This window comes from Streptomyces sp. NBC_01261, from assembly GCF_036226385.1.
Classification (GTDB): Bacteria; Actinomycetota; Actinomycetes; order Streptomycetales; family Streptomycetaceae; genus Streptomyces.
Map to the genome: position 1 here is coordinate 859854 of NZ_CP108463.1, position 57501 is coordinate 917354.

Genomic DNA, 57501 nt, shown 5'->3' on the forward strand with positions numbered 1-57501 from the left:
GCCGCCTCGTCCAGGGCCGTGGCCGCCGCACGACGTACGGCGTGCGCGTCCGCGTCGCAGGCACCTCGGTTCTCCAGTGGCGGGCCGCTGTCCGCGACGATGGCGCTCAGCCAGGTCAGCTCGTCGACCAGCCGGACCAGAGCGCGGGAACCGGCCGACAGACCTGTGGGCCGGTAGAGCGTGGCGTCGAAGGCGGTACGCAGGTCCGCCGCCGCGGCGGCGGCCCGACCGGCGGTCACCTCGCACTGCCGGTCGGTGGCCGCGTCCGGCCCGCCGTCCAGCCACGACGCGTCGGTCCGCAGTTGCTGCGCCGCCGCGCGGCAGACCCGGGCGGCGGGTGCGCTGAGCGGGTCCGCGGCGGGCCGGGGCCACAGCAGCGAGATCGCGAGCATGGCGGCAGCCGCGGCGAGGCCCGCTCCGGCGAGCCGTTCGGGCAACTGGGACAGCGGGGCGGGCGAGGTCACCGGGAGGATGAAGGCCAGCAGCAGCGCGGTCGTCGCGCCCGCGAGAACGGAGCTGACCACACCCGAGAAGAGCACCAGGAAGCCGACCACGACCATGACGGTGACCGCGAGCCAGGTCGTCGGCGCCACCAGCGAGCCGAGACAGATGAGGACCACCCAGGCCACGGCCAGACCCACGTGCGCCCGCAGCCGCTGCACCATGGGTCCGGTGAACTCCACCAGCAGGAGCATCGAGAACGACCCGAACGCCGCGTAGGTCGCCATCGTCGGGGAATGCAGTACCTGGCCGCACAGGGCGAACAGCGCGGGCATCACCAGCGCGGTGCGCGCGGCCCGGCGGGTCGCCACCAGCCCGGCATCATGGTCGCGCAACCAGGCGGGGATCCGCCCGGGCAGCTCACGCCAACGTACGTCCATACGCTCGCGCACCTCCTGTCGGCACAGCACCCACATGCCCCGCCGTTCACGAGTATCCGGCATACACGGTCCGCCGTGCCGCGCCGGGTGCGCGTCGACCAACACCCGGCGCAACCGGTGGGCACCATGCGTGGCCGGTTTAGCCCGGGCCCGCGCGAGCCTGGCCCGCCCACCGGATCCTTCGAGGCCACGGTCACGATCCCGACCGGCAACTCACCCAGTACGTTGCGACCGCCGTCCGCAGTCCGCACCGGCGCCCGCGGCCGTGAGGAGGGCGGCTGTCTCGGGATGGGGACCGTTGCTCGCCCAGTCCAAGGGCGACCAGCCTTCGCCGTGGTCTTCCCGTACGTTCGGATCGGCGCCGTGTGCCAGCAGTTCGCGCACCGTGTCGACGTGCCCCCAACACGCGGCCGCGCACAACGGCGTGCCCTCCGCGCCGATTCCGCTGCTCTCGGTGTCGGGGGAGGCACCGGCCGCCAGGAGCAGCCCCGCGATCACGGCCTCTCCGTTCACCGCGGCGGCGTAGAGAGGTGTGGTGCCCTCGCTGTCGGCTCGCTCCGGGTCGATTCCGGCGCGCAGTACCGCAGTCACAACGGCGGTGTCACCTCCCTGTATTGCTCCGAAAAGACGTCTGGAGAGCTTCTTCCGCTGCCGCTGGTTCACGGGCCGAGACTAGGGTGAGCTGCGAGGCAGAGCCACTCATGTCCGCCGCACTTCCACCTCATGTGCCGGCAAGGGGATGATGACGGCCATGGCCCTGTCGACGGCGTTCACGAAGCTGTTCGGTGTGCGACACCCCATCGCGCTGGCCCCGATGGGCGGGTCGGCAGGCGGTGCGCTGACCGCGGCCGTCTCCCGGGGTGGTGGGCTGGGGCTGCTGGGCAGCGGGAACGGTGAACGTGACTGGCTGGCCCGCGAGTTGGCCATCGTCGCCGAACAGACCACGGCGCCCTGGGGAATCGGCTTCCTCACCTGGCAGATCGATATCGACGCGGTCGAACACGCCCTGTGGCACAACCCCGTTGCCGTGATGCTGTCCTTCGGCGATCCGAGCCCGTTCGCCGAACGAATTCGCCGGGCAGGTGCGGCGCTGATCATTCAGGTGACCGATCTGGAGGAGGCCAGGCGCGCGGTGGACCTGGGCGCCGACGTCGTCGTGGCGCAGGGATCCGAGAGCGGCGGGCACGGTGCCCGGCACGGTCGTTCCACCCTGCCGTTCGTGCCGGTCGTCGTGGATCTGGCGGCTCCCGTACCCGTACTGGCCGCGGGCGGCATCGCCGACGGCCGCGGCCTGGCCGCCGCGCTCGCCCTGGGAGCCGCCGGAGCACTCATCGGCACCCGCTTCCAAGCCACCACCGAAGCCCTGGTCAGCCCGTCGGTCAGCACCGCCATCATCCAAGCGCGCGGCGAAGACACCGAGCGCAACAGCATCCTCGACATCGCCCGAAACTCCCCCTGGCCGAGGAAATACACCGCCCGCACCCTCGGCCACCCCTTCCTCGACGAATGGCGCGGCCGGGAGACCGAACTCACCACCGACCCCCACGCCCAGCACGCCTACCAAGTCGCCCTGTCCCAGGGCGACATACCCTCACTCCCCGTATGGGCCGGCGAAGCCGTAGACCTCATCAACGACCTGCCGTCCGCAACCGACCTCGTCAACTCCCTTGCCACACAGGCGGAGGACGCACTCGCCCGCGCCGGGAAGGGGTGAGCGGACCACACCGGATCAGATCGGACCGGGAGTCGCCTCCGCCGGATCAGCCCTGAGGAGCCTCAAGGAGGAATTGGATCCCCAACGACTCGTGGCCGTTCATCGTGGACACGGTGATGGTTCGGGTGCCGATGGTTTCGAAGTCGGCGAGCAGTGTGGTGAGCCATTGCCGGGAGTGGTGGCGGCAGACCGCGCCGTCGTCGGTCTCGAAGACGCCGTAACTGCCGTAGAAGGTGGCGTAGTTGTTGTAGCGGCTACGGTTGCGTTCGTCGTCCTGCAGGAGGAAGTCGCTGATGTAGAGGAATCCGCCGGGCTTGAGGATGCGGTGCAGTTCGGCGATCAGGCGGCGTTGGGACTCGTCGCCGGGGATGCAGGTCAGCACGGCGAAGAGGAGTATCGCGTCGAATTCGGCGTGCGGGGTGGGCCAGGTCGGCGGTGTGTCGAGAGTGGTGAAGTGCTTTGTGGGGTGCAGGTGTTGGGCCCGTTTGATCATTTCCGGTGAGGTGTCGGCGCCCGCCAGGTTGGTGAAGCCGTGCCGTTCGAGTTCCGCCATGGTGCGCCCGTAGCCGCATCCGTAGTCGAGAATCGCGGCGTGCCTGCTGATCCCGTGCAGCCAGGGCAGGTGGAGTGGGTGGGTGAACGTCTTCGTCGCCGCGGCGGCGTTCCAGTAGGGGATCTGGCTGTTCGGGTCGGGCGGATACCCATGTGACCGTGGCCGCACGACCGCTCCCTTCAATCGCCCTGAGGATCGCACTGGTTGGGAATGTTCCCCGTGGCCGTCGTGTCGTATCCCCGACACGTCACACATCGCCCTCGCTCAGAATTCCGTACATCCGCGTGCGCCGCAGTACGGGGTTCGCGGCGGCGGCGTCGGCGACGTCAGGGGTCGGGTCCGAGAGGAGTTGGTGCAGCAGGGCGTCGGTCGCCTGGGGGTGGCGGGCGACCCCGCGGCGGAGGAACGGCTCGGGTATGGCGGCGAGTTGGTGGAGCACGGTCACGGGCAGTTCGGTGTCCCGCAGGGCGACGTAGCGGACGCGTGGGTCCGGTTCGGCGGCGAAGGTGCGGAGCGTGTCGCGTGGGAAGTCGGGGTGTTCGACGAGCGGTGGCCGGATGTGGCATTCGTCGCCGTGGGCACGGACGAGACGTTCCAGGACTTCCGGTGGTGTGTCCGGGCGGCGTGCCGCGGTGCGGCGGACTTCGATGTCCGGGTCGCTGTCCAGCCGGCGCCACGCCTCCTCCGGCAGGTCCCGGCAGGTCGCCAGTACGCGTCGGAACACCGGCTGGCGGCAGTTCAGGTAGCTCAGCCGCTCGTCGAGGGGCTCTTCGCGCAGCCAACTCGGTTCGGTGAAGCTCCAGTTGAGGGCTATGCAGGCTTTCGTACTTCCAGCCTCGCGCTCAGCTTCCACGAGCGCGTACAGCCGGTTCCGGGTGTCGGCGTCCACGTGCCGGCTCTGCGCGATCGCCACGCGCACGTTCGGGTCGTCGACGTCCAGGAGACGGGCGACCATGTCTGCGGACAAGTGCGGGTTTCCGGATACGAGCTCCCGGATCTCCTCGTCCTCGGTTCGCATCAGCTCGGTGAACCGGTCCGGCGTCAGCGGAACGCAGTGCGCCACGTTGGCCCGCACGGCCGGGTCGGCGATACATCGCTCCGTCCATTCCGGTGGGACGCCCGGTTGTGGCCGCACGCTGGCGGCTGCTCGGACCTGCGGATCCGGATCGGCGAGCAGTGCGGCCTGGACCGCCGTCGGGCGGTCGTGCCAGGCTCGTGCGACCGCGGCACGGAGCCTAGGATCCCGTGCGCCGGCAAGCGCCGTTCGGGGTTGGCCGTAGGCCTCCTCCAGGTCGGCGATGCCGATCCCACCTCGCGGTCCACCATGTGCCGAACGAAGTCCGAGTGCGCGTCACGGATCGCCGGATCCGGATGCTCGGCGATCCTGCGGCGCATCTCGGGAGAGATCCGGTCTCGTCGAAGCACCGCCGCGGTTCCGCTGCCGTCGTGTGTCAACAGGGCCTCGGCCACGGCATCCGCCAACTGCCCGTCGCGCAGCGCCAGTCCGTGCCGACCGGCCGGGTGCGCGGCCAGGCGGACCAGAACGTCCTGGGGAGCTGCCGGGTCGCGCGCCGGCCCGGAGAGTCGCGGATGGCCGAGGGATGTCATGCGGTCAACCCAGTTGGCCCCCAGTCAGCCCCTCGTCAGCCTTGTGCGCGGGCCTTCCCCGCTGGCAGGAGTAGCCAATTGACCACGTTCAGAGGCGAGTTGGCAGGCCCCTCGACCTCAACTCCACGCCACCGCCGCCCCCTCAGGCATCCCCCGCGCCCAGCACATACAGCCCCGGAAGGTTCACCACGATCGCCTCCTGCGTGCTCCGCGCGATCACCACCACCGCCTCTTCCGCCGGGTCCGGGTTCTCCTCGCGGTGCGGTACGAACGGCGGGACGAAGATGTAGTCGCCCGGGGACGTGCGCAGGCGGATCTCCTCCGGCTGGGGGCCCGTGTCGTCGAGGAAGACGAACTCGGGGTGGCCGCTCACCACGTAGATGGCGGTCTCGGATTCGCCGTGGTGGTGGTCGGAGGACGAGGTCGAGGGGGCCACGTGGGTCTGGCCCATCCACAGTTTTTCGGAGCCGACCGTCTTCCCGCTCACCGCGGCGAACCTGCGCATGCCGCCGCTCTGTGCGGTGTCGCCGTCGAGGGCGTCGGCCCGGACGTGGTGCAGGCGGGTGCGCAGGGGGGCTGTCGACTGCCCTGCGGCGTCGTGGAGATGGGGGTGGAAACCTTCGCCGGGGGTTGTCAACGGCTCGCTCATGGTTGGCGACGCTAGAACCGCCCCGGAAAGGATGTCAAGAGGTGTCCATTGTCCTTCACCTGCGGCAATGTTCCCGCAATGTACGAGGGGACGGATGCGTGGAACGCGTGAGGGGAACCCGTGGAAGCCCTCGTCACCCGGCCCGTGTCGGGCATCATGTGCGCATGCATATTTCCGCGAAGGCGGACTACGCCACGCGGGCCCTGTTGGAGCTCGCCTGCGAACCTGCCCGTCCGCTCACGTGCGAGGCGATCGCCTCCTCGCAGCAGATCCCGTTCCGGTTCCTGAAGTCCGTCGTGGGCGAGTTGCGCAGAGCCGGTCTGGTGCGCAGCCAGCGCGGCTGCGAAGGCGGGTACTGGCTCGGCCGGCCCGCCGACGAGATCACGCTCCTGGACGTAGCCCGCGCGGTGGACGGTGAGTTGATCACCCTCCGCAGCGAACCCCTGGCCGCACTCGACTACCCCGGCCCCGCCTCCGGCCTGCCCGGGGTGTGGCGCCGGATCGAGGCCGAGGCCGCCGCCGTCCTGGGTGGCACGACCCTGGCCACCCTGCTGCCCGCCACGACGGACGGACCCGCGCCCCCCAAGCACGCCCCGGGCGAGCACCTCACCCGCCAGGGAGCCGCATGACCACCGACACCGACACGAACGCCGACGCCGTAACAGATCAACCGCCCCTGGAAATAATCGAGTTCACCGACCCCCTGTGTCCCTGGGCCTGGGGATCCGAGCCCGTGTTCCGCCGCCTCCGCGCCGCCCTGGCCGGCCACAGCCACGTCCGCTGGCGCCGCGCCTACTGCATCCTCTTCGACCACGACGACGACCCCGCACCCGACCCCGCCGCGGAAACCGCCTGGTACTCCCGCTACGTCGAGGACATCAGCGCCCACACCCACGCACCCCGAGCGCTACGGCTGCGCCGCGTCGCCGCGAGTTCCTGGCCGGCCTCGCTGCTCGCCAAGGCCGCCGAAGCGCAGGGTGCGCAGGTCGCCGATCGGGTGCTACGGCGGCTGCGGGAGAGCGTGTTCGTGCTCGGGGAACCCGCGGACACCCCCGAGTCGGCGCTGGCCGCGGTGTCGGGCGTACCCGGTCTCGATGCCGCCCGGCTCGCGGCCGACGCGGCGTCGCCGGAAGTGCTGGCGAAGGTACGCGCCGACCGTGCCGAGGCGCGCCGCCCCGTCGACGAGGTGCTGTCGGTGCGGGGTCGCGACTCGCCGCATCCCGGCACCGCCAAGGAGACCCCCGACGGCCAACACCGTTACGCCCTGCCGACGTTGCTCGTACGCACCGCCGGCGGAGACCACTGCGCCGTGCCCGGCTGGCGACCGTACGAGGAGTACGTCTCGGCCATCAACGAGCTGAGCCCCGGGCTGCTGTCCATGCCTACGACGCCGAACTCCGGGCTGCGCCCCATGCCCACGACGCCCAACTCCGGACTGCCGCCTACGCCCACAACGGTGAACCCCGGGCAACCGCCCGCGTCCCCGCCGCCGCACCCGACAAAGGCCCCCGCGCCCACAACTCCGGCCCCGGGACCGCCACTCCGGCCCACGCCACCGGCCCCGCAACCGCTGCCCGGACCGGCCCCTCTGGACACCACGGCAGCCCTCGCCCACTACCGCACCCTCACGGACCCGGAGCGCACCCTGCTGACCACCGGCGGCCCCTGGCCCCCACCCGCCGCCGTGCGCATCGACACCGCCAACGGCCCCCTCTGGCTGCACCCGGACGAAGCCGCGGTACACCCCGCCACCACTCACTCCCCTCCCTGCCCCGCTCCCTCCACCACACCCCCCGTCCCCCGCTAGCCCTCTGATCTGCACTCAGCGATCGTCCCGCCGAATGAGACACCAATTGGTGTCCATTGACAGCCGCCGACAGCTGCCCCCAGGATGTGCAGCATGCTCACGACGCACCCCGGTGTGGTGTGCCGCTACGTGGACCTGCGGCGCACCTGCAGCGCTCTCTGTCGCTGACCCGCCGACTCCGGCCCACAGGCGCCTGACCCCGCTCCCGTAGGCACCGGCACTCCGCCGGTTCGCCGCCCAGCGCCGTCTCCTCGCGCGCCCCTCGCGTTTCGTCGCCTCCTCTGCCTCCCTCCGTGTCCCGGGCCCTCCCCCGCGATCCGCCGACGCCTCCTGCCCTGGGCGCGGCATGCCCCCGTGCGTATCGAAGCCGCACCGGCATGTCCGCCGTCCCGGTCTCCATGGTGTCCGGACCCCGGGTGTGCCGCCCTCGCCTCCTTTCCGCTGCCCCGGCGCGGCCGGGAGCCCTCGAAGAAAGAAACGAAGATGTCCGGACGACTCACGCCCCGCACCGGCCGGGCGGCCTTCCGCCCCGGCAAGCTGCGCGCCGCCGCCCTGGGTACCGCCCTCGCCACCGTGCTCGTCCCCGCCCTCAGCGCCTGCGGCGGCGACGCCTCGACGGCCAGCGGCGGCGCCACGCTGAAGTGGGCCTCCTCCTACTTCCCCGCCCACTGGGACCCGGTCGTCAGCGGCAGCGGCGCCCAGTTCCGTGAACTCGCCCTGGTCTACGCCTCGTTGACCCGTACGGACGCGACCGGCAAGGCCGTGCCCGACCTGGCCAAGAGCTGGGAGTACAACGCCAAGGGCGATCAGATCACCTTCCATCTGCGCCCGGGCCTCAAGTTCAGCGACGGTACGCCGGTCGACGCGTCCGCCGTGAAGGCCGCCATCGTGCGCGCCCAGAAGCAGAAGAACTCGGCGCTCTTCGGCGACCTCACCTCCATCAAGTCGGTGGACGCCAACGGGCTGGACGCGGTGCTCCACCTCAGCCAGGTCGACTACCAGATCCCCCAGCTCCTCGGCGAGCGCGTGCTCCAGATCGCCAGCCCGAAGGCAGCCGCGTCGCCCACCAAGCTGGACCAGAACCCGGTCGGCGCGGGGCCGTTCACCGTCACCCAGCTCGTCCCGGGCACCAAGGTGCTGCTGAAGAAGAACCCCGACTACTGGGACGCCAAGGACATCCACATCGACAACGTCGAACTGACCTCGGCCCCCGACGCGGCGACGGTCGTCTCCGGACTCCAGACCGGCGTCTACAACTTCGCCGACATCGCGCCCAGCCAGGCCGAGGCCGCCAAGAAGGCCGGACTCGACGTCTTCGTACAGCCCGGCTTCAACGCCTCCAACATCAGCCTCAACGTCAACAAGGCGCCGTTCAACAACGCCAAGGTCGTCGACGCGGTCCGCTACGCGATCAACCGCCAGGAGTTCGTGGACAAGCTGACCTTCGGCTACGGCTCGGTCACCAACCAGCCGTTCCCCAAGGGCTATGTGGCCTACGACCCGCAGTCCGCGAACGACTACGCCTACGACCCGGCCAAGTCGAAGCAGCTGCTGTCCGAGGCCGGTTACAAGGCGGGCCAGATCAAGCTCAGCCTGGTCATCCCGGCGGAAGACCCCTCGGCGGAGATCGTCCAGGCACAGTTGGCGAAGGTCGGCATCACCGTCGACATCAAGGTGGACAAGAACTGGGCCACCCCGTTCTTCGCGAAGAACCTGACGCTCTCCATCTACGGGACGACGGGGCGTGACTCCGCCGCACAGACCCTCACCGCGCACTTCGGTCCGAACGGCCCGCTCAACCTCAGTACGCCGTACGAGCCTTCGGGCTTCGAGGCGGCCATCGCCAAGGTACGCCAGACCCCGCTCGACTCACCCGACTACGCGAGCGTCCTCCAGGCGGCGACCCGGGCCGGTCTGCGGAGCAAGGCACTGGTCTTCACCTACTCCTCGCCCAACCTCATCGCGAAGAGCAAGTCCATCTCCGCCCTGCCCAAGAACCCGGCCCACATCGATTGGACCGGCGTGACCATCGGCTCCAATTGACGCTCCGTCACATCCCTTGCAGGCACCACCCGTACAGCCACTACAGAGAGGGGGCAAGCCATGACGACGACGGAGGCACCGGCCACACCACCCGACGTCCGTCACCGGATCGCCACGACCGGGACGCGGCATACCGTGGGCCGCGTCCTGGTCACCCTCGCCCGGTCGATCGCGATCTTCGTGCCCGTGTTCCTGGTCGCGACGTTCGTGACGTTCGCGCTGCGGTCACTGAGCGGGCTCAGCCCGGCGCGGATCCAGCTGGGCGAGGAAGCAACTCCCGAGGCGGTAGCCAGAGTTGAGGCGCACTGGGGCCTCAACCGGCCCTTCCTGGTCCAGTACGTGGACTGGCTGGGCGGGGTCCTGCACGGGCAGCTCGGCACCAGCTGGACCAACGGCGCCGACATCTCCACCCTCATCGGCCTCGGCCTGGGTGTGAGTCTGTCGGTGGCGATCTTCGCGCTGATCATCGGCGTGGTCGCGGGCTTCGCCCTCGGCACGGTCGCCGCACTGCGCCGTACGACCTGGATCGACCGCGCGATCACGGGCTTCGTCACGGTCATCTCGGTGATGCCGGCCTTCGTCGTCGGCATCGTGCTGGTCGCGGTGTTCGCCGTCGGACTGCATGTGTTCCCGTCCGCCGGATACGTCCCGGCCGCACAGGGGGTCGGGCCCTGGCTCGCACATATCACCCTGCCCGCCGTCGCGTTGAGCTTCGACGTCATCGCCGACGTCGCCCGCCAACTGCGGACGAGTCTCATCGCGGCCTACCGCGAGAACTACGTGACGGGCGCGGTCGTACGAGGACTCAGTCCACGGCGGATCTTCTTCGGGCACGTGCTGCGCAACGGCCTCGGCCCGGCGCTCGCCACCCTCGGTCTGAAGTTCCCCACCCTCGTCGGCGCCTCCGTCGTCACCGAGTGGATCTTCGGGCTCCAGGGCTTCGGCCGGTTCGCCAACGACTCCGCCCAGGCCGGTGACGTACCGGCCGTCCAGGGGGTCCTCGTGGTGTCGATCGTCCTGGTCGTCGTCTTCAACCTGATCGTCAACCTGGTGCTGGCACGTGTGACGCCGGCGTCCCAGCGGGGGGTGTGACCATGGTGCGCCGCGTGCTCTCCCTGACGTCCGGCCGGATCGCCCTGGTGATCCTGACCCTGATCGCCCTGCTCGCCGTCCTCGGGCCGTTCATCGCGCCCCACGACCCGCTGGCCACCAGCTCCGACACCCTCGCCGAAGCGTCGGGCGCGCACTGGCTCGGCACCGACTACCTCGGCCGCGACGTGCTGAGCCGGTTGCTCGACGGCTCCCGGGTCAGCGTCCTCGGCTCGCTCGAAGTCGCCCTCACGGCACTGGGCGTCGGGGCCGTCCCCGGCATCCTGTCGGTCTACTTCGGCCGGGTCTTCGAGTGGGTCACCCTCCGGCTGACCGACACCCTGGTCGCCCTGCCCTTCCTGCTGTTCGCCGTCGCCGTCGTCGCACTGCTCGGCAACGGCATCACCCAGGCGATGCTGGTCACGGGGGTGCTGGTCTCCCCGCTGTTCTACCGGGTGGCCCGCGCCGCCACGCTGGCGGTGGCCCGATCGCCGTACGTGGAGGCCGCGTTGATCTCCGGGGCGTCGATCGGGTGGATCGTCCGCAGGCACGTGTGGGTCAAGGTGCTGCCGCCGATCGCGGTCGCGCTCGCCCAGACCATCGGCGTCGGTTTCGTCATCGTCTCGACGCTGACCTTCCTGGGCATCGGCGTCCAGCCGCCCGCGCCCACCTGGGGCGGCCTGCTCGCCTCGGACCTCGGCTATCTCACCCAGAAGCCCTGGGCGCCACTGGTCCCGGCTCTCCTGATCATGGTCACCGTCTGGGCCTGCAACCTGCTCGCCGACGCGATCCGCGACGTCTCCGGGGAGGCGGGCCGCGCCCTGGTCAACAACCGCAAGGCGCGCGCCAATCGACTCGCCGCGACCGACCCCGACCTCGCTCACGTCCACGCCGGAGGTGCGTGATGGCAACTCTCTCCGAGAAGGTCCTCACCCAGGCCGAGCAGAACCGTAGTTCTGTAGTCGAGAAGCCCGACACCAAGACTGCCACTGCCACTGCCACTGCCACTGCCACTGCCACTGCCACTGGTCCGACCGAGCCCGTCCGCGAGGCCTCCCCGTCGACGCCCGTCCTGTCCGTGCGCGACGTCCGCATCAGCGACCGGGCCGCCGGCCAGGAGATCGTCCACGGCGTCACCTTCACGCTCACCCCCGGCAAGGCCGTCGGCATCGTCGGCGAGTCCGGCAGCGGCAAGACCCTCACCTGCCGGGCCACCCTGGGTATCCTGCCCGCCCACTTCGAGGTCACCGACGGCTCGATCGAGATCGACGGCCAGAACATCTCCGGGCTCTCGTCGGCCCAGTGGACGGCCCTGCGCGGCGCCACCATCAGCGCCGTCTTCCAGGACCCGGCCTCGTATCTCAACCCCTCGATCCGCGTGGGCGCCCAGATCGCCGAGGTCCTCAAGGTCAAGAAGGGACTCAAGCGACGCGAGGCCCGTCGGCAGGCGATCGACCTGCTCCACGCGGTACATCTGCGCGACCCGGAACTGGTCTACAGCCAGTACACCTACGAACTCTCCGGCGGCATGCTCCAACGCGTCCTCATCGCCGCCGCGATCGCCGCCGACCCACGCATCCTCATCGCCGACGAGGCCACGACCGCGCTCGACGTCACCGTCCAGGCAGAGATCCTCGACCTGCTGGCCGACCTGCGCGAGCGCAGAGGCCTGGCACTCGTCCTGGTCTCCCACGACCTGGCCGTCGTCGCCCAGCTCTGCGACGAGGTCCTCGTCATGCGGCAGGGCGAAGTGGTCGAACAGGGCCCGACGCACGAGGTGTTGCACCACCCGCGGCACGAGTACACCCGGCTGCTGATCGCCGAGCACGAGCAGTACGGCCTGGACAAGTTCCTCGGCACGGACGCCGTGGAGCCCGAGCGGACCGACGCCCTGGATGCCGTAGACGCCGTAGAGGAGGACGCGTGAGCACCGACCGCCCGGCGTCGCAGCCCGCCGAACCCACCCGACCCGTTCTGGACGTCAGCGACTTGGAGGTGCACTACGGCCTCCGCCGGCGCCGCCGCCAGGCCCTGAACCGGGTCTCCCTGAGCATCGCCCAGGGCGAGACCGTCGGCATCATCGGCGAGACCGGCTCCGGCAAGTCGACGCTCGCGCGGGCCGTGCTCGGCCTGGTCCGTGCCTCGGCCGGCTCGATCGTGATCGACGGGGAGGAGGTGAGCGCGTACGGCCATCGCCAGTGGCGCGCGTTGCGCCGACGCGGTGTCATCCAGTACGTCTTCCAGGACCCGCTGCGCAGTCTCGACCCGGACGTGACGGTCGAGGCGTCGCTGGCCGAACCCCTGCTCATCCAGGGCGTGTCCCGGCAGGAGGCGGCGACCCGGGTGCGCGCGTTCCTCGACCGGGTACGGCTCTCCCCCGAGCTGCTCGACCGGCTGCCCGGCGAGTTGTCCGGCGGTCAGCGTCAACGGGTCGCGGTGGCGCGGGCGTTGGTGACCGAACCACGTCTCGTGATCCTCGACGAGCCGGTCAGCGCGCTCGACTCCGCCAACCGCGTCCAGATCCTGCAGATCCTCAAGGAACTCCGCGCCGACGGAGTCGCCCTCGTCTTCATCTCCCACGACCTCGGGTCCGTCGCCGGGGTCGCCGACCGCATCGCCGTGCTGTACCAGGGCGAGTTGGTCGAGGTCGGCGCCACCGCCGACGTCATCAACCAGCCCCAGCACCCCTACACGCGCCTGCTCGTCCGCTCCGCGCCCACCCTGCACAACGCGGCGGCGGACCGGGCCGAACGCGACGCCCTGCGCGCCCTTCTCCACGCCTGACACACCCTCAACTCGCCCTGGCAGAAACACCCCTGACAGAAAAGGAACAGCCATGTCCCGCACGCTCCACCTCGCCCTGCACCCCTACGGCGTGGGCGGTCCCGGCCAGCACGGACTGTGGAAGGACCCGCGCGTCGCGAAGAACGCCAGCATCGACATCAACTACTACATCCGGCTGGCGCAGGCGGCCGAACACGCCCTGTTCGACGCTCTGTTCATCGTCGACAGCCAGTTCATCAACTCCACCTACCCGGCGCACTACCTCAACCGCCTCGAACCGCTGACCCTGTTGTCGGCCGTCGCCACCCACACCAAGCACCTCGGCCTGGTGGGGACGGCGAGTTCGACGTACAACTCGCCCTTCAACCTCGCCCGCCGCTTCGCCTCGCTGGACCACATCAGCGGCGGGCGGGCCGGCTGGAACGTCGTGACCAGCTTCGACACCGGTACCGCGCGGAACTTCGGGCTCGACGAGCACCTCGACTACGCCACCCGCTACGGCCGCGCCCTGGAGTTCGTGCGGGTCGCCCGGGGGCTGTGGGACTCCTACGAGGACGACGCGTTCCCGGCCGACGTCGAGCGGGGCGTCTTCCTCGACCCGGCCAAGCTGCACGAACTCGACCACGCGGGCGAGCACTTCAAGATCGCGGGCCCGCTGAACCTCTCCCGCTCCCCGCAGGGCCAGCCGGTGATCTTCCAGGCCGGCGTGTCCGAGGAGGGCCGTGATCTCGCCGCGCAGGTCGCCGAGGGCATCTTCGCGCCCGGGGGCACCCTGGAGTCGGCGCGGGACTACTACGCCGACGTCAAGAAGCGCGCGGCCTCCTACGGCCGTGACCCCGACCACGTCAAGATCCTCATCCACGGCGGCCCGGTCGTCGCCGCCACCGACGAGGCGGCCCGCCGTCGCGAGCGGGAGATCTTCGAGGAGGACGACGACTTCACCCGCAACCTGGCGCTGCTCGGCCGTTCCTTCGGGGCGTACGACTTCAGCGTGCACGACCTCGACGCACCCTTCCCGGATGTCGCCCACCTCGCCGAGAAGGGCGGGCGCACTGGTGCCACGCAGCTCATCGAGCGGGCAAAGAACGAAGGCCTGACGCTGCGTCAAGTAGCGGAATCCATCAACCAGTTCCGTCAGTCGCCGTTCGTCGGGGACCCGACGACCGTGGCCGACACCATCCAGCAGTGGTTCGACGCCCGCGCCTTCGACGGCATCAACCTCGCCTTCCGCACCGAGGAGGAGCTGAACTACTTCGTCGACGGCGTCGTCCCGATCCTCCAGAAGCGCGGCCTGTTCCGCACCGAGTACACGTCCGACACCCTGCGCGGCAACCTCGGCCTGCCGATCCCCGCCAACCGCCACTCCCGCGAGCGCCAGCTCGTGAACGACTGAGGGCCGCGCGATGACCGAACTGTCGGCGACCGGGGGACGTGATGTCCACACCGTCCGCTTCCCCACCGCCGCACCCCCGGCGACCGTCGACGTCCTCGTCGTCGGCGCCGGCCCGGTCGGCCTGGCGGCGGCCGTCGAACTGACCTCGCGGGGTGTCAGGGCCGCCGTAGTGGACCGCGCCCCCGCCGCGACGCTGGTACGGGCCGGGGCCATGGGGCACACCCCGCGGGTCGTGGAACATCTGCGGCGCTGGGGACTGCTCCAGCGCGTCCGGGACGCGTGGACGTACCCGCCGGAATGGCACCGGGGCACCCGGCTGGTCACCTCCCTCGCCGGGCACGAGCTGGTGCCCGTGCCCGCCCCGTCGTTCACCGACAGGGCAGGCGGCGCCGGGTACTCCGCCGACGAGGCGCTGCGTCGCCCGCAGACCGTGTTCCAGCGGGTGTTCCTCGACCACCTGACGGAACAGGGCGTCAGCGTGTCCGGCGGCTGGGAGCTGACCGGCCTGCGCGAGGACGCGAACGGCGTCGACGCGGAGGTCGTGGCCGTCGACTCCGGCCGCTCACGGATCATTCGGGCCGCCTATGTCCTGGGCACCGACGGAGGCGGCAGCACCACCCGCCGCCTGGCCGGCATCGACCGTACGGGCGAGCACGCCACCGAGAAGCGGTTGCGGCTCATCGTCCGCACCGGCGACATCGCGGACCGGGTCGGACCCGCCCCGAGCGCGACGAACATCGTCGTCAACGCCCGCGCCTCCGGCTTCCTGGCCGCCGTGAGCGCACGGGAGTGGCGGGTGTACGCCGGCCCGTACCCGCTCGAACACGAGCCCAGCGAGGGCGAGTTGCTGGACGTCGGGCGGGCCGCGTTCGGCCTGGACATCGACCTTGAGCTGGTGTCCGCGACGACCTTCTACCACGCCACCCGAATCGCGGAGACGTTCCGTCGCGGCCGGGTCCTGCTCGCCGGTGACGCCGCCCATGTCCGCACGCCCGGCGGCAACCTGGGCGAGGGCATCGGCGATGTCGTCAACCTGGGCTGGAAGCTCGCGGCGGTGCTCGACGGACAGGCCCCGCCGAGCCTGCTCGACTCCTACGACCAGGAGCGCCGCCCCCACAACCGGCGAGTCGCCGAGCACGCGTTGGAGCGTGCGCGGCGCACCCAGGCCGCCCTCGCCGAGATCCGGGCCGAGGGCATCCCCGACGACGCGGACCTCGGCGAGAACGCGGTACGACGGCGGGCCGAGATCGGCGCACGGCTGCGCCGGGACCGATTCGGCAGCGACGGGGTGGCCTTCGACGAACGGTACGACGCCTCGACGGTCGTCCGGTACGAACCCGGCCAGCTGGACGCCGAACAGCCCTGGCGCGCCGACGTCTACGAGGACGACCCACGCCCGGGCCACCGTGCGCCCGACGGTCCCGTCGACCCGAGCGGTGGCACGCTCTACGACCGCCTCGGCACCTCCTTCGGCCTGCTCGTCCTCACCGACGACCGGACCGTGGAGAAGGCCTTCGCCGCCGAAGCCGCCACCCGTTCCCTGCCGTTCACGGTCGTCCACCTCACCGACCCGGCGGCACGGGCCGTCTACGGCACGGCCAACGTCCTGATCCGCCCCGACCAGCACGTCGTCTGGCGCGGTACCCGGCTGCCCGACGCGGGCGCCGCCGCCGTACTCGACCAGGTGCTGGGGCATGCCGAGGCGGCGGCCGAACCCGCCCCGGTTCCCGTCACCACCGCAGCCTGACTCCGAAAGGCCATCACCCCATGACCACCGAGAGACCACGCTTCCGGCTCGGTTTCCTCACCCATGTCCAGGGCCGCGACGACGACATCGCCCGCACCTACCGCAACGCCCAGGAACTCTTCGTCGTGGCCGACGAGTTGGGCTTCGACGTCGGCTGGGTCGCCCAGCACCACGTCCCCCTCGGAGGCGGCGGACTGTCCTCCCCGTGGACCTTCCTGGCCCACGCGGCGGCGCGCACGACCCGCATCCGGCTCGGCACCGCCATCACCATCCTCCCCCTGGAGGACCCGGTACGGCTCGCCGAGGACATCGCCACCGTCGACACCCTCAGCGGGGGCCGCGTGGAGCTCGGCGTGGGCAGTGGATCGAGCGAGGTGGAGTACGCGGCGTTCGGCAAGGACGTGGCCCGCAAGCGCCAACTCACCAGCGACAACCTCGACATCGTGCGCCAGGCCCTCGACCGCCGCGAGGTGGGCACACCCGGCTTCCGCATCCAGCCCCGACCCGGCGACTTCAACGACCGTGTCTGGCAAGGGGTGTTCAGCGAACAAGGGGCCGAGTACGCCGCACAGGGCGGTGCGAATCTACTGCTCAACCGGGCGGCCTACGGCTTCGACGCCCCCACCGACGAGGTCCAACGCCCTTGGGCCGAAGCCTACTTGGCCGCCTGGAACCAGCCGCGACGCCCGCGCATCGGCCTCTCCCGGTTCGTCTTCCCCGCCAAGGACCGCCGCACGGCACTCGCGGCCATCGGCGACGACGTCCACCGGGCGGCGCTGCGCATGGCGGAGCACGGCGCGTTCCCCAAGGGCCTCGACCAGGACGAGGCGTTGCGCCGCTTCCACTCCTTCTACGGCCATCCCGACGAGATCGTCGCCGCGCTCCAGCAGGAGCAGGTGCTGCCTGTCGCGACAGACCTGATCACCCAGTTCAACCCGGCCATCCCCGACCACGACGCCGCCGTCCGCGCCCTCGAACTCATCGCGACCGAGGTGGCACCCGCACTGGGCTGGAAGCCCGCGCCGACGGCCGCGCCCGTATCCGCAGGAGTGTGAAATGACCCAGTACAGCGACTACTTCGGCCCCGAGGGCCTGCGCGTCCGGGGCACGGTCCTCGTCGTCCCCGGCCGCGGCGAGACCCGGGCGACCTACGCCCGCTTCGGCAAACGGCTCGCCGCCGACGCCTACCGGGTCCGCGTGATCGATGCCCCCGACCTCGACGCCGGCGATCTGGACGGTCTCGCCGCTCGACTGGCCGAGGCCGCCGAGGACACGGCCGTGGACGACGGTGTCGTACGGCCACTCGTCCTCGTCGGCGCCGACTCGGGCGCCGCCGCGATCGCCGCGCTGCTCGGGCGGGCGGCCGGCGGTGAGCCCGACGCCGTAGTCCTGGCGGGCCTGCCCGGCCTGGCCCCCGGTACCACTCCGACCGCCGCCAGCTGGGACGAGGAACTCGACGTCCGCACCTCCTGCCCCGCCCACCGGGGTGCCCTCACCCAGGACCCGGAGGTGCGACGCGGTTCGCTCGACGACGCGGTGCCGGAGGCGGTGCTCACCGCCGCCTACGACAGCGAGACCGCCGTACCGACCCTGCTTCTCGTCGGTGACGCCGATCCCCTCGCCGATCACGACGCACTCGCACGCACCGCCAAGTCCCTTGCCAGGGCACGGCTTTCGGTGGTGCACGGCGCTCACCACGACGTCCTCAACGACCTCCAGCACCGTTCGGTGGCCGCCGAGGTCGTCACCTTCCTGGAAAACCTGCGCAACGAGCTGCGGCCGCTGATCACGGTGCGGTCGAGCGCCTGGTGAGCGTCCGCCCGCCCGCTCGGTACGTCGTCTGAACCCCGATCCCGGAAGGTCCGTCATGGCCTCGATCCTGTCCGTCTCCGGCAGTCCCTCCCCCACCTCCCGCACCACCCGACTCCTGCGTCACCTGGACGACCGGCTCCGCCTCCAGGGCCATGACGTGACCCCGCTGGAGGTGCGCACCCTGCCCGCGCAGGCGTTGCTGGGCGCCGACTTCGGGCATCCGGCGATCGTGGCCGCCACGGCGCTGTTCGAGCAGGCGGACGGGGTGGTGATCGGTACGCCGGTCTACAAGGCCGCGTACTCGGGCCTGTTGAAGTCGCTGCTCGATCTGCTCCCGCAGTACGCGCTGACCGGCAAGACGGTGCTGCCGCTGGCCACGGGCGGCAGTACGGCCCATGTCCTGGCGATCGACTACGCGTTGCGGCCGGTGCTGAGTTCCATGGGGCCCTCGCACATCGTGCCGGGCTGGTTCACGCTCGACAAGGACATCACGGTCGGCGAGGACGGCACGCTGACCGTCGCAGCCGCCGCGGCCACGGCGCTGGAGCAGGTCACGGATCACTTCTCCAGCGCGTTGGGCGGTCGTACGGCGCTGCTGGCGTCCGCGGGGTGAACGGCGCCGGGGGCCGGCGTGGTTGTGGCAGTCGTGTTGCAACTCCCCACGTCACGCTGGTTCTCCGGCACCGGCTGTGGTTCTCTCGGTGCATGACCGTGCTCGTGACCCGCCGCCACGTCGACTACGTGCGTGTCACCAGCACGGGGTGTCCCGCCGAGAGCTGACGCTCCGCTCCGGCATCCGGTCCCCCGCTTCACCAGCGCGCCGCGCCGTCCTCCGTCCTGCCCGCTTCCGGTCCGGACGGCGGCCCCGCGGTCTCCTCACGCACGCCCGCACCCCGCACGCTCCGCACAAGGGAGAACCATGAGCCAGCCCATCGACTCCGTCGCCGCGGGTCACACCCCCGAGGACGAGCCCGCAGGTCCCGACACCTCGGCCTGGTCGTTCGAGACCAAGCAGATCCACGCCGGTGCCGTACCGGACCCGACGACCGGGGCGCGGGCGACGCCGATCTACCAGACCAGTTCGTTCGTGTTCCGCGACACCCAGCACGCCGCCGACCTGTTCGCGCTCGCCGAGCCCGGCAACATCTACACCCGGATCCACAACCCCACCCAGGACGTCTTCGAGCAGCGTGTCGCCGCCCTCGAAGGCGGAGCCGCCGCGGTGGCTGTCGCCTCCGGGCAGGCCGCAGAGACCCTGGCCATCCTGACGCTGGCGTCGGCGGGCGACCATCTCGTCTCCAGTACGTCCCTGTACGGCGGGACGTACAACCTCTTCCGACACACGCTGCCGAAGTTCGGCATCGAGGTGTCGTTCGTCGACGACCCAGACGACCTGGAGGCGTGGCGGGCGGCGGTCCGCCCGAACACGAAGGCCCTGTTCGCCGAGACGCTCGGGAACCCACGCGGCAACGTCCTCGACGTGCGAGGGGTCGCGGATGTCGCGCACGCGGCGGGGGTGCCGCTGATCGTGGACAACACCGTGCCGACGCCGTACCTCCTGCGCCCGATCGAGCACGGCGCGGACATCGTCGTCCACTCGGCGACGAAGTTCCTCGGCGGGCACGGCACCACGATCGGCGGTGTCGTGGTCGACGGCGGCACCTTCGACTTCGGCGCGCACGCCGACCGCTTCCCCGACTTCAGCGAGCCGGACCCCAGTTACCACGGCCTGCGCTACTGGCCGGCGCTCGGTCCGGGTGCCTTCGCCATCAAGCTGCGCGTGCAGTTGCTGCGTGACCTGGGCCCGGCGATCTCGCCGCACTCGGCGTTCCTGCTCCTCCAGGGCGTGGAGACACTGAGCCTGCGTATCGAGCGGCACTCGTCCAACGCGCAGGCGCTGGCCGAGTGGCTGGAGCAGCGGGACGAGGTGGCAGCCGTCCACTACCCGGGACTTGAGTCCAACCGGTGGTACGAGGCGGGCCAGCGCTATCTTCCGCGCGGTGCCGGTGCGGTGCTGGCCTTCGAGCTGCGGGACGGGGTCGAGGCAGGGAAGCGGTTCGTGGACGCCGTCGAACTCTTCAGTCATCTCGCCAACATCGGGGACGTACGCAGTCTCATCATCCATCCCGCCTCTACGACCCACAGTCAGCTGGACGAGGCGCAGTTGACGGCGACCGGCACCTCGCCGGGGCTGGTGCGGCTGTCGGTCGGCATCGAGAACCTCGCCGATCTGAAGGCCGATCTGGAGGCCGGGTTCCGCGCGGCCAAGGGCGCGTCCTGAGCACCGTACCGACACCGTCAGCGGTCCCCCTTCCGCCGGCCTCCGGGGCCTGGCGGAAGGGGGACCCGCCCGGACGCCGTCAGTGGCACACCCGGGAGAAGCCCCTCGCGCTGGAGGCGGGCGGTGAACTGCCCGGGGTGCGGCTGGCGTTCGAGACCTGGGGGCGGCTGGCGCCGGATCGCTCGAACGCCGTGCTGGTGCTGCACGCGCTCACCGGCGACAGCCATGTCGCCGGACCGGCCGGGCCTGGTCACCCCACGGCCGGCTGGTGGGACGCGCTCGTCGGACCCGGTCAAGTCCTGGACACGGAGCGGTGGTTCGTCGTCGCGCCGAACGTGCTCGGCGGCTGTCAGGGCAGCACCGGGCCGTCCTCGCTCCGGCCCGACGGGCGGGCGTGGGGCGGAGCCTTCCCCTTCGTCACCCAGCGTGACCAGGTCGCCGTAGAGGCAGGTCTGGCGGATGAACTGGGTATCGAGCGCTGGGCGTTGGTGGTCGGCGGTTCCATGGGTGGGATGCGGGCGCTGGAGTGGGCCGTGTCGTATCCGGAGCGGGCGGACGCGCTTCTGCTGCTCGCCACCACTGCCGCGGCGAGCGCCGAGCAGATCAGTTGGGCCGACATCCAGTTGCACGCGATCCGTTCGGACCCGTACTGGCACGGCGGTGACTACCACGACGCCGGCCGGGGTCCACACGCGGGACTCGGCCTGGCCCGCCGTCTCGCCCACGTCACCTACCGCAGTGAACCGGAGTTGGCGGTGCGCTTCGGGCGTACGGCACAGGGTGCGGAGGACCCGTGGAACGGTGGCCGGTACCAGGTCGAGTCGTATCTCGACCATCACGCCGCCAAGTTGGTACGCCGTTTCGACGCGGGCAGCTATGTCACCCTCTCCGAGGCCATGAACAGCCACGACATCGGCCGCGACCGGGGTGACGCGCGGGCCGCGCTGCGCCGGGTGACGGCGAGGACCCTGGTCGCCGGGGTCGATTCCGACCGGCTCTATCCGCCGTACCAGCAGGCCGAGTTGGCGGCCGGAATCCCGTCCGCGGACCGTCTCCGGCTGATCGCGTCGCCGTACGGCCACGACGGGTTCCTGATCGAGACGGAGCAGGTGGCCGCGCTCGTACGCGAACTCCTCGGTTAGCAGGCCGAGTTCACGGCTGACCGCCCGTCCCTACCTCCGACGCCAGGGCAGCGCCTCCTGGTCGTCCCCGGCGTCCTCCTCGCGATGGAGTGCGGCGTTGATGGCCTCGCCGATCTCCGCGAACTGGCGTACCTGCTCGGGTGTGAGCGCGTCGAAGACCGCGCGGCGGACGGCCTCGACGTGGCCGGGGGCCGCGCGTTCCAGGAACTCGCGGCCCTGCGCGGTGAGCATGGCGAGTTGGCTGCGGCGGTTCTCGGGGTCCTCGTAGCGGTCGAGGTATCCGGCTTCCTGGAGGCGGGTCGCGGCGTGGGTCAGCCGGCTGCGGGTGATCTTGAGGCGCTCGGCCAGTTCCGACATGGTCAGGGTGGCCTGCGGAACCGAGGAGAGGTGGGCGAGCAGGATGTAGTCGGAGTGCGTCATTCCGGCGTCGCGCCGCAGCTGGCGGTTGAGGTGGTCGGAGAGGAGGGTCGAGAACTCGACGTAGGCGAGCCAGGCTCGCCGCTCCTCGGCATCCAGCCAGCGTGGCGTCGTCGTCATGGTCGCACTGTAGCCGCCGCCGTTTGAACCTTCACACCACCCGGTCCGGCGCGCTCACGGTGATCCAGTCGGTGACCTGCCGCACGTACTCCCGGTAGCCGGACAGCGCGGCGGACACGACCGCGGCGACGTCCTCGGGTGCAGCGTCCAGACACAGCTGCACCAGGACGTGGTGCGGTCCGTCCGCCGGCGCGAGAGCCGCCGCCAGTTCGGCGCCGATCAGCCCGGCCCGCTCGGCCGCGCCGAACGAGGCGGTGGGTGTCTGCGGTGGTCGTTCGTCCAACTCCCTTGCGCAGACTTGTCGGTTGATGGCGAAGGCCAGGTCGTTCAGCAGCGCCAGGACGCGTTCGAGGGCCAGTCCGGTGCCCGGGTCGTTCTCCAGGCGCGCGCTGTCCAGCCGTCCGAGCGAGTCGAGTTGTACGACCGATTTGCGCATGGTGATGAGCCGGTGCTCGATCGCCGTCCGGTCCACGGTCACCGGCGCCGCCCCTGCCCTCGATGTGGTCATCGCCGCAGCGTGCCACGGCCGGACCGCACGGCCACCGCCCGATTCCGTCTGGTGGGACAACCGATGGACGACCGGTGCCGTCGGGGGGACAGTCGTTCTCCGTGGTCAACCGGGGCCACCAGGGCAAGGCGGGTACGGGATGCGGCAGTTGAGTGACCTCTTCCGTAATTTCATGCAGCTTGGATACGTGACGGACGACATCGACGCCGCTACGACGTTCCTGGAGTCGAGGCTGGGAACGGTCCAGTGCGTCAAGCACTTCAAGTCGTCGCTGGGCGGCGGTCTGCGGCCCGCCGGTGCCGACGACCCGCGCGGACCCTTCGTCGTGGTGGACGGTGTGCCCGCCGACGAGTGGGTCATCGATGTCGCCCTGGTCAACGCCGGTCCGACCAACCTGGAGATCATCCGCCCGGTCGGCGGCAAGGTCGACCTCTACCGCGGCGCCGTCAGGCCCGGGGAACCGGCGACGCTGCATCATCTGGGCTTCCGCGTCGACGACTTCGACGAGGCGTCCGCGATCGTCACCGCGAGCGGCAGGTCGTGGAAACAGTACGGGGACAGCGGCGCCATCCGGTTCGGGTATCTCGACATGACGGCCGAGCTGGGGCACTTCGTCGAGGTCATGGAGCTCGACGAGGAGGCCGCCCGGGGGTTCGCGCACCTTGAGGCGGCGTCGAACACGGGCAGCAACTAAGTGCACTGACTCATTCGGCACGGCCCGCTTTCGCATGAGCCGGCCCGTGTCCATCCCATGCTCGACACTTGGTGAGAGGAACCGTCATGAGCGGCGCAGGCACAGCTGATTCCTACGATGTCATCGTCGTCGGCTCGGGCGCGGGGCTGGTCGGCGCTTACGCCGCGGCCTCCCGCGGGCTGCGCACGCTGGTCATCGAGAAGACGGAGTACGTCGGCGGGACCACGGCCTATTCGGGCGCCGGGATCTGGCTGCCCGGCAACGCGGCCGAGCAGCGGGCCGGCGTCGAGGACGGCCCCGACGTCGCACGCCCCTACCTCGACGCGATCGTCGGCGTCGACTCGCCGGCCGCCCTGCGGGAGGCCTTCCTCCAGGCCGGTCCCACTCTGATCGACGAGTTGGAGAAGAACCCGCGGTTCGGCCGGTTCTTCTGGCAGGGCGTGCCCGACTACTTCGCCGGACGGCCCGGCAGCCTGCCCCAGGGCCGCACGATCTTCCCCGAGAACCTCGACCGGTCCGAACTCGGCGACCTGGAGCCTCTGGTGCGCAGGCCGCTGTGGACTGAACGCTGGGGCGTGGACGTCGAATCGGAGATGATCGGCGGGCAGGCCCTCATCGGCCGCGCGCTGCTCGCGTTCGTGGAGACCGGCAACGGAACGGTGCGCACGAACACCGCGCTGGAGCGCCTGATCGTCGAGGACGGTGCGGTCGTCGGGGTCGAGGCCCTGAGCGAGGGCGAGTTGGTGACCTTCCGTGCCGAGCGGGGCGTCCTGCTCGCCGCCGGCGGGTACGAGCGGAACGGCGCGCTGCGTGAGCGGTTCCAGCCCGGGGTCACCGACGAGTGGACCCAGGGCTGCGAGGGCAACACCGGCGACGCCCTCACCGCGGGCATCGACATCGGCGCCGCGACGGACCTGCTCGACGAGTCGTGGTTCGCGCCGGGCCTCGTCGTACCCGACACCCGCCCGGTGTTCTACACGTCGGTCTGGAGCGGCATCTGGGTCAACTCCGCCGGACAGCGCTACCTCAACGAACGTCTCCCCTACGACCGTGCCGGTCACGAGATGCTCAGGGCGCACCGGTCCTCGCACGTGTCGCACCTGCCCACGCACTGGGTGTTCGACCAGCGCCAGCTCGACAACGAGCGGGCGTTCGCCGGGCTGCCGGTCGCACCGCAGGTTCCCGGCTGGTTCGACGTGGAGAAGTTCCTCGCCGCGGGTGTGCTGAAGCGGGCCGACACGCTGGAGGAACTGGCGGAGCTGATCGGCCTGCCCGCCGGTGCGCTCATCGAGAGCGTCGAGCAGTTCAACGGGTACGCCCGCAACGGCAAGGACGAGCAGTTCGGCCGCGGTGAGGATCCCTGGGACCTGATGATCACGCACATGGCGGGGTCCCACACCGACGGCCCCAACCCCTGCCTGGGCGTGATCGACAGAGCGCCGTTCTACGCGGCCACGATCGTGCTGTCCGACCTGGGGACCAAGGGAGGCCTGAAGACGGACGAGCACGCGCGCGTGCTGCGGCCCGACGGTTCGGTGATCTCCGGTCTGTACGCGTCGGGGAACACGATGGCGCCGATGTCCGGCCGGATCTACCCGGGCGCGGGCGGTCCCGTGGGGTCGTCGATGGCGTTCTCCTACATCGCCGCCGTCGACATGGCGGACGAGGGCCGGTAGACACGCGGAGCATGTTCAACTCCCCCTCGAAGGCGGTCCTTTCGAGAGGGAGTTCCGTGTTCAGGCGGACTCGGTCGAGTGCCCGGGAAACAGGGACAACGCGGGGTCCAGGGCGACGGCGGCGTTGTTGACCGCGGTCGCCACCTCCCCGAAGCCGACGGACATCAGACGCACCTTGCCGGGGTACGCGGTGACGTCGCCGGCCGCGTAGACCCGGTCGACCGTGGTGCGCATCCTGGTGTCGACGACGATCGTGCGCCGCTCCAGTTCGACACCCCAGTCGGCGAGTGGCCCGAGGTTGCTGATGAAACCGAGGGCGGCCACGACCGCGTCCACCTTCAGCACCCGGGCATCCTCCTCCCCGTCCACCTTCAGGTGCGCCTGGCGCAGCAGGTCGTCGCCTGCCAGGGTCTCCACCTGGGCGTTGGTGACGATGTCGACTCCGCATTCGTGCAGTTCGCGCACGCTCGCCGCGTGCGCCCGGAAGGTGCCGCGACGGTGCACCAGGGTCACCGAGCGGGCGATCGGGTGCAGGGCGAGGGCCCAGTCGACGGCGCTGTCCCCGCCGCCGACGACGAGGACGTCACGGTCGGCGTGCTCGGCCGGGTCCGGGACGAAGTAGCTCAGCCCGCGCCCGAGGAACTCCTCCCCGGCCGGGAGGGCGCGCGGGGTGAACGTGCCGATCCCGGCGGTCAGTACGACCGCTCCGGCGTCGACCGCGGTGCCGTCGGCGAGGGTGACCTGGGGGCGTCCGTCGGGCGTGTGGGTGAGGTCGACGGCCTGGCGGCCGAGGAGGTAGGCCGGGTCGAACGCGTCGGCCTGGTCCTTGAGGGCGGTGACGACGTCGCGGCCGCGGGTGCCGGGGACGGCGGCGATGTCGCGGATCTCCTTCTCCGGGTAGAGCGCGGTGATCTGGCCTCCGCACTGCGGCAACGCGTCGACCAGGACGGTCCGCAGTCCGCGGAAGCCCGCGCAGTAGGCGCCGTAGAGCCCGATCGGGCCGGCGCCGACGATGAGGATGTCTGTGGTCACGGTCTCGGCCACGGGCCGGCCTCCTGGGGAGAGTGGTTCGGGGCGTGCCGCCTGCGGATCCGTCGCGCCGCGGCGCACGGGTGAGGGCGTCACGGCGATGGGCACGGCTCGGCGGAGGCGGTCGGCCGGCTGAGTGTAGGACGGGTTCGAGCAGAGCCGTCCGCGCAGGTCCCGGCTGATGGGACGGCCGGTGGACGGCCCCGGACGCCGCGTGGAGAGTCGTTTTCACCGCCACCGCGATGACGGCACGGCGTCCGCAGGGACAAGGAGGGTGACACGCGTGAGCGATGAGGTGCGGGTGTGGATCGATCAGAAACTGTGCACGGGTGACGGTCTGTGCACCCAATACGCCCCCGATGTCTTCGAGTTCGGCGGTGACGGCCTGGCCTACGTCAAGAACGCCGAGGACGGGGAACTGCTGACGCCCGAGGGCGCGCAGGCCGATGTGGCGGATCGGCTGCGTCTCGACGTGATCGACGCCGCCGACGAGTGCCCGGGCAACTGCATCCACGTGGTGCGGCGCGCCGACGGGACCGAGGTCGCCGGCCCCGACGCCGGCTGACGCAACCTTGCGGCCGCCTGGAGCCGTACACGCATGTCGAGTGGAGGAGTGGTCAGAGGTGTCTGCAGTGGTTGAGCCCCGAGTGGACCGTCGAGTCCCCTGGTTCGAGGGCGATGTTCCCGCCGAGAAGGTCCCCGAGAAGTACCGGCTTTCGCGTGCGTTTGTGCCCAAGGGCCGTTATCTGGACCCGGAGTTCCTCAAGCTGGAACTGGACAAGGTGTTCACGCGGGCGTGGTTGCTCGCCTGCCGTCTGGAGGAACTGCCGGGCGTCGGGAATTTCGTCGAGTACGAGATCGGTGGTCATTCGATCCTGATCGTGCGGGAGGCCAAGGACTCGATCCGCGCCTACTTCAACGCGTGTCGGCATCGCGGTACGCGCCTGGCGCGGGGCCGGGGGCGGGTCGGTTCGCTCATCTGCCCGTTCCACGGCTGGCGTTGGAACCTGGACGGTTCGATCAGGCTGGTGCTGGACCGTGAGGAGTTCGTGCCGCGCTCCGACGACGACCTGGGTCTGGTACAGGTACGGGCGGAGCAGTGGGGCGGGTTCGTCTTCATCAACATGGACCCCGACGCGAAACCGCTCCTCGAATACCTCGACCCGATCCCGCGGATCTTCGCGCCGTTCCAGTTCGAGAACATGCGCTACCGGTGGCACAAGAGCGTGCTGCTGCCGTGCAACTGGAAGACCGCGCTGGACGGGTTCCTGGAGGCCTACCACGTGGCGGGAACGCATCCGCAGCTCTACCGCTTCGACAAGTCGAACACCAACATCGCCTCGATGAAGGAACTTGAGAACCGGATGTGGGCGCCCACGACCGTGTACGAGCGGCACGCGCACTATTCGAGTGTCGGCCCGAAGGAGAAGACGGCTCCCGAGAACGCGGCCAAGGATCCTACGGACCGCGGCGGCACGGGAGGCATCACCGACGAGCGGCTCGCCGTGGCGCTGAGCGTGCAGTACATCGCCGACGACATGCGCGGCCTGGAGAACGAGCGGAGCCGGCGGGCCGCCGAGGCGCTGAAGACCGCGGAGGTGCCCGAGGGCATGACCGCCGGTCAGTACTACCTCCAGCTGTACAAGGAGTTGTCGCTCGCCGAGGGCTACGACTGGCCGGAGATCTCGCCCCGGCAGTGGGCGGAGGCCGGTACGGCGTGGAACGTGTTCCCGAACACGATCCTGCTGCCCAACCAGGGGTCGGTGTTCGGCTACCGGGCGCGCCCGGACGGACTCGACCCGGACAGCTGCCTGTTCGAGATCTTCAGCCTGGACCAGATCCCCGTCGCCGACTACGGCAAGAAGCGGGACTTCCAGCCCCAGTTCTTCGAGGACTTCCGTGAGGCCGACCTCGGTGAGATCTTCACGCAGGATCTGCTGAACGCCAAGGAGGTGACCGTGGGCATGCACTCCCCCAGCTTCGACGGGCACCGGCTGAGCGAGGAGCAGGAGATGACCATCTACAACCACCACCGGGTCGCCGACCGGTTCCTCTGGACGGACTGACCCCTCCGACGCCCGATCCGTGGTCCCGGCCCCCAGGGGCCGGGACACGATCGTGTCGAGAACCTACCGCCGGACCCAGCCGACGTCGTGCCAGCACGTCTCCAACTCCCGCACCGGCTTGGGCCAGGTCTCGATGTAGGTGACGCCCTCGGGTCCCGCCGTCATCGTGTACGGAGTGCCGGCCCGGCTGAGGAAGAAGTCCCCCGGCCCGACCCGCACGGTCTGCGGCTCGCCCGCTTCGTAGTGCTCGATGTTGTACTCGCCGGCGAAGACGAAGAGCATCTCGTCGACGTTGTGGTGGTGCCGGGGCACCGTGAAGTCCGGGCGTACGCGCAGCGGGTTGCGGTTGAAGCGCGGTACGTCGATGGGCTTGGTGGTCACCCACATCGCCCCGTCGAACGTCGCCGCGAAGTCCACCGGCGCGTCCCGCAGCAGACCGCCGTCGTTCCAGAAGTACTGCGGATGGCCCTGCTGGTCCAGGGGCATGGGAACCCAGTCCGCGTCTTCCACCAGATCACCGAATGTAAGAGTCACGCGGCGACCGTATGCACGGCCGGACACCGTGTCGTGGAGAGGTTCCGCTCATCGGGACCCGTCCGCCAGGGGCTCCGGTCCCGGCCAACGGGATTCACACATGACACGTCCCACCCCGGTCCCCACTATCGGGGCATGGGAATCGAGTTCTTCAATCTGCTGTCGGACGAGGGCTGGATCGAGCTGCCGGTCGACCAGTCCGCTCCCACATATCTGTGGCACGAGGGCGGTCTCCTGGCCGATGCGCCGGTCGACATGGAGCAGACCTTCAAAGGGAACATGTGGTGGTCGACGAAGGTGGACCCGTCGTTCAATCTGAACGGCCTGCGGTGCGCGCCGAACTTCGCGGTCCCCCGCCACCATCACAACCTCGACGAGCTGATCATCGTCTTCGGCGGCGCGTTCCATGTCGCCTGGGGCAAGGACGGGGAAGAGGGCAGCCGGACCATCGGTCCGGGCGAGTTCTGGATCAGCGAGGCCGGGACTCCTTATCTCATGACGGCCGGTCCGGAGGGCGTCAGCTACATCGAGACCTGGCCCGAGCCGATGGCAGACCTGGAGACGTACTGGCACGACGCGGGCTGGGTCCATCGCGGCCAGTGAACAACACACCCATATATTACGGCCCCTCATATCAGGCTTGATGCCGCATGAGGGGCCGATCTCATGGACGAGTCCCGTACGCCCCACTCCAGCGTGGCCGAATTACGTATACTCTTCTTGCTTGCGGGCCACTGCTTCCGAAGATCGGCCACCCCTCTCCCCTCATCGGAGCAGGTCCGTCTCGTCGCCGGTCATGAAGTCCTCGGCACGCCGGCCGGCATGGTCTGCCGCGGCGCCCGGCCCTCGTGCCGTTCGACCTCCACGCGCGGCTCTCTCTTCACTTTCTCGGACGGCAGCGTCGCCGCACGGCGCCGCCGGTCGCTGATCGCAGCGAGTGCCGGACACTCGCCGAGACGTTGGGACGCAGACATGATCGAGTCGGTCGGACGAGCCCTCTCCTCAACCCGGTCGCGCGCGTCGGTCGCGCTGGTGTCGACCACGGTCCTGCTCGCGGGATGCGGTGGTAGCGGTGACGGCGCCACCGCCGCCGCGGGCAGCACGAAAATACCGGCAGCACTCGCGAGCGCTTTCCCCGGGAAGAAGGCCGCCGGTTCCCCGGTCAGGATCGGCCTCATCACCAATGAGGGCGGCGCCACCACCAGTCAGCCCGAGAACAGGGAGGCCGCGGAAGCGGCCCGGAAGTACGCCGACGACAACCTCGGCGGAATCGCGGGCAGGCCGATCGAGTTCGTGATCTGCAAGACGAAGGAGGAGCCGGCGACGGCACGGGACTGCGCGAACCAGATGGTCGAGCAGAAGGTCGACGCGGTGGTCCTGACCAGCAGTGGTCTGGGTGACTCCATGGTGCCGATCGTGACCCGGGCCGGCATTCCCTGGACGACGTCCATCGCCGCCAGCAATTCCGAGGGCACCACCGCCAACGCCTTCTCCTGGACGGGCGGTTTCCCGACGACCATGACGTCGATGGCCGCGTACGCGAAGGAGAAGGGCTACAAGAAGGTCGCCGCGTTCGTGATCGACGCGCCCGCCGCGGTCAGCGGTGTCGAGGCCATCGGCAAGCCGGTCTTCGCCAAGGCCGGTGTCGGTCTGCAGATCGTGACGATAGCGGCGGGCACACCGGACGCCTCTCCTCAGGTGAGTGCCGCGCTGCGCAACAGGCCCGACGCCGTCGCCGTCGTAGGAGAGTCGACGGTGTGCACCTCCGTGCTCCAGGCGATGAACACGCTCGGGGCCGGTATCGCCCGGATGAGCGTCCAGTCGTGTGTGGCCCCCGAGGTCGTCGACGCGGTGGGCGCGGGCATGGACGGCCTGCAGGTGTTCAGCAGCTTCGACGTGGCCAGCGACGACATCGAGGCCCGGCTCTATCGCCAGGTGATGAAGACATACAGCCCCAGCACACCGACCCAGGGGTACGCGGCGATCGGATACCAGGGCGTGCTCGGACTGGTGCGCGCGCTGCACGGCCTGACAGGCACGGTCTCGTCGAAGACGATCACGGCGGCGCTGCACTCCGCGAGGAACGTCGTACTGCCCGCCGGCCACGGCATCACGTTCAGCTGTGACTCCAAGGCGGTACCGGGGCTGCCGTCGGCCTGCTCGGCGAAGGAAGTCACCGGCACGGTGTCCAACGGCAAGGTGGGAAAAATGGGGGTCGTCGATCCCAGTCCGTTGTTCGCGCAGTAGTCACAGCAGCCGGAAGGGACGGTCTCGCCGATGAGCCAGTACGTCGTGTTTGTGTTGCTGGGCCTGGGAAGCGGGGCGGTGTTCGGCGCGCTCGCGCTCGCACTCGTGCTCACCTTCCGCAGTTCCGGGGTGGTCAACTTCGCCACCGGGGCCATCGCGTTGTACAGCGCGTACACCTACGCGTTCCTGCGCCAGGGCGAGTTGCTGGTGCCGTTGCCGGGGGTGCCGAAGACGGTCGGGCTCGGCGGTCCGCTCGGCCTCTTCCCGGCGATGGTCATCTCCCTTGTCCTCGCCGCCCTGTTGGGGGTGCTCCTGTACGGGCTGGTCTTCCGGCCGCTGCGCACCGCGCCGCCGGTGGCGAAGGCCGTCGCGTCGATCGGGGTGATGCTGGTGATCCAGGCAGTGCTCGCCGCGGCGGTGGGCACCGGGGCGGTGTCGGTCAGGGCCATCCTGCCCAACGACCCGGTGTCCTGGGGCGGTTCACTCCTCCCGGGTGACCGGCTGTGGTTCGCGGCGGTGATCGTCGTACTGACCGTCGTGCTGGCGCTGGTGTTCCGGCTGACCCGGTTCGGGCTCACCGCCCGGGCGGCGGCGGAGTCGGAGAAGGGCGCGCTGGTCAGCGGACTGTCGCCGGAGCGGATCGCGGTGGCGAACTGGGCGCTCAGCTCCGCCATCGCCGGTCTGTCCGGCATCCTGATCGCGCCGATCGTGCCGCTGGTCCCGGTCTCCTACACGCTGTTCATCGTGCCGGCCCTGGCGGCGGCCCTGGTCGGCAACTTCACCGCGCTGATCCCGGCCGTGGGAGCGGGTCTGGTCATCGGAATGCTCCAGTCGGAAGTGCAGTTCCTCCAGGGGAAGTGGTCGTGGCTCCCCCAGGCCGGTCTGGCCCAACTGGTGCCGCTGGCCGTCATTCTGGCCTACCTCGTGGTCCGCGGACGGCCGCTGCCCACGCGCGGCTCGCTGATCCAGCAGGCATTGGGCCGGGCACCCCGGCCCGACCGCGTCCTCGTCCCGGCCGTCGTGACTACGACCCTGGGTGTCGTCGTGCTCTTCGCGACCACCGGAAGCATCCGCGCGGCGGTGATCACCTCGCTGACCCTGGCGGTGATCTCGCTGTCGCTGGTGGTCGTCACCGGGTTCGCCGGGCAGATCTCGCTGGCGCAGCTGACCCTGGCGGGGGTCGGCGCGTTCAGCCTGAGCAGGCTGAGCGTCGAATGGGGTGTCCCCTTTCCGCTCGCTCCGTTGCTGGCGGCCTTGGCGGCGACAGTGATCGGTGTGGTGATCGGGCTGCCCGCGCTGCGGATCCGCGGCCTGCCGGCGGCGGTGGTCACGGTCGCGCTCGCGGTGGCTCTGGAGGCCTTCTGGTTCCGCAACACACAGCTCAACGGCGGCCTGGGCGGCTCGAAGGTGCCCTCACCCCACCTGTTCGGGATCGACCTGGGCATCGGAGCGGGCGACGACTATCCACGCATCCCGTTCGCGTTGCTCTGTCTGGTGGTGCTGCTGCTCGTCGCCCTGGGCGTGGCGTGGCTGCGCCGCAGCCGCCTCGGCGCCGCGATGCTCGCCGTGCGCGCCAATGAACGGTCGGCAGCAGCGGCGGGCATCGACGTAGCCCGCACGAAGATCGTCGCGTTCGCGATCGGAGCGTTCATCGCCGGGCTCGGGGGCGCCCTGCTGGGCTACCAACAGACCGTCGCCGACGCCGAGATGTTCACCGCGATCGGTGGTCTCGGCCTGTTCGCGACCGCCTACCTGGCCGGCATCACCTCGCTGTCCGGCGGCCTGGCCGCGGGGGTGATGGGGGCCGGCGGTCTGCTGCCCGTCCTCCTGGACCGGGCCCTGTCCATCGGCGAGTGGTACGACGTGATCATGGGCATCGGTCTCGTCCTCACCGTGATCTCGAACCCGGAAGGCATCGTCGGCCCGGCGCACGAACTGATGGCCCGGATACAGCGCGGGCGCCGCCCGGCCACCGTCGACGACGCGGACACGGACGGCCTCACCGAGACCGCACCGGCCACCCGCGCCCCGGTCCCCGGTCCGGGCGAGGTGGTCCTGGCGGTGCGCGATGTCGGGGTGCGCTACGGCGGTGTGGTGGCCGTCGACGCGGTGTCCTTCGAGGTCCGCTCGGGCGAGATCGTGGGCGTGATCGGCCCCAACGGCGCCGGGAAGACCACCCTCCTCGACGCGATCAGCGGATACAACCGCAGTACGGGAACGGTCGAGTTCGACAACCGGACGATCTCCTCACTGAAGCCGCACCAGCGCGGGCGGGCGGGCCTCGGACGCACCTTCCAGGGCATCGAGCTCTACGAGGACCTCAGCGTGGAGGAGAACGTACTGGCCGGGGAGGCGGCGGCCCGGCACGGCGGCGACCATGTCGGCACCATGCAGGGCCTTGAGCTGCGGAACCGGCTGTTCGAGACGCTGCACCTGAGCCGGTTCCGCACTCAGCCGGCGCGTGAACTCTCCCAGGGCAGGCGGCAGTTGGTGTCCATCGCGCGCGCCCTGGCCGGCCGCCCCCGGATGCTGCTGCTCGATGAACCCGCGGCCGGCCTGGACAGCTCCGAGAGCCGCTGGCTGGGCGACCGGCTGCGGGCCGTACGGGCCGACGGCGTGACGGTCCTGCTCATCGACCACGACATGGGGCTGGTGCTGGACGTGTGCGACCGCATCGTCGTCCTGGACATCGGAAAGGTCATCGCGGACGGAACTCCCGCCGAGATCAAGGCCGATCCACGGGTCGCCACCGCCTACCTCGGTGCGACGCACGCCGATACCGACGAGGTGCGCGGGGAGGTCGTCCAGTGACCGGGCAGGAACTGCTGAGGTGCGAGGGCGTGGACGCGGGCTACTCCAAGGGCAGGCCGGTGGTACGCGGCTTCGACCTGAAACTGCTCCCTGGTGAGGTCACTGCCCTGCTGGGGCCCAACGGGGCGGGAAAGACAACCCTGTTGATGACCCTCGCCGGCCTGCTGCCGCGCCTCGACGGAGCGGTGACGCTCGACGGACGGGAAATCCGTGGCGGGCGGGCACGTGAGGCCGCCCGGCGGGGACTGGTCCTCGTACCCGACGACCGGTCCCTGTTCACCCAGCTCACCGTGCGGGACAACCTGACGCTCGCGCGGCGGCGCCGGGGCAGCACCGTGGACCAGGTGCTCGACTTCTTCCCGGCGCTGGGAAAACGGCTGAAGGTCGCGGCCGGGATGCTCTCGGGCGGGGAGCAGCAGATGCTGGCCCTGGGCCGGGCCATGATCCAGGACCCCCGGGTACTGCTCGTCGACGAGTTGAGCATGGGGCTGGCGCCGGTGATCGTCGAGGAGCTGCTGCCGATCGTACGGCGGATCGCCGAGGACACCGGCACGGCGGTCGTGCTGGTCGAGCAGCACGTGAGACTGGCGCTCGACGTGGCGGACCGGGCGGTGGTCCTGGTGCACGGGGCGACGGTGTTGAGCGGTTCCGCCGCGGGACTCGGGGCGGACCCCGGTCTGCTGGAGCGCGCCTATCTCGGCGAGCGGGCGCCGGATCCGGTCACCTGACCACGCCCTTGATTCCTTGCAATAGGGATACTCATTAGTCCGCTCGGGTACGGAGGGATCGTCGCTGCTGTCGCGACACGGAAACGGAAAGAACGAGGGACGGAACATGACGAACAGCGAGGACGCGGCCGAGGAGAAGCGGCGAGGACCGGGCCCGCACCCGGCCGGAGCACCCGCGCGAAGCGTGTCGGCGTGAGGACGCCCCGGCTTCCCGGCGGCAACCGGTACGACGACCCGGCGCTCGGACTCGGCGTCCCCGAGCCCGTGTCGACCCCGCAGGTCGAGTCGTGGACCCGGGCGGCGGGACCGGACGGCGCGGACGGAGACGGGTAAGGCGAGATGATCGCGCGCCTGCGCGGCTTCCTGGACCATGTCGCGGCGGCACGGCCGGACCCCGGCTCGGTGGCCGCGCTGTCGCAGGACCTGGGCGCCTGGACCGAGCGGCTCGCCGACATGGCCGTTCCCGAGCGCGAGCAGGTCTTCGGGCATCGGGAGGACATGCCGGGCCGTGGCCAGACGATGGCGCCGTCCTTCCTGGTCCCGAGGCCGACCGTTCCAGCGTCCGTGGCACGGTCCGCTTCGGCGCGGTGCCTTCCCGCGCTACAACCGCAATCCGGGCACCGGCGAACCCAGGGCGACCGCGACGACCCTCCGCGTCGCGGACCAGGAGGTGTTCCACGACCCCGGATACCCCTCCGCGGTGCTCCTGCCGGTGCGGCAGACGATCCGGTAGCCGGCGGGTCCGCCCGCCGCGTTTGCCTGTGTGGAGGCGGTCGGCTACGCGGACTGTCGAACGATCACTCGTGCCGGTTCGGGGATGGTGTCGGCCGCGGGCAGGCCCAGCGCGCTGCGTGCGGCCATGCGGCCGATGGCCTCAGCGTCGAGGTGCACGGTGGTCAGGGCGGGTGAGAACAGTGCTCCGTGCGGGGTGTCGTCGAACCCGATGACGGCGAGGTCCCCCGGTGCCCGCAATCCCGTGTTCCGCATCGCGGCGAGCAGGACGAGTGCGAGGTCGTCGTTGTAGGCGAGGACGGCGGTGACGTCCGGGTGTTCGGTACGGAATGTCCGCAGCCGCTCCTCGGCGGCGCCGAGGCTGCCGGGCAGGACGAGGGTCGGGCAGTCGGCCAGGCCCGCGGCGTGCGTGGCCCGCCGGATGAGCCGCCCTCGCAGTCCGGCCAGGGCCTGGAGTTCCGGAGTGTCCGGCATGGCCGTGGCGATGTGCCGGTGGCCCCGGTCGACCAGGTACCGGACCGGGACGTCGGCCTGCGCGGAGAACGCGTCGAAAGATGTCTCCGCGTCGGTGACGATGTCGTCCACGCTCTCCGCGTCGCCGAGATCGATCACGGCCCGCGCGGAGACGGCCTGCGCCACGTCGGACAGTGCCTGCGAGGAGAGGTGGCCGTGCATCACCAGCAACACGTGGTGATGTGCGGCGAGTTCGGCGTCGAGGCCCCTGATGTAGCTGCCGAGGCTGTTGCCGGTGGGGACTCCCTCGATGTTGAGCAGGACGATGCGGGACGCTCCTTTGCGCAGTGCCTGCGCCGAGCCGTTGGGGACGTAGTCGAGGTCGCGAGCAGCCTGTCGTACTCGTTCCCGTGTCTCCTCGGAGACGTGCCCGGCCGCCCCGTTGAGGACGAAGCTCACCGTGGTCTGTGAGACACCACTGGCCCGGGCGACGTCCTTGGCTGTCGCGCGTGCGGACCCGCTCACTCTCGCTCCTCGGAACGGGGCCGCCAACGGGCCCCTGCGTGCGGTCTGTCCGATCTGGCCCGGTCTGGGGGTTGTGCGATGTGCGATGCGTTGGTTACCGTACCGCACATCGCTGGTAATACGATTTACCACTGGCCCGGTAAGGACCCCGGACCGGATTCGAGGAGAGGCGCCCATGCAGCTCGACCTGGTCGACCCGGAGCTGCACCGCGCCGTCAGGCGGATGCCACGACTGCCGGTCCGCGGGAAGGTGGGGCGGCGCATCGTGCGCGCCGTGGTCCGCAGGGGCGGGATCGGCAAACCCGCCGCGGGCGTCACCATCACGGATGTCGACGAGGGACAGCGCATCCGCCTGTACACCCCTGCCGGTGGTGGTTCGGGGGCGGCCCTGCTGTGGGTGCACGGCGGCGGATACCTCATCGACGGCATCGCCCAGGACGACGCCCTCTGCTCCACGACGGCCCGCGAACTCGACATCGTCGTCGTCTCGGCGGACTACCGCCTCGCCCCCGAACACCCCTTCCCCGCCGCACTCGACGACACCTTCACCGCCTGGCAGTGGTTGCAGGCGTCGGCCGGGAAGCTCGGCATCGACCCGGAGCGCGTCGCCCTAGGGGGTTCCAGCGCCGGCGCGGGCCTGGCCGCCTGCCTGGTACAGCGGCTGCACGACGCCGGCGGGACCCAGCCCCTCGCGCAGTGGCTGCTCGCCCCGATGCTCGACGACCGCACCGCCGCGCGCCGCGAACTCGACCCCGCACAGCACCTGGTGTGGAACAACGCCGCGAACCGGACCGGCTGGGGCGCCTACCTCGGCGGTCTGCCCGCGGCCTGGATCGGCGTGGGCGACATCGACCTGTTCACCGACGAGTGCCGCGCCTACGCCGACCGGCTGCGCGAAGCGGGCGTGGACTGCGCCTTCGACCTCGTCCCCGGTGCTCCGCACGGTTTCGAGGGCTGAGCCCCCGACACCCGCATCGCCCGCGGACTGCTGACGCAGCCGTGCCTGGCTGGGCACGGGGCTGACCGGACCGGCCCCGGCCGCCCCCGGCCAGGCGTAGGCCCGAGCGGCACGGGGCCACAGGGCCCGAACAGCACCGGATCCCGCCGGTCCGAGACACCCCCGCACCTCACGGAGACCCCCATGATCCGCACGTCCTTCAACGACGGCTGGCACAGCCGCCCCAAGGTCAACCCCTTCGCCGAACTGTCCGGCGCGAAGATCCCCTACCGGCCGGTGGCGCTGCCGCACGACGCGATGATCGCGCAGGACCGCCCGGCGCCCGACGGCGAGGTCACGATGGAGGGCGGCGCGGGCGCCTATTTCCCGGGCGGAACGTACGAGTACCGCAAGACGTTCACGGTCCCCGAGGAACACCGGGGCCGGCGGATCCTCATCGAGTTCGAGGGCGTCCACCGCGACGCCGTCGTCCACATCAACGGGGACTACGCGGGCCAACGCCCCTTCGGCTACTCGCACTTCCGCATCGACGCGGACCGTTTCCTGCGTTACGGCGACGACGGCGACAACGAGATCCGCGTCGAGGCCCGCGCCCACCGCGACTCGCGCTGGTACACCGGCGCGGGCATCTACCGCGACACGTGGATGCTCGTCGGCGAACTGGTCCGTATCGCGCCCGACGGGGTTCGTGTCACCACCCCGGACATCGACGGGGAGCGCGCCGTGGTCGAGGTCGCGACGGAGGTCGAGAACGACTCGATCGCGATCCGTACGGTCGACGTCGTCACCGAGATCCGCGACGGCGGCGGGAATGTCGTCGCGAGCGACGTCTCGAAGGTCACGGTGCTGCCGGGCGAGCCCGCGACCGTACGCCAACGCCTGTACGTCCGCGACCCGTTGCTGTGGGGCACGAACACGCCCGCCCTCCACACCGCCACCGTGAACCTGAAGGACCTGGACACCGAGACCGTCACCTTCGGGATCCGTTCGCTGCGCCTGGACCCCGTGCACGGGCTGCGGATCAACGGGGAGACCGTCAAGCTGCGCGGTGCCTGCGTCCATCACGACAACGGGGTGCTGGGCGCGGCGACCTTCCCCCGTGCCGAGGAGCGCCGGGTCCACCTCCTCAAGGACGCCGGGTTCAACGCGCTCCGCATGTCCCACAACCCCATGAGCAAGGCGATGCTGGACGCGTGCGACCGGCTCGGCATGCTCGTCATGGACGAGACCTTCGACGTGTGGACGTCCGGCAAGAGCGAGTTCGACTACAGCCTGAACTTCCCCGAATGGTGGGAGCGCGACGTCGAGGCGATGGTCGCCAAGGACTTCAACCATCCCAGCGTGATCATGTACTCGATCGGCAACGAGATCCCTGAGACCGGCTCGCCCTCCGGCGCCGCATGGGGGCGCAGACTCGCCGAGAAAGTCCGGTCGTTGGACTCCACCCGCTACGTCACCAACGCCGTCAACGGCATGCTCTCCGTCATGTCCGAACTGGGCAGACTGGCCCAGCAGGCACAGGAGAAGAAGGCCGCGGAAGCGGGTGCGGACGCGGCCGGGACCGAGGGCAGGGGCATCAACTCCCTGATGACCGACGCGGGGGACATGATGAACGCGATCAGCGCCTCCAGCCTCGTCACGGAGAAGACGGCCGAGTCGTTCGCCGTGCTCGACGTCGCCGGCATGAACTACGCCGAGGCCCGCTACGCCCTGGACCGCGAGCTGTTCCCCAACCGGATCATCGTCGGCACCGAGACCTTCCCCACCCGTATCGACGGCAACTGGCGGCTGGTCGAGGAACACGGGCATGTCATCGGCGACTTCACCTGGACCGGCTGGGACTACCTGGGCGAGGTGGGCATCGGCCGCCCCCAGTACCTCTCCCCCCAGACGCCCCGCCCCGTCCACACGGCGCCCTACCCCTACCTGCTGGCGGGCTGTGGCGACCTCGACATCACCGGCCACCGGCGCCCCGCCTCCTACTACCGCGAGATCGTCTTCGGTCTGCGGACCGTTCCCTACGTCGTGGTCCGCCGCCCCGAACACCACGGCAAGGCCTACGCCGGGTCGCCCTGGGCATGGAGCGACACCGTCGCCACCTGGACCTGGCCCGGCTTCGAGGGCGAACCGGTCACGATCGAGGTCTACGGCGACGCCGACGAGGCCGAACTCCTCGTCAACGGCGTCTCGTTGGGACGACAGCCGGTGGGCCCGCAGCATCGCTTCCGTACCGAGTTCGAGACGTCGTACGAGCCCGGTGAACTCCTCGCGATCGCCTACCGAGACGGTGTCGAGACCGGCCGTACCACCCTGATGTCCGCGACCGGCCCGCTGTACCTGCGGGCCGAGTCCGACCGCCCGGTCATCACGGCGAACGGCGGGGACCTCGCGTACGTCTCCCTCACCCTGACGGACCCGGACGGCACCCTGAACACCGCGGCCGACCGAGGGGTGCGCCTCGAAGTCACCGGCGCGGGGGTCCTGTTGGGCTTCGGCAGCGCCGATCCGGCTTCCGAGGAACGCTTCGACGCCACCGAACGCCGTACCTACGAAGGCCGCGTCCTCGCCGTCCTGCGCCCGACTGGCCCGGGCGAGATCCACCTGACCGCCTCGGCACCGGAGTGCGCCCCGGTCGACGTCGTCGTCACGGTCGAATAGGCGGACAACCCCGGTCGAGCGGCGGGCAATGCCCCGTGCACGGATGTCGCAGTCATCGGAGAGGTGGGCGCCCGAGATCTCGCAGACCCGTCCGCGATTCTCCCGACGCCCCTCCCGAGAATGCGGGAAGCGGCTCGCCGGAGCGAGACCGCGATAGCGGACCGCACATGAGTGGACTAGACAATTAAGCGGCTTCAGCCCCCAGGCGATGTCCCGGAATACGGCGCCTCCAGGACCCGGCCGGTCCCGGCGTACATTGCCCCACCGAGACCGGCCCGACATGACGACTACTCAATTGTCATATGCCCCACCGTGTTTATACCTCCAGGCTGGCCTCAAGGCGCTTGAGGTTATGCCTCGCCAGCGCCAGATTGCTGCGCTCGCGGTCCAGCGCCAGATACAGGAAGAGCGAACCGTGCGCGGTCGCCAGCGGCCTGATCAGGTGGTACTGCTGACCGAGAGTGATCAGGATGTCCTCGATGCGGTCGTCCATGTTGATGGACTTCAGGGTGCGCTGCTTGGCCCGCACGACCTCGGTGTTGCCCGCCCCCGCGACCTCCAGGTCCAGATGCGGACCGCCGCCCAACGCCCCCAGCGTCATGCCGCTCTCGTAGTCGACCAGGGACACCCCCAGGGCCCCGTCGATAGTCATCGCTTCCTTGAGTGTCGCCTCAATGTTCACGTGGTGCCTCGTTCCCCTCACCCCGGCAAGATTCAGCATCTCGCCACGAAAACGGTCTCAATGCGAACCGCTCCGGTAACAGACAACACCATCTTTAGTCAGAGTTGCGATAGTTGGCAAATAAAGTAGTCTGCTCGCCGGAGTGACTGAAGGGGGGACCTTTGTCATCGCTCGACGCCGCGCTGGGCCGCGCCCTGAGCACGCCCGGCATCAGCGGAGCCGCGGTACTCGATGCCGTCACCGGCCTCTCCTATGCGGAGTCGGGGGATATGAGTGCCAGTCAGGACTCTTGCGAAATAGCTGAATTGGCGCGCACGCGCCTCGTTCGGGCAGGCGCGACAGGGGAGTTGGAGAGCGTCATCGTGACAACCTCCACCAGGCACCTGGTGACGATCCAACTCCCGCGGCAGGGCGACCCCTTGCTGCTGTGCGCGACCGTCGACCGCGACCGCACGAACCTCAGCTGGGCGCTGCGCGAACTGAACCGGCACGCCGACGAGTTGCTGGCATGACGGAAGGCACCGAGGAACCGCTCGCCGACTCCCGCAACGTTCCCGCCCTGTTGGCGGCGCTCCGGGCCCGACAGCGTTCCTGCACCGTGGTCGTGACCGGCTCCCCGGGCGGCTCGATCCATGTGCGCGACGGTCTTGTGGTGGCGATGGAGACCCCTGGCGCACCGGGTATCGAGGGGCTGCTGCTCAGGTCGGGCCGGATCGGTGAGCAGGAGTGGTCGGCGGTCCGCGCCTCCGACACCACCCATGAGCACCTCGCCGCCGAACTCGTGGCCCAAGGGCTCGTCGGCGCCGGCGAGTTGGAGGTCATCAGCCTCGGCGCGCTCTTCGACGCGGCCTTCGCGCTCTCCCTCGCCGTACCGGACAGCTGGGAAGTCAGCGACCCCGTGCCGACGTTGTACCGCAACGCCGGCGTCACCCCCGAGCGACTCCTCGGCGAGGTGTCCCGGCGCATCGACCTCCTTGCCGGGGAGCCCGGTTCGGTCGCCGCTCTCGCCCGCACCCGTATCCAGTCGGCTTCCACCGCACACCTCCCCGAATCCGTCGACGGACTTCCGGCCCGGCACCGAGCCGTCCTGGCCGCCGCGGACGGACGCCGGACGGCGAGGGACATCGCCTTCGCCCTCGGCCGGGGCCTCTTCGCCGTCATGCTCGACCTACGACACCTGCTGGACCGGGGCCTCGTCCTACCGCACACACCCTCGGCGAACGGCCGGCCGAGCACCGCACCACGCGTCACACCCTCCGCGGTGACCCCCTCGACCGTGGCGCAGCCCTCCGCACCCGACTCCGCCTCGCTCCCGCGTCGCCTCTCCGGCCGGAACTCCGCGCCGACCCGCCGGCCCCACGACTGAACCACCTGTCCCGCAGCCACGTCCCCACCGGGCTCCCCTCCTGCCTCGTTCTCCCACCGCCTGCACGCAAACAGGAAGAAGCCGCCATGAGCGACCCCGTGACCGACCTCCTCATCGCCCTTCGGGACAACGTGATGGGAGTCACCGAGACCACGCTGGCCACCAGCGACGGGCTCGTCGTGGCGAGCGACACGACCAAGACCCACCCCGAGTCCATGGCCGCGGTGGCGGCGGCGACCCTGGCCCTCGGCCACCGCCTCGCCGACCAGGGCGGCACCGGCCACCTCCGCGAGATCAGCGCGCGCTGCAGCACGGGGCACGTGATCGTGACGGCCGTAGGAGAGCGTGCGTTGCTCGCCGTGGTCGCGGACGACGGTCTGGACGAGGCGGCGTTCCGTCGCGAGGTCCCGGCCGTCACGGCGAAACTGCGCCGGCATCTGGACGAGGACGTGTAGCTGGGCACGTCGAATGCGCCGGTTCCCGATCGACGTGAGGGTGGAAGCAGCAGTACCTCCACGACTCAGGAGCACCATCGTGACCGTGACCGCGGATCTGGCCATCTCCCTCGACGGCTACATCGCCGGCACCGGCGTGACCGTCGACAACCCGGGCGGCGACGGCGCCGAACCGCTCTTCGAGTGGATCCACAGTCTGGCGAGCTGGCGGGAGCGCCAGGGCATGACCGGTGGGGAGGAGAACCGCGACTCCGAGTTGATGCGGGAGTGGTTCGACGCGACCGGAGCAGTGGTGATGGGCCGGATGATGTACGACACCGGGGAGGAGTTCTGGGGCGACAACCCGCCCTTCCGCACCCCGGTCTTCGTCCTCACCCACCGTCCCCGGCCGACCCTCGTCAAGGAGGGCGGCACCACCTTCACCTTTGTCACCGACGGCATCCACAGCGCGCTCGGTCGGGCGCAGGCCGTCGCCGACGGCCGGAACGTCGACATCGCGGGCGGTGCGAGCACGGTGCGTCAGTACCTCGGGGAGGGTCTCATCGACGAACTCCAACTCCATGTGGTGCCCGCCCTCCTCGGCGCGGGCCTGCGGCTCTTCGAAGGCCCGGGCGCGGGACCGCGGCGCGTCGAGCCGCTCAGGGTGGTCGAGACTCCTCGCGCCACGCACCTGAAGTACCGCTTCGGCAGCACCGAGGACTGACCCGTCCTGAGGGTGGTCACGCGGCCGTCCCCTCCAACGCGATCGGGTCGCCCACCCGGACCGTCCCCGCCTCCAGTACGTCCAGGTACACGCCGAGGCACGACAGCCGCCCGAGGTCGAACACCGGGACGCGGTGTTCCCGGGCGATCGCGCGCATGAGGCCGGGGTCCGGCGGGAGTTCGTCGTGGCCGAGGGTGGGGATCACGCAGCGAGGGGTGGGGACCAGGACGCGGAACAGCGCCTCGCCCACGCGCAGGCGCGACCCGACCCAGTCGTCCTCCGGAAAGCCGGGCCCGCCAGGGGTGTTGACGACCAGGTTCGGCCGGAAGCGGCGCGCGTCGAAGTCCCCGGCGGGATACACGCTGCGCATCCGGTCCAGGGCGGCCGTGGTGACGAGATGGACCCGGCCGAAGTCGAAGAACGTGCCCGGCGCGACACCGCCCGTGGTGATGCTCTCCCCCGTCGCGTCGACGGTCGCCGACTCCCGTACGACGTCCGGGACTCCGCCCTCGTACTCGGGTACGGCACGCTCCAGCCGACTGTGTTCCGGTACGACGCCGGACACGGACACCTGTCGGCCCAGCAGTTTGGACAACTCCGCGTCCAGCTCGGGGTCTTCGACCGGTAGGGCGGTGCCGTCCGGCAGGGCGACCCGGACCACACCGGAGTCGTCGAGTCGGCTCCGGCAGCGCAGCAACTCACCCCACTTCCGGGGGTGTTTGGCGCTGCCCACCGCACCCGTCCCGTCGAGGACGGCATAGGACCGGTCCCCGGACAGGCCACTCTCCGTGACCGCGACGGCGATCACGGCCTCACCCGACATCGACTTCACCGGATACCGGTACAGCGCCGCCACAGTCCCCATGGATCAACTATTGCCGACCCAACTGCCGTCAGAGGGTGAGGAGTTCCTCGTAGAAACCGCCGAAACCCCGTTCCCGGTCGATGAGATGGATCTCCAGGATCCAGTGACAGGCACGCCCGGCCTTGTCCGTGCGGCGCATGGGCGTGTCGTTCTCGGGGGTGACGTACGACTCGACGTGCGCGCCCTCGATCGTCTCGTGCGGGAACTCGCCGACCAGGTGCCCGGCGTGCCAACCGCCCAGTTCCCAACCGGCCTTGTCGGCAAGGCGGGCGACCTCGGTGTGCAGGCGGGCGCCGGTGATGTCCGGGGTGCTGTCGAAGAAGCGCCGACCGGCCGCGAACACCTTGGGGAGGTCGTCACGCAGCCGGTGCTTGACCGGGTCGTCGCCCAGCACGAAGGTCCGGCCGAAGTCGGCCTCGTACTCCTCGAAGATCGGCCCGAAGTCGGCGAACACGATGTCGTCCGCGCCGATCACCCTGTCCGGCGGGTTCTCCTTGTACGGCGCGAGCGTGTTCGGCCCCGAGCGCACGATCCGCTTGTGCCAGTGCCGGGTGGTCCCGAAGAGCTCGTTCGCGAGGTCACGAACCCGGTCGCTGACGGCCCGCTCCCCCTCGCCGGGCGCCACGAGCCCGCGCTCCTCGACCTCCGAGAAGAGCAGCGCGGCCTTGGCCTGGGCATCGAGCAGACCTGCGGCCCGCGTGGGTTCGTCATCAGCCATGGGGCGAACCTAGCCAGCTAGATCGTTCTCGGCAACGTGATTCCCTACGACGGGCTCGCCGCACCCGGCGATGCGTGACGCGCGGGCCAGGAAGTGGTGCGGGGCGTCCTCGTAGCGGGACAGGTCCCAGCCGGCCGTTCGCAGGGCGGGGCGGAGGTGCTCCTCGGCGAGGGGGTCGTCCGGGTCGAGGGGGCGGCCGTGGCGGGCGGCGCGTTCGGCGCGGCCGGAGGGGTGGAACAGGAGCAGGGTGCCGCCCGGTGCGGTGACTCTGGCCCATTCGCGCAGGGCCGTCGCCGGGTCGGGCACATGGTTGACCAGGCCCGCGCTGAAGACCGCGTCCACCGCCCCGGTCGGCAGGGGCAGTCGGCAGGCGTCGGCCAGGAGCAGGCTCCCGTCCTTGTCCCGGCCTTGCCGGAGGGCCGCGGTGAGCATCGCGGGTGTGAGGTCGATGCCTACGACGAGGCCCGCGTCGCCGACCGCGTCGCGCAGCGCGGGCAGCGCACGGCCGGTGCCGCAGCCCAGGTCCAACACACCCTGGCCGGGCCGGAGTTCCAGCCGCTCGACGGCCGCCGCGTACCGGGGACCGTCGTCCGCGAACCGTTCCTCCCAGGTGGCCGCCCGCCGGGTGAAGAACGCGCGCGTCGCGGTCCGCTCGGCACGCGCCGTGACGAACGCGGCGAAGCGCTGGAACACGCCGTCGCGGTGGCGGGCCAGCACGGCGAGTTCGGCGGACGCGTTCTCCACGACTCCGGGCGCGGTGGCAGCTTCCTGCGGGAACGCGTCGGCGAAGGCTCCGACCGCCGCCTCGTCCACCTCCAGGTGGAACTGCATACCCCACGCCGAGCCGCCGATCCGGAACGCCTGCACCGGGTACCGGTCGCAGGAAGCCAGCAGTGTCGCCCCGGCCGGCAGGTCCATCGTGTCGCCGTGCCAGTGCAGCACCCGCAGCCGCTCGGGAACGGCGGCGAACAGCGCGTCTGAGCATGCCGCCTCCATCATCCTTACGTCGGCCCAGCCGACCTGCGTGCCGTTGCCGGGCCGGGCGACACCACCGGCCGCGACGGCCAGGAGTTGCGCGCCGAGGCACACACCCAGCACGGGCACCTCGGCATCCAACGCGGCGCGCAGCAGGGCGAGTTCGGCGCTACGGCCGGGGAAGTCCTCGTAGGCGGCCATCGCCCCGCCCATCACCACCAGGCCCACCAGGTCGTCGGCCGTGTCCGGCACCGGGTCGCCCGCCCAGGTCCGGCAGACCCGCGTCGGCAGCCCGGCCGCCTCGATCGCGGCGCCGATGGCGTACGGGCCTTCCTGCGGTGCGTGCTCCACGATCTGGATCACGGGCCACCACCTCCCGCACGACCGTACCCGGACGACGGCCGGACCGAAACGCGGATGCGAGGGCGCAGGCCCAGGTCTCTTCGTATCTGCGAACCGATTTTCCACATCACCTCGGCATGCGCCGACGCCACCGACACAACGGCGGGATTCTGTTGCTCGCCGTCGCTGTTCGCGGGTTCCTCGGATTTGCCAGGCGGAAGCGAACTCCCAGGTGGCGGATGCGACGGGGTCGGTGACGGGCATGACGGGAGGGGCTAGCTTGTGGACGCACAGTCAGTAAGAAATCCGGCAATCCAGACCTTTCCTCTTCTCTGTGAGGCGTTCCGTCATGAGCTTGAGCATCCGCAACCAGATTCCCGGCACCGTCACGGCCGTCACGCCCGGCGCGGTGATGGCGACCGTGAAGGTGCGCCTCGACGGCGGCCAGGACCTCACCGCGGCGATCACCTTGGAGGCCGTGAAGGACCTGGGGCTCGCCGAGGGTACGGCCGTGCGCGCCATGATGAAGTCCACCGAGGTCGCGCTCGCCACGAGCCGGGTGGAGGGGGTGTCCATCCGCAACCAGCTGCCCGGCACGGTCAGCGATGTCGCCACCGGCGGGGCGATGGCCGTCGTCAAGGTCACGGTCGACGGGGGCGAGCTGACCGCGGCGATCACGAAGGACGCGGTCGGCGACCTGGGGCTGCGGACCGGTTCGCCGGTCGTCGCGCTGATCAAGTCGACCGAGGTGTCCCTGGCGACCGTCTGACGCGCTGCCGCCGTAGCCGACAATCGAGTGACGGGCGACGCGTGGGCGCGCACCGGGACCCGGCGTCGGCCCGGTCGCGTGTGAGCGCCTACGCTGCTCGGGGAAGGCAGCCGTAGCGAGGCGACCAGCGGAGAAGGGGCGTCACCCGTGGCAAGCGACCGACAAGGTACGGCCGAGGCCGCCGCGTCCCGTCCCGTTCCGCCCGGCCAGCGTCATGTGCACGGCTGGCCGGTCTCGCACTACGGGCCCGTCCCCCGTTTCCGTCCCGAGCGCTGGAACCTGCGCGTCCACGGCGCCACGGCCGACGGCGCCGAGCGCATCTGGACCTTCGACGAGCTGGCGCCGCTGCCGCATGTGACGGTCGTCGCCGATCTGCACTGCGCGTCCGGCCCGACCTCCACCGATCACGAGTGGTACGGCATCCCCTCCGGCACCGTCCTGGAGCTGGTGCCGCCCGCGCCGGAGGTCACGCACGTCATGGCCTGGGCGGAGTACGGCTACTCCACGAACCTCCGCCTCGCCGACTTCACGGCCGCGCAGACCCTGTTGGCCACGCACCACAACGGTGAGCCCCTCACCGCCGAACACGGCTTCCCGCTGCGTCTGGTGGTGCCGCATCTGTACGGCTACAAGAGCCCCAAGTGGCTGCGCGCCATCGAGTACCTCACCGAGGACCGGCGCGGGTTCTGGGAGGAGCGCGGCTACCACAACATCGCCGACCCGTGGAAAGAGCAGCGCTACTCCTACCAGGAGCAGGACGCCGACGAGGCACAGGCTCCCGGCCGATAGGACGAAACCCGCCACGCGGCTCGACAAGCACGACACGTAGCCTCGTCCGCATGGTTACGCATCGTTTTGTCGACGTGAACGGCATCCGCCTGCACATCGCCGAGCAGGGCGAAGGCCCCCTGGTGATACTCCTGCACGGCTTCCCGGAGTCATGGCACTCCTGGCACCACCAGATCGGCGCACTCGCCGACGCCGGGTTCCATGTGGTCGCCCCCGACCAGCGGGGATACGGCAGCAGTGACCATCCGGACGAGGTCGACGCGTACACCATCTTCCACCTGGTCGGCGATGTCGTCGGCCTGATACAGGAGTTGGGCGAGGAGAAGGCGTACGTCGTCGGGCACGACTGGGGTGCGCCGGTCGCGTGGCACACCGCGCTGCTGCGGCCGGACCTCGTCCTCGGGGTGGCCGGGCTGAGCGTGCCGCCGCCGTACCGGGGGACGCAGCGTCCGATGGCGATGATGCAGGAGATCTTCCAGGGCCGCTTCTACTGGAACTACTTCAACCAACCGGGCGTCGCCGACGCCGAGTTCGGGAGGGACACCCGCACCACGCTCCGCAAGTTCCTCTACTCCGCGTCCGGTTCGGCCTCTCCCTCCGGCGAGATCATGCAGCCGCTGGTCGACCCCGAGAAGGGCTGGCTCGTGGCCATGGAGGATCCCGAGGTGCTGCCGGAGTGGCTCACCGAGGAGGATCTCGACACGCTGACCGAGAGTTTCTCCAAGGGCTTCACCGGCGCCCTGAACTGGTACCGCAACCTCGACCGCAACTGGGACCTGACCGCGCCGTGGAACAACGCCGTCGTCACCCGGCCCGCCCTCTACATCTTCGGCGACCGTGACCTCGTCCCCGCGTTCCCCGGCGCCCGCGACGTCATCGACCAGCTCCCGAACTTCATGCCCAGCCTGGTACGCGCCCCCATCGAACTCCCCGGCTGCGGCCACTGGACCCAGCAGGAACGCCCCGCCGAGGTGAACGCGGCGCTGATCGACTTCCTGACGACCTGCGAGGGGCAGGACCAGGATCCGGAGGGTCAGCAGTCCGGTGGGGCCGTCCCGTCGTGATGACGCAATTTGGGCGGCGGTCACCGGTCCTCTGACGGCTTCGGAGGATGCGGGACTTGCGTCGGCAGATGTACATGTCCGGCTCGCCCCTCCCGCTCCGCCTCGTTGACAGCGATCGGAGCGGGAGGGGGCGGCAAGTGCCGGTAAGAGCTGCGAGAAGTTGTCGGTCCAGGCGAACCCGAGCGTGGCTCCTGCTTGTCTGCGGGACCTGTACCTCAAGTTGGGCGGGGCGCTCACAGCTTGGGGTGAGGTCGAGGTACGCATCTCATCGGCCGCGGACGTGGAGAAGGCGAGCCCGCCGATCCAGCGGGCCTTCGAGACAGCCGGACGCACAACTGACTGTGCCGGCTTCCTGGGACTGCCGCTCGCGGCCGAGGCCGAGGCCGACTCCTACGAGGTGGACCGTTCGATCATGTTCGGGTCGCTCCGCAAGCTCCACTCGTGGCTGGCGCCCGACGGCACTCGTGATGGTCTCGCCGCAGACGATGTGCGTGTTCAACGCGCAGAGGTTGGCAGTCTCGATCGCGACATTCGCGTAAATCGCCTTGGTCACCCTTGCCCTCGCGCACCTCGGCGGAACTCGGCCAGCCGCGGCCGCAGTCCGAGGGTGGTGAGTGCGGCGGCTGCGAGGAGGGCGCCGAGTGCCCAGGGCAGCAGCCGGGTGACGTCCGAGCGGCCGGCCGCGACGGACTCGTCGAAGTGCCGCTCGTTGATGGCGGTCACCTTGTCCAGCGTGTCCATCCAGGCTTCGAAGTGCGCGTTGGAGGTGCCCGGTTCCCAGCCCATGCAGAACTCGACCGCCCGGTCCTCCTTGCCCGCGACCAGCAGCGCGCGGACCTTGCGGTCGTCGCGCTGGTAGACGGCGTAGGTCTCCATGGCCTTCTCGGCCGCCTCCCGCTCCCCCGCGAAGGTGATGTTGTCCAGCTCGCGCCGGAACTCCCCGGTGAAGCGCAGGTCTTGGTGGTCGGACGTGTACGCCTGCCAGCTGGTGGCGAGTCCAGCGTCGTACGTCGCGAGCGTGGCGCCCTTGATGCCGTACACCTCCTGGGACTTGGCGAGGAAGGAGGCGGCGTACTGGTCGCGGCGCCCGGGGTCCAGGAGGTACCGGCTCTCGTCGGCGTTGGCGTCGTAGGCGATGGCCCGTGCGCGGGACAGCGCGACGACGGAGTCGAAGGCGTCGCGCCGGGCTCCCCGCAGGTCGTCGGCCGTGGAGGTGAGCAGTTGGGCGCCGAGGATCACGGCGAGCAGAGTACAGACGGTGGCGGCCAGCGCGCCGGGGTCGAGGATGCGCCGGAGGCGGCGGTCGAGGTACCAGTGCAGGGCGCCGAGCACGGCCAGGAGCAGTACGCCGAGCGCGACGACGGCGATGAGCTGGGCGAACAGAGTGGATCGGGCGGAGCTGTACTCCGCGTCGAACGCCTTCTCGTTGGAGGACACCAACGTCCTTGCTGACGGGACGAGTTGCTGCTGCAGGAGGTCGGTCGCCTTGCGGTAGTCGGCGAGCGCGGCGGCTTTGCCGCCGCGGTGCCCGTCGTTCTCCAGGGCCCGGCCGATCAGACGTCCGCGCACCGCCGTGCGGTGCCGGGGCCCCGGCACCGCACGGGACCGTGGCCGCTCTCTCGCCCACCGACCAGTCCGCCGCGCCCGGAGCGGGCTCTTCGAACCGGCCCAGCCGCGCGAGGCGGAACCCGACCGAACCCGCCGACAGCGCGTCCACACCGGCTGAGCGACCCGTGCCGTCAGGAGCCCGTCAGGATTCGCCGGTACGCCGTCAAGGGCCGGTAAGCGCCGGTCACGCAGGTGTGCACGCGCGCCTGGCGCCACGAGGCACAACAGACCGGTGGTCCAAGCCGGCGACCGCCACTGGCGTGGTAGCGCCCGGTTCGCGGTGAGGTGTGCCCTGCTGTTCTGCGCCACGAGCCTGCTGGTCGACTGGGACGCCGGACCTCTGACGCCACTCCGCACCGTGCTCTGGTTCACCATGTCGGCCGCCGTACGCGTCGTCCTCATGCCTCAGCGGGTGACTGCGGGCCCCGGCTGGCTGGCGGCACGTACCCCGCGCCGGCACCTGGTCCGCACGGACGCACCGGCAGCCGTACGACAGCACGAGGGCGTCTCCTCCCACCTGGTCCTACGGGACGTCCACGGCCACAGCCTGAAACTGTCCAACAGGCTCTCCGGCGCCTGGCCGCGCACCACCAGGGCGAGCTTCCAGCCAAGGTTGACCGCGTCCTGCACTCCCACGTTCAGCCCCTGCCCGCCGGCCGGGTAGTGGATGTGGGCCGCATCGCCCGCAAGCAGCACTCGGCCCTCCCGGTACCGGGAAGCCTGCCGTGCGGCGTCGCCGAACCGTGAGATCCACTTGGGGTTGTGCATGCCGAAGTCCGTGCCCGCGAGCCTGACCAGTGATTCCCGGAGCTGCTCGAACGTCGCGGGTTCGTCGCGATCCGCGACGTGGTCGTACTCGGATGTGAACACCCGGTGCCAGCCCGGTTCCAAGGCGATCGCCGAGAAGTGGCCGCCCGTACAGCGCCGCATGAAGATGTACTCCTCGGGCAGATCGGGGAGTTCGACGTCGCCGAGCAGCGCGGTCATCGTCGCCGGTGTACCGGGGAAGTCGATGCCTGACAACTTGCGCACCGTGCTGCGCCCTCCGTCACAGCCCACGAGGTAACGGGCGCGCAGCGTCGCAGGCGCCGCGTCCGCCGTACACAGTTCGACCTCTACGACGGCCTCGTCCTGGCGGATCCCACTCACCTCGGACGACCAGCGCACGCGGACCCCGAGTTCGGCGGCCCACTCCTCCAACAGCCGCTCGATGGCGGACTGAGGGAGCATCAGTGGGTGGGGGTATCTGGACTCGAATCCGTCGAGATCCAGCCAGAGCCCGGAGAAGTGGGCCACCGGCGTCAGTTCGCCGACCGCCAGAAAGCGGTCCAGGATCCCTCGCTGATCCAGTACCTCCAGGGTGCGGGAATGTATCCCGCCGGCTCGCGACTCGCCGGTCCGCTCTGCGAGCCGCTCGACCACCATCACGTCGACACCCGCCAGCCGCAGCTCACAGGCGAGCATCAAGCCCGTCGGCCCGGCGCCGGCGATCACCACGTCCGCGTCCATGCCGGCGTGTCCCACGTCGTTTCCCCCTCGGTCAACCGCGCCTCTGACGTCGTTGAATCACCTCCCACGTTCACGGAAGCGGATCAGCCGGTCAAGACAACACCCGCGCCGGGACGGGCAGTTCACAGCGAGGTTGCCTGCGGGACTGTCCCGCCGGCGGGACAGGGCGGGTGAAGATCAGCTATGGCCTACGGGGTCATTGCGCGAACATCGCTGCGGTTGCCGAACGACATCGACCTCGACGGGCCCTGCCATGGAAGGACCAACCGGCCGGCTGAGCTGGGCAGTCGTGCCATGTGAGACCGGCCTACCGGGACAGGCCCCGGTCCCGGGTCGTCGCCGCCTTGATATGACTTGTCCGCCCTGCGTCTGAGTCACTCATCAGCGAGGCCCGGAGCAACCGTCCGACCGTCAGCACCGCCAACTCGGAAAAGGCTCCCTACGTTGTTCTGCGGGACAAGGTGAGCCCTTCGTATGGAGCGTGAGTCGGTGGACATGCCGGAATTCCAGCACGGGACGCCGGGATCGACTTCGGCGCACCGGGCGCGGTCACGTCAGAATCGGCCAAGTTCTGGCTGACACAGCGGAGTTGGGAAGACGCAGGCAACCTTGGGAGTGGTAGCCGACGTTCTCAGGAGTGCGAGAGCCAGGTCTTCCGTGCGTTCATCCACCGCATCCGAGAGGAACCTCTCATGGTCGTGCGTCGGCACCGCATCTTCATCACCCTCAGCGCCGCTCTGATCAGCGCCCCAGCGATGCTTGGTCTTGTTGCATGTGGCCCGGACGACGCGGTGGGCTGTGCACGGGCCGCCGATGCGCTGTCCGAGAGCGTCGGCACTCTCGGAGTAGCCGTAAAGGACGCAGTCCTCTACCCGGAGAATGCCGACAAATCGATCGAGAGGATCAGAAAGAATCTTGACGACATCCGTGCCCAGCACCATGACAAGGACGTACTCGAAGCCATCGACGATATGGAGAAGGCCTTGGACAACGTGAAGAAGTCCGTGGACGACGGCGACAAGACCCCCGACCTCTCACCCGCCGTCAGCGCGACCGGAGAGATCGCCAAGGCCTGCGCACGCTGATGGTCTGGCCAGGGTACGAACGCGAGTCGGAACACTTCCTCGCCTTCGTCGCCATCGCCTGCGCTCTGCTCTGCTACCGCCGACCGGGCTGGCAGACCATAGGACAGCCAGCGCCGATGACAACCCATCCAGTTCTGGCAGAAGCTCGCGTTTCACGACCTCCGGAGATCACAGGTCCCGGAGGATCCTGTCGCCGACCGGCTCACGCGATCCTGTTTCCAGGCCGTGGTCATCGGCTCGTTCAGCACCCACTGCTCGTCCGACAAGCCGCTCGGACGCGGTGCTCACGCCACGCCTCGAACTCCGGCACATACATGCCCCCTCAGAACAACCCGAAGTCTCCGACGACCCTGAGACGGTTCAATGTGGCCTCGTCTGGCAGCAACCCTGCCCGCACATGTGTCAAGGTCACTGCTGTCCAGCCGCGAGACGGCGCCAGAGGGCAGACGCAGCAGCAGCAGGGAAACAACGAGGAATTACCCTCCCAAGCCCAGTCCAGGACGCTGAAACCATGGTGAAACCGAGCTGAATGCGCCCTGCCGCACGCTCTGCGGCATGACGACAACCACCGAGGAACTCGCGATCTCGGCCACCGGGCTGCGCAAGGCCTACGGGGACAAGACAGTCCTCGACGGCATCGACCTGGCCGTCCCGGCCGGTACCGTCTTCTCCCTGCTCGGCCCGAACGGCGCCGGCAAGACCACCGCCGTCAAGATCCTCTCCACCCTCGTCACCGCCGACGCCGGCAACCTGCGCGTCGGCGGCCACGACCTGACCACCGACCCACAGGCCGTACGGGCCACGATCGGCGTCACCGGACAGTTCTCCGCCGTCGACGGCCTGATCACCGGCGAGGAGAACATGCTCCTCATGGCAGACCTCCACCACCTCCCCAAACAGGAGGGACGACAGGTCGCCACCGAACTCCTGGAACGCTTCGACCTCACCGAAGCCGCCAAGAAAGCCGCCTCCACCTACTCCGGCGGCATGAAGCGCCGCCTCGACCTCGCCATGACCCTGGTCGGCAACCCACACATCATCTTCCTCGACGAACCGACCACCGGCCTCGACCCCCGCTCCCGGCACAACATGTGGGGCATCATCCGGGAACTCGTCGCGAACGGGACGACCGTCTTCCTCACCACCCAATACCTCGACGAGGCCGACGAACTCGCCGACCACATCGCGGTGTTGAACGACGGCAAGCTCGTCGCCGAAGGCAGCGCCGAGGAGTTGAAGCGGCTCGTCCCCGGCGGCCACGTGCGGCTCCGGTTCACCCACCCCGACGCCTACCAGTCCGCCGCGACGGCCCTGCGCGAGGTCACCCGGTTCGACGAGACGCTCTCGCTGCAGATCCCCAGCGGCGGCAGCCAGCGCGAACTGCGCGCCATCCTCGACTGGTTGGACGCCGCCGACATCGAGGCGGACGAGCTGACCGTGCACACCCCCGACCTCGACGACGTGTTCTTCGCCCTGACCGGCGGGCACCCGCATACGTGACCGGTTCGAAGAGACCGTCCGACGAGCACCTGGTCATCGACAACCCACCGACGGTCGCTCCATCCGCACGCATAGTGCGCTGGCCACGAACCTTTGCCCCGGGGGGCAGTCCGTTACGCGCCGGGGCGACTTGTCTGCGGTGGCCGTGGCGGACAGGACGTAGGGGGCAGCTGAGCCGGAGACCGGAATGCCGTGGACGACGCTGCAGGCCCGACTCACCGCGGACCGCGTCCGTACCTGGGCCGAGGTCTTCGGCTCCCCCCTCGCATCGGCAGCCGCAGTCCGGGAGTTGGCGATCGTGCTGCGCCACCAGGACTGTGGCGAGGAGGCCCAGTGCCTTATGTCGGCGGCGGCCTCCGGGGTACAGGCGACCGGACTGCGGACCGACGCGTCGGCGGCGGCGTGCGCGCAGATGCTCTGCACCCTGGCCTACACCCCGGCCCGGGGCGGCCACCGCGCCGGGGCCCTCGCGATGACGGAGGAAGCCCGCCGCGCCGCGAGCCGACAGCCTCAAACCGCCCCGCCGGGACGCCTGTTCCCCATCAGCCCGGCCGCCGTCGACCTGTACAGGTCGGAGTGCACTGGGCACTCGGCGATGCCGGCGCGGCCCTGGAAGCCGAGGTCTCCGACGCAGGCCAGAGGCCCTTTCCGAGATAAAGCCCCAAGTGGCAACTGCCGGGCCGGACCAGACCACCCGACCTGATCCCAAGGCCGGCGGGGAAACCCGCTCGACCCGGTCATCTCCACGAGGAGATCCTTCGGGCATGGAGTTCCTCTGCTACCACCGCGACCGGCCCGCTTCCCTCACCCTGCGCGACGAACTGCTCGAACGGCACTGGTCCTACATGGACCAGTACGCGAAGGAGATGATCGCCCGGGGCCCGACGCTCGCCGACGACGGTGACACCCCCACCGGCAGCGTGCACATCCTCGACCTGCCCGATCCGGCCACGGCCCGCGCGTTCGCCTTCGACGAGCCCAACTACCAGGCCGGCGTCTACCGGGACGTACTGCTGCGCCGTTGGCGCAACACGCTCGGGCGCACCATGTGGGACTTCCCCGGCGGCCGGACCGGCGGCAACCGGTACCTGGTGCTCGGCTTCGGCACCGGGCAGGCCGTGGACCTGGCTGTGCCGCCCGGCCGGGACGAACTGATCGCGTACGGGCCCCTGTTGTCCGACGACGGCGCCGCCTGGCTGGGCACGGCGGCGTTGCTCCGGGCACCGGACCCGGAGACGGCGCGCGCCGTGCTGACCCGGGACCGCTACGCCGACATCGAGGTGCACAACTGGCAGTTCGGCGGGCGTCCGACCTGAGCGCCTGCGGCACACAAGGGCAGGTAAGCCAGCAGCCGCACGCAGCTCCTCCCACGCCTTCAGCGCCGTGGCCTCGATGTCCGACGTGCCAAGCAGTCGGGCACCCGTGGTAACGATGGCGGCGCTGTGCGTGGCCCAGGTGTCGAGGTGGCCCTGAAGGACCGCCCGGATCCCCGGGTGCGCGTCGGTCAGGAACGTCAGCGGGGCCCGGGTCCAGCGGGCCGCGCACGTAGTCCCGGTACGGGACACGGAACGGCTCCTCCCAGGCGTCCCACGTGCCCTCCGGCATGCCACCCGGCGTACCACCCGCTGCCAGCAGAACGTGACACATGTCCGGCAGTCAGGTATGACACTGACGCCACGTCAGCAGCCGTCAGCACAGAGCGACTTGGAATCTCCCGACGTCATCACGACAACCTCCCGTGAGGATAGGCCCGTTACTCATACGTGCACCCGAACCTTTCCACCACCTCATCCCACGAACGCCCTCCCCAAAGGCAGTTCGCCCTGTCGGCCCTCGTCGGGACCGCGGTCGCCGCCCTGTTGTTGGTCGGCTGTTCCTCCTCGACGCACCCCACGGTCTCGAAAGCGGTCGGCTCGGCCACGACGGCAGCGGGAACGGGGGCGGGGGCGTCGAGATCGGCGGGCCCTTCCGGGGAGAGCAGACCGGTCTACTCGTACAAGAAGGCCGTCCGGGAGACCGTCTGGGTCGACAGCGGGCGCGACGACGACCGTGACGGGAAGAGCGACCGGGTGGCCGTCGACATCGTGCGTCCCGCCGAACCCGCCGCGAAGGGACGGAGGATACCGGTCATCATGGAGGCCAGTCCGTACTACTCCTGCTGCGGCCGCGGCAACGAGAGCCAGAAGAAGACCTACGACGCCAAGGGCCGCCCGGTCGGCTTCCCGCTCTTCTACGACAACTACTTCGTCCCGCGCGGCTACGCCTTCGTCGCCGTCGACCTCCCCGGCACCGGCCGTTCCGACGGCTGCACGGACGCCGGCGGGCCCATCGACATCCAGTCCACGAAGACAGTCGTCGACTGGCTCAACGGCCGGGCCCACGCCTACACCACGCACACTGGCACCACCCCCGCCAAGGCCGGCTGGACCAACGGCAACACCGGGATGATCGGCAAGAGTTGGGACGGCAGCATTGCCAACGGGGTCGCCGCGACCGGCGTGAAGGGTCTGAAGACGATCGTCCCGATCAGCTCCATCTCCTCCTGGTACGACGCCTACTTCTCCCAGGGAGCCGGGCTGATGGGCAACGCACCCACCCCGGGCGCGCTGATCCGCACGGTCGAGAGCGACGCCACCGGCAAGCGCTGCGCCGCCGTGAACAAGCCGCTCGGCGACGCGAACGTCAAGTCCGGTGTCTGGTCCGCGATTTGGGCCGAGCGCGACTATGTGACGGACGCGAAGAAGGTGACGGCGAGCGTCTTCGTCGTGCACGGCCAACAGGACCTCACCGTCCGTACCAAGAACGTCGGCCAGTGGTGGGACGCCCTCGCCGCGAACGGCGTCGAGCGCAAGATCTGGCTCTCCCGGACCGGGCACGTCGACCCCTTCGACTACCGCCGTACGCAGTGGGTGGACACCCTGCACCACTGGTTCGACCATGAACTCCTCGGCTACGACAACGGAATCGACCGCGCGCCGATGGCCGACATCGAGCGCACCCCGGACCACTGGACCACGGACGCGGTCTGGCCGCCTGAGTCCACAACTCCCTTGACCCTCAACCCCGTTCAGAGCACGCAGGCGGGCGTGGGCACGCTCAGCGCGAAACCGGGAAGCGGCGGGACCGAGACCTTCACCGACGCCACGAACAGGTCCGAGCTCGACTGGGCCGCGCACATCGACCAGTCGACCGGCGAGAAGACGGGCTTCATGACCAAGCCGCTCACGAAACCGCTGCGCGTCTCCGGGACCTCGCGGGTGACCGTCACCGCCGCCTCGACGACCGTGACCGCGAACCTGTCGGCGGTCCTCGTCGATGTCGGCCCGGCCACCATCCGGGACTACGACAAGGCCGGTCTGGGCATCTCCACGGTCTCCGGAACGTCCTGCTGGGGCGCGAACTCGGCCCAGGA

At 70.1% G+C, this 57501-nt stretch carries 55 protein-coding genes (2 of these 55 running past the window's edge); 39 read left to right on the forward strand and 16 right to left on the reverse strand.

The genetic code is table 11. The features are described from left to right. Positions 1-881, reverse strand: the 5' end (the start) of a protein-coding gene (locus OG226_RS03740) for an FUSC family protein (protein ID WP_329347877.1). It extends 1426 nt beyond the left edge of the window; the window shows 881 of its 2307 coding nt (coding positions 1-881); its start codon is at positions 879-881; the stop codon falls past the left edge of the window. A gap of 213 nt (positions 882-1094) precedes the next feature. Beyond that, positions 1095-1544 (reverse strand): ankyrin repeat domain-containing protein, encoded by a 450-nt coding sequence (locus tag OG226_RS03745; protein ID WP_329347878.1) that lies wholly within the window; start codon positions 1542-1544, stop codon positions 1095-1097. A gap of 88 nt (positions 1545-1632) precedes the next feature. On the opposite strand from OG226_RS03745, the gene OG226_RS03750 reads away from it, so the two are divergent. After that, positions 1633-2595: an NAD(P)H-dependent flavin oxidoreductase gene (locus OG226_RS03750; RefSeq protein WP_329347879.1), complete on the forward strand. Its 963-nt coding sequence runs from the start codon at positions 1633-1635 to the stop codon at positions 2593-2595. Between the two features lie 46 nt (positions 2596-2641). Here the strand turns inward: OG226_RS03750 and OG226_RS03755 are convergent, their stop codons facing one another. From OG226_RS03755 to OG226_RS03765, 3 genes are all read right to left on the reverse strand, one after another. After that, positions 2642-3316 (reverse strand): class I SAM-dependent methyltransferase, encoded by a 675-nt coding sequence (locus tag OG226_RS03755; protein WP_329347880.1) that lies wholly within the window; start codon positions 3314-3316, stop codon positions 2642-2644. A 79-nt stretch (positions 3317-3395) separates the two neighbouring features. Next, positions 3396-4223 (reverse strand): hypothetical protein, encoded by an 828-nt coding sequence (locus tag OG226_RS03760; protein WP_329347881.1) that lies wholly within the window; start codon positions 4221-4223, stop codon positions 3396-3398. 675 nt (positions 4224-4898) lie between these two features. After that, positions 4899-5405 carry a cupin domain-containing protein gene (locus OG226_RS03765; RefSeq protein WP_328675134.1) on the reverse strand — a complete coding sequence of 169 codons (507 nt, stop codon included), beginning with the start codon at positions 5403-5405 and terminating at the stop codon, positions 4899-4901. Positions 5406-5569: 164 nt separating this feature from the next. Between OG226_RS03765 and OG226_RS03770 the strand changes: the two genes are divergently transcribed. From OG226_RS03770 to metX, 14 genes are all read left to right on the forward strand, one after another. After that, positions 5570-6034 (forward strand): RrF2 family transcriptional regulator, encoded by a 465-nt coding sequence (locus OG226_RS03770; protein WP_328675135.1) that lies wholly within the window; start codon positions 5570-5572, stop codon positions 6032-6034. Continuing rightward, positions 6031-7212 carry a DsbA family oxidoreductase gene (locus tag OG226_RS51505; protein ID WP_443044556.1) on the forward strand — a complete coding sequence of 394 codons (1182 nt, stop codon included), beginning with the start codon at positions 6031-6033 and terminating at the stop codon, positions 7210-7212. The genes OG226_RS03770 and OG226_RS51505 overlap by 4 nt, the downstream gene beginning before the upstream one ends. A 483-nt stretch (positions 7213-7695) precedes the next feature. Further along, the gene (locus OG226_RS03780) at positions 7696-9255 is read left to right on the forward strand and encodes an ABC transporter substrate-binding protein (RefSeq protein WP_328675136.1); all 1560 of its coding nucleotides are present in this window, start codon (positions 7696-7698) and stop codon (positions 9253-9255) included. A 60-nt stretch (positions 9256-9315) separates the two neighbouring features. Further along, positions 9316-10347 carry an ABC transporter permease gene (locus OG226_RS03785; RefSeq protein ID WP_328675137.1) on the forward strand — a complete coding sequence of 344 codons (1032 nt, stop codon included), beginning with the start codon at positions 9316-9318 and terminating at the stop codon, positions 10345-10347. A 2-nt stretch (positions 10348-10349) separates the two neighbouring features. Further along, on the forward strand, positions 10350-11249 hold the full coding sequence (locus OG226_RS03790; RefSeq protein ID WP_329347882.1) for an ABC transporter permease: 900 nt from the start codon (positions 10350-10352) through the stop codon (positions 11247-11249). After that, positions 11249-12271 carry an ABC transporter ATP-binding protein gene (locus tag OG226_RS03795; RefSeq protein ID WP_329347883.1) on the forward strand — a complete coding sequence of 341 codons (1023 nt, stop codon included), beginning with the start codon at positions 11249-11251 and terminating at the stop codon, positions 12269-12271. Before OG226_RS03790 ends, OG226_RS03795 begins: the two co-directional genes overlap by 1 nt. Continuing rightward, entirely contained in the window at positions 12268-13128 is an 861-nt protein-coding gene (locus tag OG226_RS03800) for an ABC transporter ATP-binding protein (RefSeq protein ID WP_329347884.1), read from the forward strand. The genes OG226_RS03795 and OG226_RS03800 overlap by 4 nt, the downstream gene beginning before the upstream one ends. Before the next feature lie 52 nt (positions 13129-13180). Further along, positions 13181-14521 carry an LLM class flavin-dependent oxidoreductase gene (locus OG226_RS03805; protein WP_328675141.1) on the forward strand — a complete coding sequence of 447 codons (1341 nt, stop codon included), beginning with the start codon at positions 13181-13183 and terminating at the stop codon, positions 14519-14521. Positions 14522-14531: 10 nt separating this feature from the next. Then, positions 14532-16268: an FAD-dependent monooxygenase gene (locus OG226_RS03810; protein ID WP_329347885.1), complete on the forward strand. Its 1737-nt coding sequence runs from the start codon at positions 14532-14534 to the stop codon at positions 16266-16268. 20 nt (positions 16269-16288) lie between these two features. Beyond that, complete coding sequence (locus tag OG226_RS03815; RefSeq protein ID WP_329347886.1) at positions 16289-17323, forward strand: LLM class flavin-dependent oxidoreductase; 1035 nt, start codon at positions 16289-16291, stop codon at positions 17321-17323. Position 17324: 1 nt separating this feature from the next. Continuing rightward, positions 17325-18080 carry an alpha/beta hydrolase gene (locus OG226_RS03820; protein ID WP_329347887.1) on the forward strand — a complete coding sequence of 252 codons (756 nt, stop codon included), beginning with the start codon at positions 17325-17327 and terminating at the stop codon, positions 18078-18080. 55 nt (positions 18081-18135) lie between these two features. Then, on the forward strand, positions 18136-18693 hold the full coding sequence (gene ssuE, locus OG226_RS03825; protein WP_329347888.1) for an NADPH-dependent FMN reductase: 558 nt from the start codon (positions 18136-18138) through the stop codon (positions 18691-18693). Positions 18694-18999: 306 nt separating this feature from the next. Further along, positions 19000-20361 (forward strand): bifunctional o-acetylhomoserine/o-acetylserine sulfhydrylase, encoded by a 1362-nt coding sequence (locus tag OG226_RS03830; protein WP_329347889.1) that lies wholly within the window; start codon positions 19000-19002, stop codon positions 20359-20361. After that, positions 20358-21503 carry a homoserine O-acetyltransferase MetX gene (gene metX, locus OG226_RS03835; RefSeq protein ID WP_329353315.1) on the forward strand — a complete coding sequence of 382 codons (1146 nt, stop codon included), beginning with the start codon at positions 20358-20360 and terminating at the stop codon, positions 21501-21503. The genes OG226_RS03830 and metX overlap by 4 nt, the downstream gene beginning before the upstream one ends. 30 nt (positions 21504-21533) lie before the next feature. Here the strand turns inward: metX and OG226_RS03840 are convergent, their stop codons facing one another. Together OG226_RS03840 and OG226_RS03845 are read right to left on the reverse strand one after the other, a co-directional pair. Then, complete coding sequence (locus tag OG226_RS03840; RefSeq protein WP_329347890.1) at positions 21534-22040, reverse strand: MarR family winged helix-turn-helix transcriptional regulator; 507 nt, start codon at positions 22038-22040, stop codon at positions 21534-21536. A gap of 31 nt (positions 22041-22071) precedes the next feature. After that, on the reverse strand, positions 22072-22548 hold the full coding sequence (locus tag OG226_RS03845) for a hypothetical protein (protein ID WP_329347891.1): 477 nt from the start codon (positions 22546-22548) through the stop codon (positions 22072-22074). 172 nt (positions 22549-22720) lie between these two features. Between OG226_RS03845 and OG226_RS03850 the strand changes: the two genes are divergently transcribed. Both OG226_RS03850 and OG226_RS03855 read left to right on the forward strand, forming a co-directional pair. After that, positions 22721-23242, forward strand: a complete 522-nt coding sequence (locus OG226_RS03850; RefSeq protein ID WP_329347892.1) for a VOC family protein — start codon at positions 22721-22723, stop codon at positions 23240-23242. Between the two features lie 86 nt (positions 23243-23328). Then, positions 23329-24918 carry an FAD-dependent oxidoreductase gene (locus tag OG226_RS03855; protein WP_329347893.1) on the forward strand — a complete coding sequence of 530 codons (1590 nt, stop codon included), beginning with the start codon at positions 23329-23331 and terminating at the stop codon, positions 24916-24918. Between the two features lie 60 nt (positions 24919-24978). Here the strand turns inward: OG226_RS03855 and OG226_RS03860 are convergent, their stop codons facing one another. Next, complete coding sequence (locus tag OG226_RS03860) at positions 24979-25962, reverse strand: NAD(P)/FAD-dependent oxidoreductase (protein ID WP_329347894.1); 984 nt, start codon at positions 25960-25962, stop codon at positions 24979-24981. 268 nt (positions 25963-26230) lie between these two features. Between OG226_RS03860 and OG226_RS03865 the strand changes: the two genes are divergently transcribed. Together OG226_RS03865 and OG226_RS03870 are read left to right on the forward strand one after the other, a co-directional pair. Then, positions 26231-26512 (forward strand): ferredoxin, encoded by a 282-nt coding sequence (locus OG226_RS03865; protein WP_329347895.1) that lies wholly within the window; start codon positions 26231-26233, stop codon positions 26510-26512. Positions 26513-26579: 67 nt separating this feature from the next. Next, a complete protein-coding gene (locus OG226_RS03870) occupies positions 26580-28013 on the forward strand; it encodes an aromatic ring-hydroxylating oxygenase subunit alpha (RefSeq protein WP_329347896.1) in 1434 nt (477 codons plus the stop codon). 63 nt (positions 28014-28076) lie between these two features. On the opposite strand, the gene OG226_RS03875 is transcribed toward OG226_RS03870, so the two are convergent. Further along, positions 28077-28547, reverse strand: coding sequence for a cupin domain-containing protein (locus OG226_RS03875; RefSeq protein ID WP_329347897.1), 471 nt, complete (start codon positions 28545-28547; stop codon positions 28077-28079). Between the two features lie 135 nt (positions 28548-28682). Between OG226_RS03875 and OG226_RS03880 the strand changes: the two genes are divergently transcribed. The 6 genes from OG226_RS03880 to OG226_RS03905 all read left to right on the forward strand — a co-directional run bounded on the left by OG226_RS03880 (position 28683) and on the right by OG226_RS03905 (position 35066). Continuing rightward, the gene (locus tag OG226_RS03880; RefSeq protein ID WP_329347898.1) at positions 28683-29150 is read left to right on the forward strand and encodes a hypothetical protein; all 468 of its coding nucleotides are present in this window, start codon (positions 28683-28685) and stop codon (positions 29148-29150) included. Between the two features lie 369 nt (positions 29151-29519). Continuing rightward, entirely contained in the window at positions 29520-30794 is a 1275-nt protein-coding gene (locus OG226_RS03885; RefSeq protein WP_329347899.1) for an ABC transporter substrate-binding protein, read from the forward strand. A 30-nt stretch (positions 30795-30824) separates the two neighbouring features. Further along, positions 30825-33605: a branched-chain amino acid ABC transporter permease/ATP-binding protein gene (locus tag OG226_RS03890; RefSeq protein ID WP_329347900.1), complete on the forward strand. Its 2781-nt coding sequence runs from the start codon at positions 30825-30827 to the stop codon at positions 33603-33605. Beyond that, a complete protein-coding gene (locus OG226_RS03895; protein ID WP_328675158.1) occupies positions 33602-34333 on the forward strand; it encodes an ABC transporter ATP-binding protein in 732 nt (243 codons plus the stop codon). The genes OG226_RS03890 and OG226_RS03895 overlap by 4 nt, the downstream gene beginning before the upstream one ends. A 192-nt stretch (positions 34334-34525) precedes the next feature. Continuing rightward, entirely contained in the window at positions 34526-34666 is a 141-nt protein-coding gene (locus OG226_RS03900; RefSeq protein ID WP_329347901.1) for a hypothetical protein, read from the forward strand. A gap of 175 nt (positions 34667-34841) precedes the next feature. Next, positions 34842-35066, forward strand: a complete 225-nt coding sequence (locus OG226_RS03905; protein WP_329347902.1) for a hypothetical protein — start codon at positions 34842-34844, stop codon at positions 35064-35066. A 44-nt stretch (positions 35067-35110) separates the two neighbouring features. On the opposite strand, the gene OG226_RS03910 is transcribed toward OG226_RS03905, so the two are convergent. Then, the gene (locus OG226_RS03910; protein WP_329347903.1) at positions 35111-36043 is read right to left on the reverse strand and encodes a LacI family DNA-binding transcriptional regulator; all 933 of its coding nucleotides are present in this window, start codon (positions 36041-36043) and stop codon (positions 35111-35113) included. Between the two features lie 175 nt (positions 36044-36218). On the opposite strand from OG226_RS03910, the gene OG226_RS03915 reads away from it, so the two are divergent. Together OG226_RS03915 and OG226_RS03920 are read left to right on the forward strand one after the other, a co-directional pair. Beyond that, positions 36219-37001, forward strand: coding sequence for an alpha/beta hydrolase (locus OG226_RS03915; RefSeq protein WP_329347904.1), 783 nt, complete (start codon positions 36219-36221; stop codon positions 36999-37001). Positions 37002-37184: 183 nt separating this feature from the next. Next, the gene (locus OG226_RS03920) at positions 37185-39659 is read left to right on the forward strand and encodes a glycoside hydrolase family 2 TIM barrel-domain containing protein (RefSeq protein WP_329347905.1); all 2475 of its coding nucleotides are present in this window, start codon (positions 37185-37187) and stop codon (positions 39657-39659) included. Positions 39660-39975: 316 nt separating this feature from the next. Here OG226_RS03920 and OG226_RS03925 read toward each other — a convergent pair whose 3' ends face one another. After that, the gene (locus OG226_RS03925) at positions 39976-40341 is read right to left on the reverse strand and encodes a hypothetical protein (RefSeq protein ID WP_328675160.1); all 366 of its coding nucleotides are present in this window, start codon (positions 40339-40341) and stop codon (positions 39976-39978) included. Positions 40342-40703: 362 nt separating this feature from the next. On the opposite strand from OG226_RS03925, the gene OG226_RS03930 reads away from it, so the two are divergent. The 4 genes from OG226_RS03930 to OG226_RS03945 all read left to right on the forward strand — a co-directional run bounded on the left by OG226_RS03930 (position 40704) and on the right by OG226_RS03945 (position 42865). After that, positions 40704-40853, forward strand: a complete 150-nt coding sequence (locus OG226_RS03930) for a hypothetical protein (protein WP_328675161.1) — start codon at positions 40704-40706, stop codon at positions 40851-40853. Next, positions 40850-41707, forward strand: a complete 858-nt coding sequence (locus OG226_RS03935; protein ID WP_329347906.1) for a hypothetical protein — start codon at positions 40850-40852, stop codon at positions 41705-41707. Before OG226_RS03930 ends, OG226_RS03935 begins: the two co-directional genes overlap by 4 nt. Before the next feature lie 86 nt (positions 41708-41793). Then, on the forward strand, positions 41794-42162 hold the full coding sequence (locus tag OG226_RS03940; RefSeq protein WP_328675163.1) for a roadblock/LC7 domain-containing protein: 369 nt from the start codon (positions 41794-41796) through the stop codon (positions 42160-42162). A gap of 79 nt (positions 42163-42241) precedes the next feature. Further along, a complete protein-coding gene (locus tag OG226_RS03945) occupies positions 42242-42865 on the forward strand; it encodes a dihydrofolate reductase family protein (protein WP_329347907.1) in 624 nt (207 codons plus the stop codon). 16 nt (positions 42866-42881) lie between these two features. Here the strand turns inward: OG226_RS03945 and OG226_RS03950 are convergent, their stop codons facing one another. From OG226_RS03950 to OG226_RS03960, 3 genes are read right to left on the reverse strand one after another with little or no spacing between them, the layout of a single operon-like run. Beyond that, entirely contained in the window at positions 42882-43730 is an 849-nt protein-coding gene (locus OG226_RS03950) for an MOSC domain-containing protein (RefSeq protein ID WP_329347908.1), read from the reverse strand. Between the two features lie 28 nt (positions 43731-43758). After that, a complete protein-coding gene (locus OG226_RS03955; protein ID WP_328675166.1) occupies positions 43759-44448 on the reverse strand; it encodes a M24 family metallopeptidase in 690 nt (229 codons plus the stop codon). 9 nt (positions 44449-44457) lie between these two features. Then, the gene (locus OG226_RS03960) at positions 44458-45786 is read right to left on the reverse strand and encodes a methyltransferase domain-containing protein (RefSeq protein ID WP_329347909.1); all 1329 of its coding nucleotides are present in this window, start codon (positions 45784-45786) and stop codon (positions 44458-44460) included. Between the two features lie 328 nt (positions 45787-46114). Between OG226_RS03960 and OG226_RS03965 the strand changes: the two genes are divergently transcribed. From OG226_RS03965 to OG226_RS03975, 3 genes are all read left to right on the forward strand, one after another. Beyond that, on the forward strand, positions 46115-46534 hold the full coding sequence (locus OG226_RS03965; protein WP_266775314.1) for a TOBE domain-containing protein: 420 nt from the start codon (positions 46115-46117) through the stop codon (positions 46532-46534). A gap of 147 nt (positions 46535-46681) precedes the next feature. Next, positions 46682-47323: a molybdopterin-dependent oxidoreductase gene (locus OG226_RS03970; protein WP_329347910.1), complete on the forward strand. Its 642-nt coding sequence runs from the start codon at positions 46682-46684 to the stop codon at positions 47321-47323. Positions 47324-47373: 50 nt separating this feature from the next. Next, a complete protein-coding gene (locus tag OG226_RS03975) occupies positions 47374-48387 on the forward strand; it encodes an alpha/beta fold hydrolase (RefSeq protein ID WP_329347911.1) in 1014 nt (337 codons plus the stop codon). A 549-nt stretch (positions 48388-48936) separates the two neighbouring features. On the opposite strand, the gene OG226_RS03980 is transcribed toward OG226_RS03975, so the two are convergent. Next, the gene (locus OG226_RS03980) at positions 48937-49956 is read right to left on the reverse strand and encodes a hypothetical protein (RefSeq protein ID WP_329347912.1); all 1020 of its coding nucleotides are present in this window, start codon (positions 49954-49956) and stop codon (positions 48937-48939) included. 444 nt (positions 49957-50400) lie between these two features. Beyond that, complete coding sequence (locus tag OG226_RS03985) at positions 50401-51519, reverse strand: FAD-dependent monooxygenase (RefSeq protein WP_329347913.1); 1119 nt, start codon at positions 51517-51519, stop codon at positions 50401-50403. Between the two features lie 677 nt (positions 51520-52196). Here OG226_RS03985 and OG226_RS03990 point away from each other — a divergent pair. The 5 genes from OG226_RS03990 to OG226_RS04010 form a co-directional block, all read left to right on the forward strand. Next, on the forward strand, positions 52197-52589 hold the full coding sequence (locus tag OG226_RS03990; RefSeq protein WP_328675216.1) for a hypothetical protein: 393 nt from the start codon (positions 52197-52199) through the stop codon (positions 52587-52589). Between the two features lie 555 nt (positions 52590-53144). Beyond that, a complete protein-coding gene (locus tag OG226_RS03995; protein WP_329347914.1) occupies positions 53145-54089 on the forward strand; it encodes an ATP-binding cassette domain-containing protein in 945 nt (314 codons plus the stop codon). 187 nt (positions 54090-54276) lie between these two features. Next, positions 54277-54792 (forward strand): hypothetical protein, encoded by a 516-nt coding sequence (locus OG226_RS04000; RefSeq protein ID WP_443066860.1) that lies wholly within the window; start codon positions 54277-54279, stop codon positions 54790-54792. Positions 54793-54853: 61 nt separating this feature from the next. Further along, the gene (locus OG226_RS04005) at positions 54854-55405 is read left to right on the forward strand and encodes a YciI family protein (RefSeq protein WP_329347915.1); all 552 of its coding nucleotides are present in this window, start codon (positions 54854-54856) and stop codon (positions 55403-55405) included. 543 nt (positions 55406-55948) lie between these two features. Then, a protein-coding gene (locus tag OG226_RS04010; RefSeq protein WP_443066982.1) for a Xaa-Pro dipeptidyl-peptidase crosses the window boundary here: on the forward strand, positions 55949-57501 show its 5' portion. 322 nt of this gene lie beyond the right edge of the window; the window shows 1553 of its 1875 coding nt (coding positions 1-1553); it begins with the start codon at positions 55949-55951; its stop codon lies beyond the right edge, outside the window.

Excerpts from the sequence above, each read along its gene's own strand:
- OG226_RS03790 (WP_329347882.1), top strand. The coding sequence starts at position 10,350 with ATGGTGCGCCGCGTGCTCTCCCTGACGTCCGGCCGGATCGCCCTGGTG.
- OG226_RS03810 (WP_329347885.1), top strand. The coding sequence starts at position 14,532 with ATGACCGAACTGTCGGCGACCGGGGGACGTGATGTCCACACCGTCCGC.
- OG226_RS03885 (WP_329347899.1), top strand. The coding sequence starts at position 29,520 with ATGATCGAGTCGGTCGGACGAGCCCTCTCCTCAACCCGGTCGCGCGCG.
- OG226_RS03995 (WP_329347914.1), top strand. The coding sequence starts at position 53,145 with ATGACGACAACCACCGAGGAACTCGCGATCTCGGCCACCGGGCTGCGC.
- OG226_RS03780 (WP_328675136.1), top strand. The coding sequence starts at position 7,696 with ATGTCCGGACGACTCACGCCCCGCACCGGCCGGGCGGCCTTCCGCCCC.
- OG226_RS03850 (WP_329347892.1), top strand. The coding sequence starts at position 22,721 with ATGCAGCTTGGATACGTGACGGACGACATCGACGCCGCTACGACGTTC.
- OG226_RS51505 (WP_443044556.1), top strand. The coding sequence starts at position 6,031 with ATGACCACCGACACCGACACGAACGCCGACGCCGTAACAGATCAACCG.
- OG226_RS03785 (WP_328675137.1), top strand. The coding sequence starts at position 9,316 with ATGACGACGACGGAGGCACCGGCCACACCACCCGACGTCCGTCACCGG.
- OG226_RS03935 (WP_329347906.1), top strand. The coding sequence starts at position 40,850 with ATGACGGAAGGCACCGAGGAACCGCTCGCCGACTCCCGCAACGTTCCC.
- OG226_RS03830 (WP_329347889.1), top strand. The coding sequence starts at position 19,000 with ATGAGCCAGCCCATCGACTCCGTCGCCGCGGGTCACACCCCCGAGGAC.
- OG226_RS03975 (WP_329347911.1), top strand. The coding sequence starts at position 47,374 with ATGGTTACGCATCGTTTTGTCGACGTGAACGGCATCCGCCTGCACATC.
- OG226_RS03765 (WP_328675134.1), bottom strand. The coding sequence starts at position 5,405 with ATGAGCGAGCCGTTGACAACCCCCGGCGAAGGTTTCCACCCCCATCTC.
- OG226_RS04000 (WP_443066860.1), top strand. The coding sequence starts at position 54,277 with ATGCCGTGGACGACGCTGCAGGCCCGACTCACCGCGGACCGCGTCCGT.
- OG226_RS03940 (WP_328675163.1), top strand. The coding sequence starts at position 41,794 with ATGAGCGACCCCGTGACCGACCTCCTCATCGCCCTTCGGGACAACGTG.
- OG226_RS03840 (WP_329347890.1), bottom strand. The coding sequence starts at position 22,040 with ATGACGACGACGCCACGCTGGCTGGATGCCGAGGAGCGGCGAGCCTGG.
- OG226_RS03890 (WP_329347900.1), top strand. The coding sequence starts at position 30,825 with ATGAGCCAGTACGTCGTGTTTGTGTTGCTGGGCCTGGGAAGCGGGGCG.
- OG226_RS04005 (WP_329347915.1), top strand. The coding sequence starts at position 54,854 with ATGGAGTTCCTCTGCTACCACCGCGACCGGCCCGCTTCCCTCACCCTG.
- OG226_RS03750 (WP_329347879.1), top strand. The coding sequence starts at position 1,633 with ATGGCCCTGTCGACGGCGTTCACGAAGCTGTTCGGTGTGCGACACCCC.
- OG226_RS03855 (WP_329347893.1), top strand. The coding sequence starts at position 23,329 with ATGAGCGGCGCAGGCACAGCTGATTCCTACGATGTCATCGTCGTCGGC.
- OG226_RS03815 (WP_329347886.1), top strand. The coding sequence starts at position 16,289 with ATGACCACCGAGAGACCACGCTTCCGGCTCGGTTTCCTCACCCATGTC.
- OG226_RS03955 (WP_328675166.1), bottom strand. The coding sequence starts at position 44,448 with ATGGCTGATGACGAACCCACGCGGGCCGCAGGTCTGCTCGATGCCCAG.
- ssuE (WP_329347888.1), top strand. The coding sequence starts at position 18,136 with ATGGCCTCGATCCTGTCCGTCTCCGGCAGTCCCTCCCCCACCTCCCGC.
- OG226_RS03950 (WP_329347908.1), bottom strand. The coding sequence starts at position 43,730 with ATGGGGACTGTGGCGGCGCTGTACCGGTATCCGGTGAAGTCGATGTCG.
- OG226_RS03920 (WP_329347905.1), top strand. The coding sequence starts at position 37,185 with ATGATCCGCACGTCCTTCAACGACGGCTGGCACAGCCGCCCCAAGGTC.
- OG226_RS03880 (WP_329347898.1), top strand. The coding sequence starts at position 28,683 with ATGGGAATCGAGTTCTTCAATCTGCTGTCGGACGAGGGCTGGATCGAG.
- OG226_RS03770 (WP_328675135.1), top strand. The coding sequence starts at position 5,570 with ATGCATATTTCCGCGAAGGCGGACTACGCCACGCGGGCCCTGTTGGAG.
- OG226_RS03915 (WP_329347904.1), top strand. The coding sequence starts at position 36,219 with ATGCAGCTCGACCTGGTCGACCCGGAGCTGCACCGCGCCGTCAGGCGG.
- OG226_RS03845 (WP_329347891.1), bottom strand. The coding sequence starts at position 22,548 with ATGACCACATCGAGGGCAGGGGCGGCGCCGGTGACCGTGGACCGGACG.
- OG226_RS03965 (WP_266775314.1), top strand. The coding sequence starts at position 46,115 with ATGAGCTTGAGCATCCGCAACCAGATTCCCGGCACCGTCACGGCCGTC.
- OG226_RS03805 (WP_328675141.1), top strand. The coding sequence starts at position 13,181 with ATGTCCCGCACGCTCCACCTCGCCCTGCACCCCTACGGCGTGGGCGGT.
- OG226_RS03990 (WP_328675216.1), top strand. The coding sequence starts at position 52,197 with ATGGTCGTGCGTCGGCACCGCATCTTCATCACCCTCAGCGCCGCTCTG.
- OG226_RS03795 (WP_329347883.1), top strand. The coding sequence starts at position 11,249 with ATGGCAACTCTCTCCGAGAAGGTCCTCACCCAGGCCGAGCAGAACCGT.
- OG226_RS03820 (WP_329347887.1), top strand. The coding sequence starts at position 17,325 with ATGACCCAGTACAGCGACTACTTCGGCCCCGAGGGCCTGCGCGTCCGG.